This is a genomic window from Nostoc sp. (assembly GCF_054880495.1).
This window is the reverse complement of record NZ_JBTYKD010000149.1, coordinates 1-57,671: the sequence shown is the minus strand read 5'-3', so window position 1 is coordinate 57,671 and position 57,671 is coordinate 1. Positions and strand designations below refer to the sequence as shown.

Sequence of the window (57,671 nt, the reverse complement as noted above, 5' to 3'; positions counted from 1 at the left end):
ATTAACTGTAGATGGTGGTGCTTGCGAGAATAATTTCCTAATGCAGTTTCAGGCTGATGTGCTAGGTATTCCAGTTGAACGTCCGAGAATGCGCGATACGACCGTTCAGGGTGCAGCATTTGCAGCAGGTTTAGCTGTAGGATTTTGGGAGAGCCATGAAGCATTGGTGCAACAACGGCAGATTGAACGTGTGTTTGAGCCAGGGAGCGATAACCGATTATCCAACTTTGCGACTTGGCAAAAGGCAGTGAAACGCACTCTCGCTTGGACGGAGTAGCCTTTCATAGGAATTGGGTCTTATTAGGCGGAATTAACTGAATCCAACCTTGCTCCCGCGAGTTATGTAACTGGATTAATTAATAATGCCCATATCCGTCCTTATCGCCCCAGAACATGAGAGACTTTCGGTAAAAAGTTTTTTTTCTAATACATTGTCCAAAAACGTAGCGGCGGTAGTTGTGGTGTAAACGAGTAGTAACTTATTTCTCTACTGATTTGGTCATGCCATCTGCGATCCGTCTTATCAATGGCGCTACCGCCTCCATGAGTTCGACGTTTACGTTGCTTATTGGAAGTGGACGGAAGTCGAAGTGACAGATCGTCCCAAACATCTTACCGTTTTCATCCAGCAGTGGCACGCCGCAGTAAGCTCGCACCTCTTGCCACTTTGGGTGGCCGCGAAGCCCCTCGTCTTGGAGCGAGTCAGGTATCGTGAACGTGCCGCGTCTGCTACGGACAAAAACACAATATGAGGCCATCACCGGAATGTCCGGCATTAATTCTTCTGTGGGATTATCCTGATCGAAAAAGCAAATGTTATGCAGTGTTTGGTCATCGAACCGATACAGCGATGTGAAGCGATGCTCAGTAAGTCCGTTCAGGAAGATAATCGCAGCACGTACATCTTGGCGGGCGAGAATGGATCTTAGTTCACATAACGAATTTGCAAAGTTAACCATACGTGTGCGTTTTACCTATCCCCGATATAATATAAGCTTTTGTTATCGCTAATCGCCGCAAGCCCGATTCTACCGTGTCCTGATTGATAAGCGTGGCTTAATCAGCACTCTTTTTTACCAGCATAGCAACGAAAGCACAGTTGTCCACCCTATCTGCTGAAAAGATTGTCTATCTTGATGAGTCTGGGATGGATATAGGACATTAAAAAAAAATAGGTTGTTTCAGGCTTTTCTTAATTATCCTTTGATCCTAAATAGACGATGCTGTAGGGGTTTAGCATGCTAAACCCCTACGAAAGATATGGGGTTTCACCTAACACATATTTGGTATTTTTTGTCAATGCGTAAGTCCTAGGATAATCGAGATCAATATGATTATGCTTGGAATGAAACAGGGAGACGTTTCCATGCACTTAAGTCAGGGCGACGTGTTCGCGTAGCGTCTCGTAGAGAGGGACGGGTGAACATGATTGCAGCACTGTGTAACCAAAACTTAATAGCCTCTTTTACTATCGAGGGAGCATGTAACTGAACTGTCTTTGAGACGAGGAAGAGAAACTTCTCTGGTTCCAACACTCGAACCTGGAAAATTTGTAGTAATGGTTAAATAATTCGTAATTCGTAATTCGTAATTCGTAATTAAAGACATTTTCAGACGGGGATTTAAACCCCGACTGAAACTGAGGCTACGTGTATACGTAGGGGTCTTAAACCCTTTTATTTACGATAATGCCACATTCCATAAAAGATTTGGGTCTTGGGAACCACGACTCCTGACAAGAGGAGGGAATGTCAGACCAAAAAAACCACGGAGTAATTGATGGCTATTCCCAATGAATTGGGAGAGCTACGTCCGTCTTACGGCAGGGTAGTTCACTAGATTATCCTCTTCCTCCTATTGAAACAATTCTGAGCTTTTTGATATGGATGGTGAAAGCAGGCTAATTTCATTCAAAAATTAATCAATAAAATAACTCCTACTTTTTCCAGTTTCAAATAGTCACGCTTAGTGACTATCTGAAAGTGGAAAAATCTACGTTCTACTATTTATTTTGCACGTAGGTCATCTTTGAGACTATGGTGTAAATTTAAACACAGTTCCTTGCCCAGAAGCGCCACCAGTAGAGGCGGTACCGTAAAATGCACCATTAGCAAGTTGAATTAGTGTGGACTGCGGAGTTGCCCCATTCGTGCCATTAAAACTAAATAACAAAGTGAGAGTTGCTCCAGTCAACCGATAGATGGCTCCTTTATTATTTGCACCACCTGTAGAAGTTGTGCCATAGAAGTTACCGTCACTTCCTTTTGTGAGTGCAGCTGTGGGGTTAGCTCCATTGGTGCCATTAAAGCTAGCAACTAAAACCGGTGTACCGCCACCGAGCGGAACCTTGAATATAGCTCCTTTATTACTGGCTCCACCTAAGGAAGTCGTGCCATAGATAAATTTAGCAGATTCAATTAATCCAGCCTGGGGACTTTGCCCATTAGCACCAGTAAAGCTATATGAAGTTATTACTCCTGCGGGAGTTAACTTGAACACCACACCTTTATTAGTTGCTCCACCTGCTGAGGCGGTGCCATAGTAGTTTCCGTCACTAGCTAATTGCAACCTTGCTAATGGAGTTGCGCCATTAATACCGTTGAAGTTAACTACAACAGCGGGGACACCACCAGTTAGCGGAATCTTGAATACAGTTCCTTTATTGTTGACTCCACCAGCAGAAGTTATCCCCCACAAGTTGCGATCGCTACCTGAAATCAATCGACCTACTGGTTTGGCTCCATTAGTGCCATTGAAATTCCAAAGATTTGTCAGAGTTGTAAAAGTTGTTTTTTGCAACTTAAACAACGTACCGGAGTTATTTGTACCACCTGTAAAGGTCGCACCATATAGATTGCCATCACTTGCTTGGAATAATCTCGCAACTGGGTTGGTTCCATTGGTTCCAGTGAAGTTAACTAGTGTGGTCAGAGTACTAAAAGTAGCACCAGTTAATTTGAATGCTGTTCCTTTACTTTGCGTACCACCTGTGGAAGTAGTTCCATAAAGATTGCCATCGCTCCCTGAAAGCACACCTGCACTTGGGGCTGCTCCATTAGTACCGTTAAAATTTACAACGGTGGTTAATGTTCCTGCAAAGGCTTGTTGCAAAGGCAATACTACTGGAGACGCCAACACAGCCAGGGAAGTTAAAATCAATACCCTATTCTTGCTTTGACGTTGTTTGCACAGATTCATCTTGTTTACTTAACTCCTACAAAAATTTGCTCAGGCACTTAGCGGTAAATTAAATCGAAGAGCCTACCTTTTTCCCATCCGTGAGACGCACTTACGAACCGGAACTGCTCCGCAAAACGTGGTTTCGTTGTGAGCGTAGTTAGTTATTCGTTTTAATAACGCTCTTCGATTTATTTTTATGAATCTCCCTCAGACTGGATATAGCGATTCTTGTATGGATGCAATACGTTATAGAGCGCAAGACTTTGCACTCCTCAACAGATATGTATTCCAGACAATGGAAAACAGCTATAAAATCCGTTATTTAAACTAGCTTTTAGTGAGAACTCACCAGAAATTTTGGTATAGTCTAGGTCAGGAAGAATTCAGAAATCCTCTGGCTGCCTATACCGCAATGCCTGTATTCACACTTAGGTTAATTGCTGAAAGTTAGATCATTTATGACCTCGTTAAGTAGAATAACATACTCATTATTTTTTAGATGTCGTGGCCAACACAAATTTAGATATCCTCAGGAATACAAAAAAGTTAATTAAACTTTGACCTCTGCGATCGCAAAGCTAGATTACCTCTATTTTTGGCAAAGGTATTGACTTTTAAACCTCATCTAAGTTTATAAGCGTAGTTTTTGCCCTCACCCCAAATCTGGGAGAAGGGGTTGGGGGATGAGGGCAAATCCTTTTGATCACCGAAGAATTACAGGTTTCAAGATAGACGTGGTTTATAATTCATTTACCAAAAGTCAAGTAAGGATTAATCAGTCAAAACATCACTTACATATAAGAAGCGCATGACTACTAAACCGAAGATTTTCATTGATGGGGAATCAGGAACCACAGGCTTACAGATTTTCTCACGCCTCAACCAACGCGATGATATCGAGTTAGTTAGCATTGAGGCATCTAAACATCGGGATGCAACTGAGCGAGCCAAACTAATTAATGCCGTCGATGTGATCATTCTCTGCCTGCCTGATGACGCAGCCCGCGAAGCTGTGAGCTTAGTCAGTACTAATACGGTGAAGATCCTGGATGCTAGTAGCGCTCATCGCACAGCTAAAGACTGGGTATATGGTTTTCCTGAACTAAATCCAGGACAGCGAGAGAAAATCGCCAGCGCCCAGTTTGTCAGCAATCCGGGCTGTTATCCTACAGGATTTTTGGCTTGTATCGGTCCGTTGATTGCTAAGGGACTGCTGAAGAGTAATTTTCCGATCACCGTTAATGCAGTGTCAGGTTACTCTGGTGGCGGAAAGAATCTGATCAAACAATACTATAGCTTCCATGAGCAGCAAGCCGGGGCAGAGTCGCTCTACCCTTATGGCATCTACGGTTTGCAGTTTGGGCATAAGCACGTTAAGGAAATGCATCAGTATTCGGGGTTAGCATCACCGCCCCTGTTCGTACCGGCAGTGGGAGATTTTGAGCAGGGAATGTTGGTACAGGTGCCTTTGCCGCTAGGAATTTTAGATAATCCCCCATCAGGTGAGGTGATTTATCAAGCGATCGCTGACTACTACCAAAGTGAAAAATTTGTCCAGGTTGCTCCATTCCAAGATTCTACTCTACTGAGGGATGGAATATTTCTAGATGCGATGGCAATCAACGGCACCAATATTGTTCAGGTTTTTATATTCGCCAATGACACTACCAAAGAAGTGTTGCTAGTTGCTCGTCTTGACAACTTGGGCAAAGGCGCATCGGGAGCCGCAATCCAAAACCTAAACATCATGCTGGGTTTTCCAGAAGATTTGGGATTGTAATAATACCAGCCTATTACACCATTTTAGTCTGGACAGTAAGACGCGCCTTAATGTGATTGAAATCACACTTTTTTGTTCAGACTCTTGACATATATGATGTTCACAGGTTATAAACATTTCAAGAAAAATAAATCAGTCTGCCTAATCCACTATATTCCCTGAAACCATTTTTGAATAAGGGTAAACCGGAGCGGAGGAACCAAACTAGGGGCGTATCTTGAAGAAAGTTAGGAGTTAATAGTCAGGAGTGAGGAGTTAAGAGTGAGAAGTTAAAAAGTTACTAAATACATAACTCATAACTCATAACTTTCTGAAGAAGGACATCTCTCAGTCCTAGCCCGTCAACTAACTTCGTCGGCATTGAGAGGAGACTAAACGAGCAGCATTCTTACAAGTAATGCCTTGTTCTCGTAATTGTCCTTTGGCTGGTAACTTTGCGGTTCGTTGTGCCTGCCCTCGGCCTTGAGAGAGGATAACAATATCTTGATTTCTGGCGTCTGAGGCAGGATTATTTGCCTAGAGGTGAAAATCAGCTATGTTCCAGAATAAGAAACATCCCATTGCCCTAATTTCTGTTGATGGCGACCCGGCGGTTGAAATTGGTCAAGAAGAAGCTGGGGGTCAAAATGTCTATGTGCGTCAAGTAGGTTATGCCCTAGCCCAGCAAGGTTGGCAAGTGGATATGTTCACTCGTCGTAGTAGTCCTGAACAAGCTGCGATTATCCAACATAGTCCAAACTGTCGTACTATTCGGTTAGAAGCGGGACCAGCTGAGTTTATCGGGCGAGATAACTTGTTCGACTATTTACCTGAATTTATCGAAGAATTCCAACGATTCCAGCAGCAACAAGGGTTCCATTACTCTCTAATTCATACCAACTACTGGTTATCATCTTGGATTGGCATGGAATTGAAAAAGCAGCAACCACTGATTCAGGTGCATACTTACCACTCTTTAGGAGCGGTTAAATACAGAACGATTGGTGATGTTCCCGTAATTGCAGCCCAGCGATTAGCTGTAGAAAAAGCCTGTTTAGAAACTATAGACTGTGTAGTTGCAACCAGTCCGCAAGAACAAAAGCATATGCGAGTACTTGTTTCCAGCCAAGGAAACATTGAAATGATTCCCTGTGGCACCGATACTGACAAGTTTGGGCAAATTCACCGATCTGCGGCGCGGGAAAAGTTGGGAATTGCAGCAGATGCCAAGATGGTTCTTTACGTTGGTCGTTTTGACCAACGCAAAGGAATTGAAACCTTAGTACGAGCCATTGCCAAGTCTAGTTTCAGGGGTGAAGCTAACCTCCAGCTAGTCATTGGGGGTGGTAGCCGTCCAGGTCAGAGTGATGGAATTGAACGCCATCGCATTGCCAGCATCGTTACTGAACTGGGATTAGAAAATTGTACAACCTTTCCCGGTCGCTTAGATGAAATTGTCCTCCCCTTCTACTACGCCGCCGCCGATGTCTGCGTAGTCCCTAGTCACTACGAACCTTTTGGTTTAGTTGCTATTGAGGCAATGGCGAGTCAGACTCCAGTTGTAGCTAGTGATGTTGGCGGGTTACAGTTTACTGTTGTACCAGAAGTAACGGGCTTACTTGCGCCCCCCAAAGATGAAGTAGCTTTTGCTGCTGCCATAGACCGTATTCTCATCAATCCAGCTTGGCGAAACCAGTTAGGTGAAGCGGCTCGACAACGGACAGAAATTGCGTTTAGTTGGTATAGTGTAGCATTTCGACTGACTCAACTTTACACTCGTTTGCTGGCTGAAACTGCACCCAATACCCGACCCCGAATTGCAGTTTAATTTTTACAGCTTTGAGCGCGGAACTAATCAGGTATTCCACCTTAAATTGACATAATTAGGGCGGGCATCTTGCCCATCCTACAATATTTTAATTGAATTTAGATATATAAACATAGAAAAGATAATATAGATATTCTCTAGAAAATTTCTGTATATTATGAAAGCAAACGCCCACAACAGAGAATTATCCTCACTTGCTGACGGTGGATATCCTTATTTTGAAAGGTGCTTGTTAATGCACAAATTTACACTTTGATGATTTATGCACCCAGAAACGCAAGAACTTATTAGTCGCCTTAGAAATTATACAGAGAATCGTCAGCCGTTTGTCTGGAATACAGAGAATAGGGGAGAACTGAATTGCTGGAATTTATTATTGTCAGAAGGCTTTGTTCAAACTTCTGATTTAAAACATCGAAAGGGATAGCACGTCGGGGGATGCCAACAGACCCAAAAGAGTATCCTCGATATAAGTATGCCCCTTCTCGGCGTGAGCGTAAAGGTGATTCCTGGAGTCCTTATTTGCACAATGTCCTCAAAGGAAGCGATCGCAATCGAACTTGCCTTAAAAGCAGGAAAGATGTTTGATGACGATCCTTACTATTTTAAAGTTAAGTATGATGGAGGTTCATCGGAAAAACCTGTTACCCAATTCATGCGTAACAATTTCCAACAAATTCAACGATATATGTTTTGCTTTTGGGATGTTGGATATGGGTACAAGTTTGGTCTTACTGAACATGGAGATTGGGTTGGGTTGAAGTATTCGAGTTACATGGACTATAACCCTTGACATTGATTCCAATTAAGATTATCGGTGCAATTCTCCGTGTCTAAACGAGGAGAATCTATTTACGATCAAAACTGTGGGGAAACGCACCGGATGGGGATTAGCCTAGAGGAGGAGGGCTTGTCGTCAGACATCGCTCAGTCTATTGTGGTAGAAAAACATGGTAGAGCGATCGCAATTAACTCAAACTGACGCCAGGGTACTGAGTATAATATCAATTATATCAGTAAATCGACCCAAGCACTGCTCGATTTGTGCCTAATAAAACTTGTACAATTGTCAAAGCGGTTTTACTGCTAGAGTACTTCTCAGGTGTAAAATTTATCGACAGCAAAATTTTTCTACTTTGTGTTTTTCCATCCTTCACTTGTGGCTAAAATGCCCCAAGTTAGGCGCTCATATCTTGCAATAGATAACTTTTACCCTTATGACTGGAGAGCAAAATCTTGGGAATAGAGCTACGCAGTTTCGTATTTCTCGACAGCCTGCAACCTCAACATGCAGCATATATGGGAACAGTAGCTCAAGGCTTCTTACCATTACCAGGGGATACATCATTGTGGATTGAAATCTCTCCTGGTATCGAAATTAATAAGATTACGGATGTAGCCCTGAAAGCTGCCTCTGTCCGTCCCGGAGTGCAGGTAGTTGAAAGACTGTACGGACTATTGGAAGTTCATTCTAGCTCCCAAGGCGAAACGCGAGCTGCTGGTCAAGCCATTTTGGCCTTACTGGGAGTCCGAAGAGAGGAATGTCTCAAACCGCGTGTTGTTTCTAGCCAAATTATCCGCAACATCGATGCTTACCAAACACAACTTATTAATCGCACCCGCCGGGGACAGCTACTACTAGCAGGGCAAACGCTGTATGTATTAGAAGTGGAGCCTGCTGCTTATGCCGCACTGGCGGCGAATGAAGCGGAGAAAGCGGCGGCGATTAACATTCTTGAGGTTCAAGCTGTAGGCAGCTTTGGACGGCTTTACTTAGGTGGAAAAGAGCAAGATATTCTCGCAGGTGCGGCGGGAGCGTTAACGGCGATTGAAAGTGTAGCAGGTCGGGCAAATCCTCTGGGTGGGCGTCAGGAGTAAAGGAGAGAAAATGGCAAATCGAGAGCATCTAGCTTTACTCAAAGCAGGTGCAGTTATATGGATTGAGTGGAGAAAGAAAAATCCTCAGATTGAACCAGACCTCAGCGCCGCAAACCTGCAAGGGGATAACCTCAGAGGCGCAAACCTCCAGGGGGTAAACTTGAGCAAGGTGGATTTGGCTAATGCTTTACTGGTGCGAGCAAACCTCAGTGGTGCTGACCTCAGTAGTGCCAACCTCTACAAAGCCTTCCTCGTTGAAGCTAACCTGAGTGATGCTAACTTGAGTGTTGCTAAGTTGAGTGGTGCTATACTTACGCAGGCAGATTTGAGTCATGCCAATTTGATTGGAGCTGACTTGAGTGAGGCGAATCTTAGAGGCGCTGCGATCGCTCATGCTAATCTAATTGGAACTGACTTAAGAGGTGCCAACTTGAGAGATGCCGATTTAGGAGCAGCGAAGTTAATACGGACTAATCTCTCTTTTGCCAACCTCACTGAAGCTAACTTGATTGCGGCTGACCTCAGCGAAGCAACTTTATACGAGGCGGAAATGTTGGGGGCTTATCTTTATGAAACTGACCTTTACAAAGCTAATCTCAACAAAGCTCACCTGACTGGTGCTTATCTGCTGCGGGCTAACCTAAGTGAAGCTAATTTGAGTCAAGCTGATTTGAGTTGGACTAACCTTAGAGGCGCGAATTTGGCAGGGGCGAATCTCAGAGGAGCTAACCTTAGAGGAGCTGACCTTAGGTTAGCTCACCTCAACGGCGTAAATCTTCAGGAGGCAATTATGCCTGACGCTTCAAGGCACGATTAGTTACCCTGAAAAAGTAATTGACGTTTAGCTAGTCGCCGGAAGCCCCGCGCTCTATCGCTTCGATCAGCGACGGGATGGATAGGCGGGCAGCGACGATTATATCTCCGATGTATGAGGAGTTGCCATTAGATTGATTGGTTAGGAGACAAATAAATCTCCCTAGAAATGCTATAATAGTTGTATGCTTAACCTCACATACAGCTACCGAATTTATCCAGACACCAATGCCGAAAGTATTATGCTTAATTGGCTGGAGCAATCGCGCCGTGTCTACAACTATGCGTTGAATGAACGAAGGGACTGGATAAAATCGCGTAAGTGTGCGGTTAATGCTTGTAGTCTTAAGTCGGAATACATCATCAGTGCCGATACTCCTTACCCAAATTACTACTGGTACTCCAAGTCAGTGATGGGAGAATGTCACTACTTAAAGCAAGCATATAGCTAGGACTTACGCATTGACAATAAATAGTAAATATGTATAAGTGAAAAGCCACATCTTTCGTAGGGGTTTAGCATTGCTAAACCCCTACAATATGGTCTATTTACGATCAAACGATAATTAATAAAAGCCTAAAACAACCTATTTTTGTTAATACACATCATGATGAATTTGTACAATGCATAAGTCCTAATAGGGTTTCCTAACGGGACTTAAACATTTTTCGGGGAGAAACAAGCCTCAAACCCATGCAGGGTAAGGGAAATACACCAAATGCTCAAAAATGGCTCAAACCCAGATATATCAATCAACCAAGCAAAACGATGTCAAAGTCTCTCTGTATATAGATTGGAGGCTTTTTTCTGGGTGTTTTTTGTCTAAGTCCCACTAATCAGATGAGGTGAATCATAGCCCCCTCCTCGCAGGCGGGGAGGGGGTTGGGGTGGGGTTCTTGTACCTTACAAGAGACCAGAACCGCTATATAAAATTTATGTAAAGCTTAAGTGTTATTAACCTCCAAAACGCTCTTGATAATCTATAACTTTAACTTATCTATTTTAAAATGTATTTCTTTAATATAAAAGTATTTTTTTTACAAACAAAAATTGATATTGAAACTTAACTTAACGAGAATACCGTATTAAGCTGAAAAATATTGTCACCCTTACTAAAAAAAACAGTAAGCTTGAAAAAAAAACTTCATTAAAATTTACAATACTTTATAATGCTAGCAAAAATCACAAACTTTACATTTTGAAGATTTAGTAAAGAAGTTGATGTAAGCTTGTACTTCATGATAATTAAATAATTACAGGTCAGTTGAAAATGAAAAAATACGGGGAAAATAATTAAAATAAATGAATTTTGACCCAATTACTTAGCATTTGCATAATCAACTAACCAAATCGATAATTAATATTTTCTAAGTAATATTGATATTAATTAGGTTAATAAAGGCAACTGTATTTAAACTTAGAGTTTTAAGTAATTCACATTTCACTTATAAATAGTTCTTTGACTGAAGGCTCGCCTTAGCGAACAAGAGACTATTTATCAGCTAGTACCCATTGCTTATTTCACCCCGTAATCTCTGAAATTTTTTCCCTGATCAACAGGACTTACACAAACAATAGCCGCAAAGAATGATTTTCGTCTTAGGGGCAATACCCTGCGGTCAGCCTTCGTCTACATGAATTGCCCCTGAGCGCGTGTAGTTTTGCGTAAGTCGTGATTAAGAAGATTTCCCAACAAAATCATCTGACTATTTTATGAAGAAAATAATGAATAGCACTAAATCATCCAACCAAGTTCAACGCAGATTTATCCCTAAGTTCGCTCTAAAAAGGTGTTTTTTGACTGCCAAAACGCTGTTATTTACAATGGTTCTATTAAATCATGGCACTACTGGAGTAAATGCTGCACCTCAAGCCCTGCGTCCTGATATTAAGATTCGCAATATTATCAATACCTTATCGGTTTCTCCTTCTGTTCGGATTGCAAAAGATCCACGAAACAATACCCTCTATTACCTCAAACTAAATGGTGAGATTTATCGAGTCAATTTAGGCTCTTCTACTAGTACACTTGTGTACAACTCTACTAATCATAATGTAGGTGAAACTCAAGGTATGGCCATTGGTCCTAACGGTACAATTTATTTGGTTGGCAATGTAGACCTTGTGAATAACCAGACCAAAGGAATTATTGTTAAAGGCGTAATTAATTCGGGTACAGGACAACGTATCTGGTCTATTTTAGCTCAGAGTGCAGGCTATCCCAAAAGCAAAACAGCCTATGACCATCGCTTCAACGGCGTGATTGTTAGTCTGGATGGTAACTTTATCTATGTAAATAGCGGTTCTCGTACCGATCATGGTGAGGTTCAGTCTGTTAATGGTCTATATCCCAATACTCGTGAAGTAGGATTAACTGCCTGTATACTCCGTCTTCCTACTAATGGCAAAAATCTCTTGCTTGCAAACAATCGAGCAACCTTAAAGGCAGCTGGCTATATTTTTGCAGAAGGAACACGTAATACTTTCGATATGGCTTTTGCACCCAATGGGGATTTATTTGGCACAGAAAATGGCCCCGATCGGGATATGTCAGATGAATTAAATTGGCTACGTCTAGGTGGTAATTACGGCTTCCCCTGGAGGATTGGTGGGACAGACAATCCCCAACAATTCCCCAATTATAATCCTGCCAAGGACTTGTTGTTAAACCCCAAATTTGGCGCAGTCACAAAAGGCTACTATCGTAACGATCCAACCTTTCCTATTCGGCCCAATGTAAACTTAATTGAACCAATTCCTAATTTTGGGCCGGACGCAGACAATTACCGCGATCCTCTAGATGGCAAAGTCAAAGATGCCAGTGTTCTGGGGCAAAGTGTCAGCAGTTTTACAGCACACCGTTCTCCTTTGGGCTTAGTTTTTGATACACAAGGAGTAATGAGTCCAGAATTCAAAAGAGATGGATTCATGTTGAGTTTTACAATAGGCGACCCCACTGGCGAAACATTACCAGGTCCTTTTAAAGATGCCGGCCAAGACCTACTGCATTTAAAGTTAACTAAAGTAGGAACTAGCAGCTATAAACTTAATGCTACGCGCATTGTCGAAGGTTTTAGTAATCCCATTGATGATGAGATTATCGGCAATAAGATTTATGTTCTGGAATATGGTGGAAATCAAGGAATTTGGGAAATCTCTATGCCCACTAAGTAAATGATCTGCAAACTTTAAAGTAGTACTTTAAAACTAATTTGCCATATCGTGGTGATGATTCGTCCCGATCAATTAGATGATTTAGAAGATGCCGTTCAGCTGTGGTATCGAACTTGGCATGAAACATTTTCTCATATTAAACATCCACAGCCATATTCCTTATGGAAAGCTTGATTTCGTGATGACCTCAAAGATAGGGAGGATCTCAGTGAAAGCAAATATACCAGATGAGAAACAAGACTGTTGTTTCCTCTCCTTGGTAAGGAGAGGGATGGGGTGAGGTTTGACAAGGATTTTTACGAAAGTGAGATGCTCGCCAATCGTCAGTCCCCAGTAACCAGATATTTGCTATGAACGACTGGTAGAGGCGGTTGGGTACTGATGTCCTAAGATGGGATGAGGTGTGTAAGGTTCTTCAAGGAATTTGCGCTCTTCATCGGAAAGCTTGAAATCCACAGCTTCCACTGCTTCTTTGAGATGCTCTATCTTGCTAGCACCAACAATTGGAGCCGTCACACCCGGTTGATGCAACAACCAAGCTAGGGCGATTTGTGTTGGTTTAACACCGCGTTTTTGGGCTAATTCTACGACGCGATCGACTATTTGGAAATCTGAATCTTGATAGTAGAGATTGTGAGCAAATTCATCGGTTTTAGCCCGTAGTGTCTCGCCATAGCTTTCCTTGCTGCGATTCCCCGCCAGAAAACCCCGCGCTAAGGGACTCCAAGGAATAATCCCAATTCCTTGATCTAGAGATAAGGGTATCACCTCTCTCTCTTCTTCTCGATAAACCAAGTTGTAATGGTTTTGAATAGATACAAAGCGAGTCCAGCCGTGTTTGTCAGCCGTGTAAAGAGCTTTGGCGAACTGCCATGCGTAAACACTTGAGATTCCCAAGTAACGAACTTTACCTGATTTGACTACATCATGGAGCGCCTCTAGGGTTTCCTCAATTGGTGTCTCGTAGTCCCAACGGTGAATTTGATACAAATCGACGTAATCTGTTTGTAAACGCCGTAATGAGGCATCAATGCTGTCAAAAATATGTTTGCGAGACAGTCCGCGATCATTGGGACCATCACCGATTTTACTAAAGACTTTGGTAGCAATGACGACCTGATCTCTTTTTGCAAAATCCTTAAGTGCCCGTCCCAAAATTTCTTCGCTGGCACCTAAAGAGTAAACATCGGCGGTGTCAAAGAAGTTTATCCCCAATTCCAAAGCTAGTTGAATAAACGGGCGACTCTCTTCTTCTTCCAGCACCCATTCTCGCAATTTCCGAGAACCATAGGTCATAGTACCCAGAGCCAGGCGTGATACTTTCAGTCCACTTTTTCCCAAATTTACGTATGTCGTCATACTGTTTGCTCTACTTTTTGATAACGTTGTGAAAGTTTTAATGCAAGTTGAAAAGCTCGATGTGCTTCATTAATGTGTCCTAGCTGGCTTTAAGTATTAGCTAATTCTCTCTGAATCACGGGAATATTACCACGGGCAGCATTGCGCTTTTCTAAGACATTCAAGGGTTTGTGATACTGCCGATCGCGAATCAGTGCATCAAGATAAATTTGCTCAAATAAATCTCGTTGAGCATCTGCTTGCATGAGATGTTCTCCACTGGCAAAAAATAATCCAAAAATCTAGTCATGAGTGAGTAAATGAGTAGCTAAAAGCTACAAGGCAACTTTGCACCAGACACGGGACAGCCACCTCCAGAGAAACAGGCTAATCTCACCGGATTTGGAATGAAATTTGCGATCGCTCTACTGGAAGGTAACTTGCACACGAGGTGATTCTCCTGAAAGTCATGTAGGTATTTAGTGCTGGTATGATGCCTTGATCACATGGCTGTTAGACTTCTGTAGTTGTAATCAGTCTGATAGGATATTGCCGGAGTTAAAGCACAGCTAAAACACCGCTTACTTCCACTCAAACTATAAAATACTGTAATTCTATCGATTTACCGTATTTTATAGATATTAAATCAGACTTTCTCACAACTGGTGATGAAAATCAAGAGGTTTTTACAATAAACTTACCAAGAGCGTGAAAGCCCTGGAGAAATTACGGCAGTGCAAGATGGGGAGTGGGGGGAGAAATTTTCATGCCCTCGTTGTGGGCGGAGGGTCCGTGAGAGTCTAGCTTGAAAAGACCTTGTTTTTTGCTGCTAGCTGTGTGATACTTTCGTTTAATTTAGAAAATAACATAAATATCTTACAAAAGGCAAAAAGTGATGAGATTCAAGAGATTTAGAACGTGGGGTTTCTTGATTGGATTAGCACTATTGACGTTTGTATTTGTAGCTTGTGCTTCTGGTAATCAAACTGCTTCACAAGCACCAGAAAAAGTAACAATTGCCTATCAACCTGGAATTAATTACGCTAATCTACTTATCGTCAAGCAGCAGCAAATTTTAGAAAAACAATTTCCCAAGACACAATTTGAATGGAAAGAATTATCGAATGGTGGATCTATTAGGGATGGAATTATCGCTAATCAAATACAAGTTGGTGCAGGTGGTCCTGGGTCATTTTTCGTAGGTTGGGATAAAGGTGTGGGCTGGAAAATATTAGCTTCACTTAACTATAGTGAGTTTTGGCTAATAACGAAAAACCCCAATATTAAAAGTCTCAAAGATTTCAAGCCAGGAATGAAAATTGGTTTACCATCTCTAGATGGGGTACAGGCAATTGTACTGCGGAAGGTGGCACAAAAAGACTTAGGAAATCCCACAGCACTTGATCAAAACCTGCAAGTGATTGCTCACCCTCTAGGGTTGCAGTCTCTGTTAACCGGTCAAATTGATGCACATTTTACAACGCCACCTTTTGAATTTCAGGAAGTTGAAAAAGGTGGTAGGGTAATTATTAAAAGCTCTGATATTTTTGGTAAGACTAGCATAGCAAGTGTATTTACGACTGAAAAATTCTACAATCAATATCCTGAGGTTGGTAAAGCTTTGTATACCGCAATTGCAGATGCTACTAAACTCGTGAATGAAAAACCTGATGAAGCGGCGAAAATTCTCTCAGAAATAGATGGTGCGAAAATCTCACAGGAGCAATATAAAAAGTGGCTCACGAATAAAGCGGTGGCATACGGGATTGAGCCAAGAGCCTTCCTCAAATGTGGAGCATTTATGCATGAAATCGGGATGTTAAACAAGCAGCCCAAATCAATTGATGAATTGATTTTACCACCGCTTAGAGGTGCTGGGGGAGATTAAAATAATTCGTAATTCGTAATTAAGTTTTGTAACGGGGATTTAGCGCAAAGTCAAGCCAGTGCGTTGGCGTTGCGGGGGGCTTAAACCCACATAATTGGTTAAATTCATGGTTAATTTAGAATCGTTAATAGTAGCAAAAAATGTACACATTAGCTACAGCGAAGGTAAGAATAAATTTACGGCTGTGGAAGATATTAGCTTTGCTGTCAAACCAGGAGAAAAGTTTGTAATTATTGGGCCATCGGGTTGTGGAAAGAGTACGCTGTTAAAGGCGATCGCTGGTTTTCAGTCTATCAGTAGCGGAGAATTACTGATGGCAGGTAAACGCATCTCTGTTCCCAGTCCAGATAGGATGGTTGTCTTTCAGGATTTTGAACAACTCCTACCTTGGCAGACTGTGGTGGAAAACGTTGTTTATGCCCTTGAGACTACAGGCAAAGCTGCTGGGAAAGCTGCCATTGCTGAAGCAGTAAGATATCTCGACTTGGTGGGAGTCTCAGCAGCTGCTAATAAGTATCCCCATCAGTTATCAGGAGGGATGAAACAACGGGTAGCAATCGCCCGCGCTTTGGCTGTAAAACCTCAAGTTCTCCTGATGGATGAGCCTTTTGGCGCTTTGGATGCGCTGACACGGACTCAACTGCAATACGAACTCAATACTATTTGGCAGAATACAGGGTTGACAATCATTTTAATCACCCATTCCATACAAGAAGCTGTTTACCTGGGACATCGAGTTTTAGTGATGACACCAGTACCTGGAACTGTCAAAGAAATTGTTGATACCGCAGAGATTAATGAGATCAACACTAATAAGTTTGTCGAAGTTGCTGCCTATTTAGAAAGTTTACTCAGCAATGATTCCCGTCGTGAGGCTTTTCGAGTATGAAATTTGTGACTCGAACAACAGCAAATTCCCATAAATTTGAGAAATTATATGCTGATCTCCAAGCCAGTAGTACTTTCAGGCGCGGAGTAATTTTTTGTGGTCTATTGATTTTTTGGCAATTGTATGTATCGGTTTCCCAAGTTCCCGCCTTACTAATTCCTGGGCCAATAGCAGTCCTAGAAGTACTGTGGCAAGATTTATTGAGTCAAAAACTTCTGCAAGCAACACTTAGCACTTTGTCGGTATTATGTACTGGTATGGTCTTGGGTGTGATTGTGGGTACGACTTTAGCAGCTTTCGCCAAAGTTTCTCGTTTTGGTCAAGATTTGCTAATTGTGCTGAGTTCGATGCTAAATCCCTTACCTGCGATCGCTATTTTACCCCTAGTGATAATTTGGTTTGGGTTCACTTCTGTTTCGATTATCGTAGTTACTGCCCATGCTACAACTTGGCCTATTGCCCTGAATACAGAAATGGGACTCAGTACCATCAATCCAACGGTTCTAATGGTGGGGAAAAACCTGGGTCTAGATGGTTTTAGACTGATTCGAGAAATTATGCTCCCTGCTGCATTGCCTTACATCTTAACAGGCTTGAGAACTGCTTGGGCTTTTGGTTGGCGCACCGTGATTGCATCTGAGTTAGTGTTTGGTTCAGGGGGTGCTACTAGCGGTTTGGGATGGCAGATTAATAACAGTCGCTACTTCCTGCAAACCGATCGCGTATTTGCCGGATTAGTGGTGATTGCAATTTTGGGTTTAGCTGTCGATTATATTTTTCGATTAATTGAAATCAGAACAGTGCAAAAATGGGGTATGAAACGTAGTTAAACTATCACCCAACAAGGCAAATTAACTCATCCCCCAGCTTGAAGGCAGGGGATTTCGAGTCATTAGTCATTAGTACCAATGACTAATGACTAAATCGGCGGGCGGCTATTCTGGACACTCTTTGAAGGGATAGCATTCCCGCCAATTTTCGTTAATATAAACATTCTCTTTCAATTTCTCCAAAAAGCATTGCTTAATTCTCCAGTCATGTCAAAATTTAAGTTTTACCTGGAAATAGTTGTAACTTGTGCTTTCGCTAAAGCCAATGCTTGATGAGCATTTTTAAACTTTGTTTCATCTGTAAATTTATCACCAAAACACTTTAAATAAGCTTCCAGATATCGAATACGTAAGTGTGGATTAGCCGGATTATCAAGAAAGGGGAGGTCAGCTTCAACCATAAACCGGATAGCCAACAAGGGGATAGGGCTACGAAGTGGACGAAAGTTTGGGTTGTGCAGACCAGGACTTTCATTAAGTTCATGAAATTCTCCTATCATTAGTCCTGACTCAACAAACAAAGGTTTAAGTTTTTGTTGGACACTATCTATTAGTTTAGAAGCTTCTTCTATATGGATATCAGGAAAGATAAGTAAAAAAGCTTTATTGATTGCTAATTCCTGCTCTTTAACTTCCATCCTCAGAAAGATATCTCGGTAGTCTCCAACAATCTGTTCTAGTTGTTCTGGATACAAATCTTTTGCGCGAATAACTGCCAGACGAATACTGTTTGACTTGAGAGAGTGAGGTACAAAAGGGCAAACTACCCCGGGTCTTCCCAAGTTAGGATGAGGCTTTCCTAAAAAATTTTTTACCCACTCCATAATTTCAATTAAGTAAGGAAGGTTTTCGTGTTGGTGGAGTTGTTCGATTTCACGAGTTGTATAGAGTTGCATGAGCTTGAAAGGATGTTTGAAAATATTATGTGACTGAAACTAATTATTCTCTAAGTAAACAAAACAAGCCTTGATTTTTTGATTTTTGGTTTAGGGATTGACAAATAAAAAAATACTCAACTACTTTTTATGGGGTGGGTATCTCGCCCGCCCCTAGTCAAAGGCGGGCAGGACTTCGGCGTGAGCGCTACTTCTCTACGAGAGGCTGCGCCAACGACAACGCTACTTCTCTACGAGAGGCTGCGCCAACGACGTCGCTCAGTACAAGTCAGTATAAGTCAGTCGAACGCTGCCCACCCCACAATATTGGATAATTTATTTGTTGTCAGTCCCTTATCTGTGGCTTGTAGCAGATAAAAATGCTCTAGTATTTTCCTGAACTTAAATAAATTTAGCCCAACAAATACACAAGCTTATTTTCGTAGCAAGCAACTTGTCTTCATTGTATTTTTGACATTTTAGATACAATATGTGTGTATGTATTATCCAGCAAATGCTCTTACTTTTTTTACACATAAACTTTATAATATTTTTATTGAAAATATTATAAAGTTTATGTGTAAATAGTTATTTTAAATATAAAAATTTAGTATTGTTTTAACAGCAAATATGAGTTGAATATCAAGTTAGGGTAATTCTATATAATTAAACTTTATATAGGACTTACGCAAAACTACACGCGGTAGGGGCAATACCCTGCGGTCAGCTAAAGCCACATGAATTACCCCTACCTAAAAATCATTCTTTTCAGCTATTGTTTGCGTAAGTCCTGATATAAAGGGAAGGGAAGGAGAAGTTCTGATGCCTGTCTTGAAAAGTTTAGAGCCTCGGAAACTGAGGCTCCAAGTTTTCGCTGTGGCGGGCTGCGCCAACGAATCATTGAGCGTCAAAACCGACACTCAGACAACTCTGGACAAGGCACTCGCTCCCTGATAAAATTGGATATTTTTTAATTGTCAGTCCCTTATTTCTCAACAAATTCTTTCACCACTGCCATAGCATCAGGAGGAATCTGTGTAATTAGGCGAAATGGAAATGCGGCAGTCGAAGCAAATTGGGCATAATCTGATGTCAGAAAGATAGCGTAGTTTTTAGCTTCTGGAGTCATCTGTGCAGCAAAGGCCAAAGCTATAGCTTTAACATACTTGCGAACATCAGCTGCTTGTTCACCCACAACTTCACCACCACTAATGGGTGTATTCGGTTGTCCTATCTGATCCAAAGTGGTACTGGGGTCTTTTACACTCAGATGAGTACCCCCAACTATACTAACTAGCCATTTTGGGGATGGGATTTTTTCAAATCCCACAATCTGTTCAGTTAAAGCTGGGGTGGTTTTATCTGCGGAACTTGCTAACACTAGGGTAGGAACTTGCACCTTCGTTAACCCAGTTTCGCCAAACATCAGAGAAGTTGTCGGATTGAGAGCGATCGCCTGTTTGATTCTAATATCCCGTAGTTGATAGCTATTTTCTGGTAGTTCTTGAGCGATGCACTGCATAACTTCTCCCTCACTGAAGCTAGTCAAGTTCTTTTTACAGCGTTGTTTGAGTCGTTGTAGTTGTAACTCCCCCCCAGCAACTTCTAAAGCTGTACCACCACCAAAAGAATGGCCAATGACCATCGCGTTCCTGGTTGCAAGTTTCCCTTGCAGGGGATGATTAGCCGTTTGGTTGAGCTTTTCTAATTCGTCGAGGACAAAACTAATATCTTGAGGGCGATCCAAAAACTCCTGAGGCTTCATAACTCTGGTTTTGCCTTGTAATGCTGAGTTAGTATTTGCCTGGTTACTACCGGGATGTTCTAAAGCTGCTACTACATAACCGTGCGATGCTAAGTGTTCTGCCAGGTAACGCAAGTCCGTGCGGACTGACGCAAAGCCGTGAGAAAGGACAATTACGGGTTTATTGACAGTTGCAGCAGTTGACCAATAAATATCAACTGGAATTTGGCGATGACGCTTTTGGTCATTCAGGCTTAATTTGAGTATTTTTACTTGAGCGTTTCCTGGTTGGCTGGGATCAAAAGGGAAAGCAATCTGCGGTGTTTTGGGGTAGATTTGAGGAGCGATCGCCAGCATAAATTGTTGGGTACGCCAAAAAGCTGTATTCACACTCCCTGCAACTATAAAAGCCTGTGGCAAATCGATCTCTAAGCGTTTACTCGGATAAGCAGCGATAAAACTCAGTATAGAAAGACCTGTTGGGGCAGTAGAGCCTAATACCAATCCTGCTCTCAGTGCTTGTACCCCAGCTTTGTCCTTTCGGACTAAGGCCGTAGCGAAGTCATTGAGAATGCTTGTACCAATTTGAGTATTAACTAACTTATTAACAGTGACAACATTTATCGGTACATTCATGGCCAACGCCCCCAAGAGGAAGCGGCGTTGTTCTTCAGATAATCCTTTAGTGTAAGACTGCAAACTCCCAGACAATTCCCCAGTTTTTGCAGCCTTTTGCAACTCAGCAAGAGAGATGGATTCTGTAAATAAACCCAAACGCACAACAACTGTGTCGGCTGCGATCGCTGAACTATTTACCCCAAACTGTGTAAGTGTGATGCCTACGGCAAGGGCTTTGCCCAACGCGCCAAAGATACCTGCAACTGTCTTACAGCTATTTTCAGGTAAATAGACCACGCGGTAGGGGCACAGCATTGCTGTGCCCCTACGACAGATGTGGTTCAAATAGATGAAAACTGTCTTAAGATTTCCCCAACTTCTTCCCATAAATATTTATACCAAGTGTTACTTACGTAAATATAACGGATATTTGTGTGTTTTACTACTGATTAATTGCCTAGAAATCAAAGCAGATTTTTTCTTGAACTTGATGGCGATGTCTACGATGTTTACTGAGCTTGCCGTACCACTTCGTGGAAGCAAGCTACGCGCAGCGTCTCGTAAAGAAGTACGGGCTGTGACGCTCGTTGCGCGGCATCGTCTCCCCTTGGGAGAAGACTCGCTTTCCGTGGTGCCCTGATCTGTTCAAAATATCTGCTGATGTGAACAAAGATCATCAAAAGCAAGGAATTGTAGAATTCATCACAGCTAAAAATTTGAGCATAAATCAGTGTTAATAGCCACAAAAGCCTAATTGTTTCTCAGCTAGGTTTAAGACTGTAACGAAGCTTTAAAACCGGGTAAGCGATGCCTGCGGCGGTAAACTACACATCTACAATCTGCAATTTTTCTGGGCTGATATCTTGACTACAATTTTTTTTGACAGGGAAGTTTAACCGACTGCTTAATGTTTTGTCTTTGGCCTTTAGAACGTATTGCAGAGCGATAGTCTTACTGCTGTAGCTGCATTATCATTACTCATCAAATTCTACCAGCCGCTTCAACAATTTTTTTTGGCTTTATGCGTCGCAGACTCCGCTATATTTTAATTTTGCTGCTCTCCCTGAGTATTATTACACTGTGGTGGCCTGTGAATGATTCTGATTGCAATTTCGAGACTTTTCTCGCATCAAAAACTCCAAAATTCCAAGTACATGCTACTAAGGTTATTGTTCAGCCGTGGCGTGGTCGTCACCATGTATATGGAATTTTTATGATTCCTGATGAATACAAACAAGCTCCATTTTTTGTGTTAACAGTTCAAGGTGCTGGTAGTTATTGTTCAAAACAATTTGGTTATAAACAAAACTTTGATGATATCTTTGCTGAACCAGGAACTTATCTGGTAAAGAAGCCTATTAGAACTCGAAAAACTCTGCGGCTCATTCTCCAAGGTTTGTACTTTCAGGTCAATGAGAAAAATAATTGGACGTTGACTTTCCCTGAATCAAAAGCTAGTGAACATAATTTGTAATTATAGCCCCATGCCTAGTTTGTGTAGCATTCCATAGGTAAATAAGTATCAATTTCGCTTGTTTTTTGGGGGACAGTTACTATCAATGTCTGGGGTATTTATGACCCATAAGCCCAATCGCGTACCACAACAATTTTGAACTGACGTTCTTGGGGCAAAATGTAATCCAGTGAACCGTAGCGTTGCAAAGCCCACTCCCGCAAGTCTTGAATGGCACGAGCAAATATCTGATCAGGAATACTCCAAGCTGCACTTTGGATTTTGTTTTCTTGGTTTTCTAGCAATTTACCCACAGTATCTTCAACTCGCCATTGAGCAGCGATTTCGGTGGACAAAGTAGCACCTTGTGCTTGCAACTCTGTTAACACCTCTTCTTCAGTCGCACCGTAGCACGGTAAAGGATGATTGTAGCCATCTAATATAGCTCTCCAACGCTCAGTAAATTCCCGTCTCTGTGAATTGACATCCTCATCACCGCTAACAGAGGTAGCCTGACCGTGAGTGTAGAGCAAAATACCACCAGGTTTGAGAACGCGACGGATTTCTGCTAAAGCTTGCTTCCAAGCAGAAATCAAGTGAAACACATGAACCGTTAGAACCACATCGAAGGAATTATCATCAAACGGTAAAGCAGTAGCATCTCCTTTGATTGCTGTTAATCGGTGGGACACACCCTCTAATTTTTGGTGCAGTTCAGCCAACATCTTTTCTGAAACATCTACACCAGTGTATGAATAACCTCTTCTAGCAATTGGAACAGCAATTCTACCAGTGCCGATACCCGTTTCATAGAATTTAGTCTCTGCTGTTGGTGAAACTAGATTGAGGATAAAGTCCGTCACTTGCTCAGAAACCCCTGGTGGAAATCCCCTTGTCGCATCGTAAATATCAGACACTCGGTCAAAAGAAATTGTGCTAGTCATATCGGTTCTTAATGTATGGAAAAGTGATTCGTAGTAGTACAGCTACCCAAAAGCAAGCTACGTAATTATAATTCTCAAAAATTTAGAATTACTTGTGCCAACTATGGCTAAATTCAAATGAAAAATGCAGTATATTATTAGAACTACTATAAACGTATCGGTAAACCGTAGTTTATAATCCAAATCTAGAGTATCATGCAAAATCATCCCAAATCAAGTTGTATTCAATTCTAATGGGATGTTAAATAATTCGTAATTCGTAATGACGCTCGATGACTCGCTAACGCTTCGCTAACGTAATTCGTAATTAAAGACATTTTCAGACGGGGATTTAAACCCCGACTGAAACTGATCGGAGGCGGAGTGGCTCCGACTCCGCGCTACGTGTATACGTAGGGGTCTTAAACCCTTTTATTTACGATAAAACGAGAAACTTGTAAGCTTTCGCTACTTGCAATATCATTAAATCTCTATATCTTATTAATGAAGCGTTTAAGCATCAGCTTCGTAGTTGAGTTTCCAAAACCTCGTTTTTCTCTAACAAGGCAGTAGTAGTATTTATTATAATCTGTGCTGCTCCTGTGAAAAACGATCGCTCGATAGTCGTTGGAACATCGCTAGGTTTATGATAGTGGGGAGTACGTAAATTTGCGGTATCTGTCACCAGCACAGCACCCACGCCCTGATACCAAAATGGCGCATGATCACTGCGTAGGGTGTCTGGTGTAAGTAAACCTTTAAAAGGAATTGGTACTGTTAGGACTGCTGGCATTGATTCCTGTTTATTCAGGGCAGTTGAGGCGAGCATCTGTGAGTTTTGAAAGGCATTCAGTAAAGGCAAATGTTCTGTATCACCGACTACTGCCAAAAAGTCGCCCTTGTCGCTAGGTGGGGTAACAGGCAACCCCGCAGGGTATTTTTGACACCCAGAAGTGTAACAAGCATAACCCACCATATCCATAACGATCGCTCCGCCCAAGTTTTGCAAGCGTGCTGTCTTGCTAACGAAAGCCCGACTACCCAAAAGTCCTGCTTCCTCTTTGTCAAAAAAAGCTAGCTGTAACGTCCGTGGTGTGGGACGAGAACCGAGTAACCGCGCGACTTCCAGCACCACAGCTATACCACTGGCGTTATCATCAGCACCAAAGGATAAGGCAACAGTATCATAATGCGCTCCTACGAGAATTGCTTTAGCGGCTTTATTAGTTCCTGGGCGTTCGGCAAAAATATTTACACCTTCAGAGAACTTTTCCAATTTGGGCTTCCAGCCTAATTTTCTCAGTTCAGTTGTGATGTAAGTACGAGTAAGCGATCGCTCTTTTGTTGTGTAGCGCTGAAAATTCAACTTTTGAATATGGTTTAACAGCTTGTCAGCAGAGACTTGCGGCGCACTGTCAACTTTCTTTAACTCTGCCTGTGGTTGCCGTGTTTTCACTGGTATACTCTCAACAATTGCTGGTAACGAACGCTGTTGAAAAAACGTGCTACCTCTGCTACCCACCACGGCAATTGCCATCAGTACCAACAGCATCAGCCAAATCCATTTTTTCATCCAAATTATCCAATCTTCTAGGGTGGGCCGAAAAGCCCGCCTCTGGCTAAGGGACTTCGTGTCGCCCACCCCACAATAAGTAGTTGAGTATTTTTTTATTTCTCAGTCCTTAATGCGAGTTAATTGCTGACGTTTGACACAACGTAGGGCGAGTTAATTGCTGAGGCTTGATTAGAACTAACCAACGCCTGGTAGATAAAAGCTGCTACCTGCGCCCGTGTAGCAGTTGCGGTTGGGTTCAGCAACTTCACATTCGGATAGTTGACCACAATTTGCTTCTGAGTTGCTGCGGCGATCGGGCTACGGGCATAGCTAGCGATGTTAGAGGCATCGTTGAAATATTGGAGAGTGCTTTCGGTATTGCCGCCAGGAGTATATTTCAGACCGTTAGCGAGAGAAACCAAAACCTGTTCGCGGGGAATAACTTGGTTAGGCTCAAAGCGATTTCTAGGATAACCTGATAAGAAACCAATGGTATAAGCTTGCTTAATCGCACTGGATGCCCAATACTTGCTGGGCACATCAGTAAAATTGATTGGCTGCCGTTGCTGTGCTTTTGGAAAAGCTTTGTTGACCATAGCGGCAAATTGAGCGCGTGTTACCGGTTCTTCAGGGCGGAAGCTACCATCAGGAAATCCAGCAATTACACCTTGCTGGGACAATTGTTGAATAAATTGTGCCGCCCAATAGTTAGACGAAACATCAGAAAAAGCAACTTGAGCCAAAGATTGCAGGGAGCATCCCACGTTGATCAGTTTCTCTTGCAAACGATAACTCACTGGTCCACAAGCAAAACCTCCTGACTTAGACTCTACATAAGTCCGCGTTGGCGGATCTTGTTTATCTAGCCGCGATTTCCAATCGTCAGATATTTTTTTGAGAGTGGGATGCTTACTTAAAAACTCTGAGTCTGCAACAATATCGTGAGGACCCTTAACACTTATCTTAGAACTATTCATGTAGATATTATAATCATAAATAACATTTTGATTTTTAGTGTTAGTATTGATATCTTTGCCAGGAAAAGCATAGAGAATGTTATTTAGAATTTGGACATCAGATGATGTATGAGCATATATTTGCCCACCTGTAATTTCGGGACTCTGATTATTTAAAACAGCTGTGTTATTTACAATATCAACATGGTCGCTATAAAAGGCATGAATCCCTGAACCACCATTATTAAATGTCAGATTGTTTTTAACTAAAGTACGCCCTTTATATTCACCCAATTGGGGTTTATTAAAATTGCTTGAACTATCGATAATAATGCCGTTCCCGTCTGTGATCCTTCCGACTGCAATCCAAGGGATGTACATCCGATTGTTGTAGCTCTTGTTGTTGGTAATGAGCATCTTATATCCCTGGTTGTTGTCAAAATTCCAATTGTTCAACAATCCAATACCACTGCAACCATAAATACTGTACCAGGCATTATTGAACACCACGTTATTATCTATTGTCACATAATCAGCCTCCACTGCTCCGATACCTCCTGCTCCACAGTCATGCGCTTTGTTGTTCAGAATACGGATGTGATGAACATGACCATTGGTTCGTCCGTCAATATTTATGCAGCTTCCGTTTGTCAGTGGGTTTGTTTTGTTAGTCTTCTGACTCATCGCATAATCAAGGGTTATATTGGCATTGTTCCCAATCACCTCCAGCCCATTTATCTCAATATATGAAGCTCCATTTGAAACCGCGATACCGTTCCATGTATTGTGCTGAATTTTTGGGAAATGCCCAGGATATGCTTTATACTTAATCCATGCTTTTGCAGTTCCAGAACGTTTAATATTTACTACAGTCCCAGCTTGGGGTAAATTTGTGTAAACTCCGTTCATAATCAATACTGTATCGCCGGGGTTAGTCAAATCTGCTGCCTTTTGAATTGTCCTAAAGGCAGATGAGGAAGAAAGTCCACTATTTTGGTCGTTTCCAGTACCACTAACATAGTATGTTTTCCGAGTCGCGGCAGCGCTGATTAGCTCGCGGCTGGATAGGGTCATTTCCTTGTTAGTGGATAACTGATGGAGGTTTTTAACTAAAGATACTTTTATCCTTTCTCCGCCAGCCAAAAGACTTAACGCCACGGGAATTGCCAGATATGCGCTTAAACTCAAACCTTGAATTAACACAATAAAATACTCCTTTATCGGCACTCTTCAATAAAAATATCAGAATATTCAGGAATTTTGAATATTCTTTTGGATACAGAATACGATAGAGCCGACTTTCCTAGCTCCCCATAATGGAAAATAAGTATTCCAATAAATATAGATACCGATTAGACGATACAGAGATAGAATAGTTGCTGGAAAATAGAATTTTTTCGGGTTAAAAATGAAGGCGATCGCACACTCTAGTTAAAGTGGCGATCGCCGATCATGGGTGATTAAAGTCACGACTTGAATGGAGTTAAATCTAGTAGCGGGATGGTGGTACTAAATTCAAGTTAGAATTCAGTGTCAGCTTCAAATCCTGTCCAGGTCTGAGGACAAAGGCATTTACTTGTTTTTTCCGCAACAGGAGACTCGCACCCGCACCCGCACCCGCACCAATAACAGGTTTTAAATCGTCAATTCTGTGGTTGCCAGTAATTAGTGAACCTAAAAGACCAGCACCCCCACCAATAGCTGCGTCAGTTAAAACCTGATTCGTGCTGGGACCCTGTGTAACTTTTTCAGTTCTGCTATATGTCCGAGAAGTTGCATTAATCGACTGACGTTGACCATTGGAAAATTCTAATTCTTGAGCTACAAACCGCACACCTTTTCCTTTATTATCATCTGTATCTCTTGAATAACTATTTAAGTCAACAGATTCTAGCCGTCCAATTACTTTAGTACCCGCAGGAATCAAGACATTTCTATTCCTGTCGATAATGTCATTGGCTATTTTCAAGGTTAGAGATTTAGTTTCTCCAGGAGCAATAGTAATTGTCTCTTTTTCGTAGGTGACAGGAAAAGCAACCCCGGAAGGAATGGTCACGTTTCCGTATTGCCCAATTCTGTCTTGCTCAATTCTATATTGAGCATTAGCAGGAGTCAAGCTGAATAGGGGGCTAATGACGCTTGTAGTAACGGCCATTGCCATAAGTGCAACAGTTCGAGATTTCCATTGATGTAGGCGAGTCATAATAGGTTAACCTTTATGTATCTGATGTCTGTAATGACGAGGATTCACTGGCATTGTTTCTAATTGTTTTTGAACCTATCTATAGGCGTATTCCGAAGGTGAATGTGCTTAGTACGGCTAAATTTTAGCACTTGCTTCCCGGATTAATTGTCAAGTTGATATCAAGTTTCCAAGAAGCGGGAAGAATAAAGAAGTTTTCCGCATAGGTGACAGAACAAGTGTTTTTAAATTATGCTTTATAACTTTGACAAAATCTCTGGCAACAACTGACTAGGAACTTTAGATAAAGCCAGATTTTGCCCTTGTATCCCTAATTCATTATGAAAAGCCCGAATAGTTTTCACCACATAATTGAAGGTTGTTTGATAAGCCTCTGGTTGTTTACTTAATCCGTTTAAGGCTTGCAAATGGTTATCTAATGCTACTTCTAAGTGTTGAGAACGTGTTGCTCTGTCGCCATTAAAAGACTTATCTATTACTAGCTGATAGTGTGCCAGTCCCAGGTTATTATAAGAGGCAAGCAAATCAAAACTTAAAGAAGTCCCACTAAGTGAGTGAGCTAAAGCTATAGCTTCTTCGTAAGCGCTGATACATAGTTGCAGATACTTTTGCCGTGCCTCTTTAGTTGTCTGAGATAGGTTTGCTAAATGCCAGTAAGCAGTACCCAGATTATTTTGTGTAGCGGCGCAGGCGCTGGGAACATTAGCTGGAGTGCGATATTTAAGAGCTTCGCTGTAGACATCTATAGCTAGCTGGAGATTTTGGGCAGGTTGTTCGTATTGTGCCAGATTCCAACAGGCAGTGCCGATGTTATTTTGAATCATGCCATACTTAAGCGGTTCCTCTTCGGGGTTGTAGTGTACAAGCGCTTCATTGTAAGCTGCGATCGCTTTCTGGAAATGCACAATCGGTTGATTATATTGCCCTAAATGCCAGTAAGCAGTACCCAAATTATTCTGGCAAGCCGCATACTTTAATGAGTCCATATCGGCTGTACGGTAGCTAAGTGCTTCACTGTAAGCTAAAATTGCTTGCTGCCAATTTTCAGATGGCTGAGAAAAACGAGCTAAATCACCATAAGCCGTCCCCAAATTATTTTGCACACGAGCGTAAGTTTCCGAATGTATCTGAGGTGAAATCATCTTTAACGCCAACTGATAAAATTCTATAGCCTGCTCTATATAAGTTAGTCCCTCCTCAGAATTGGGTGGTGTGCGGTATAGCATCCAGTAGAGTGTACCCAAATCATTCAAGATATCTGGGAGTTGCGGTGAGGTTTCGTCATAGCTAATTGCCTCCTGATAGGCAATAATTGCCACCATCAGGTTTTCTAGGGTTGACTCTCCTTGCTCAATGCGAAGGCGGTATAAGGTGCCCAAGCGATGATAAGCTTCTGCCAAAATCTCCCCTGAAACTTGCTGTGAATGCAATTCTTCAATCTCCAGCAAAATTTGCTGCGGTTGTAAGTAATCCTCAGTACCTTGAGCAATATTTGTGTTAATTGTTGCGATTATGAGTTCCGTTAACTCGCTACTAATATGAGATAAAGAAGCTAGCGATTGATTATTATTCCCACTACCAGACCTATTAGTAGATTGCTGCTGTTGTGGTACAGTCTTCAATAAATCCCCTGTTGACGGCCAAGCTTCTTGGGTTTTGTGTACTTGTGTTTCTGCCGGAAAATCAGAATTATTCTGAAAATTTAACTCGTTGGCTGCGGTTCTGAGTTCTGCTTGATTAACTGATTCATCTAGAATCGACTGCTCAACATTCTCTAAATCCAAGCTTCTGGAACGAGAAAAACGTTCTCGATAGCCAGAATTCTGAGTCGCTGGTGTGGGTTCTCCAGCAAATACAAATACGCCAGTCCGACAACGCCAAAACTGTGGTGCTGATTGCTTGATAGCAGATAACCAAGGACGCGGTATCCACAACAGCAAGTTAGATTCTAGAAATCGGCTGGATTCTTGTGGAGAGAAATATTGCTCGCTTAAGCGGAGATAGTGCAAAAATAGCCGTTGTATTGCCACTGGTTGCTTGGTTAGCTGCTCAACGCCGACAATCTGAAATGCTGGAATGGGAAAAGGTCTTCCTGGGATATCTTTTGATGCCCCAACAATTGGCGGTGGATAATTAGCCAACCATTGATTTATCTGAACGATGGGATTGGGATCGTTTAGATGCAAACGCAACGTCACTAATCGCGGATAAGCTGGAGTGCTATTTTCCTGAGCATTTGATGACTGATATAGCACCTGTCCAACAGGATAAGCCAATGTAGAATGCAAACGGGCTGCTACTTGATTTCTCAGGTGTAAATCATCACATACCGCTAAAAAAAGTTGTCGTCGTAAGCCAAGACTTAGGGCAAGTTTCAGACGGTGGTATACCTGCCGATTCCAAGCAAAATTATCATTGTGTGCAGTCTCATTCACGCTCATGGTGGCTAAAGAGCCAAAACACAGTATGTATGACCTTTCTGGGCGCATCCAAGTGGGTTAAACTCATAATTAAAATGATTTTTAAGCTGGATGTTATGCAGCTCAGGATAAATTGAGCCTTCAGGTCAAGAAGAATAATAAAGTATGTAATTATACTTTAATTACTAAGTCAATTTTAACAAAAAATAAAAAAGCAGGCCCCTTTTAAAATCGGAACCTGAAAAACTATAAAGATTAAATTTTATTAAATTGTTTTAGGCTCGACTGATCTGAGAAACAAAGAAGGCGACTAGAATCAAGCCACCAACCAAAGCTGTACTGACGATTCCTACTAAGATATAAGTTCGCTTTTGCCCTTCCGTGGGAGGTTCTGCTTGATAAACTTTTGGTTCACGGGCAAAATTATTCAGAAGGCCGCCTTCTTCGTTTGTATAGGGCATGAATTAATTCCTTTATCTTAATTATCCTTGATTTAATGTTACATAAGTACTAGATCGGCTCTCAAACCGCTAGATAAATCGTTACATTTGAGGATTGGGCATTGGGCACTTGTACTGACTTGTACTGAGCGGCGTCGTTGGCGCAGCCTAAGAAGAGAAGTATTGAGCATTGATTATTCCCCTTGTCTCCCTTGTCTACCTTGTCCCCATGCCCCATTCCCCATTCCCTAACTAGTAATCGTCCCAGTCAGAGGAGAACTAGGACTAGCATAATCTTTGATGGGCATCCTGCCAGCAAGGTATGCTAGACGGCCGGCGACTGTTGCTAAATTCATAGCACGAGCCATTGCTGCTGGATTTGGAGAAAGAGCGATCGCACTATTAATTAACAAGGCATCTGCTCCCAATTCCATTGCCTGGGCAGCTTCCGAAGGTGAACCAATACCGGCATCTACCACCACTGGCACACCTGCATTTTCGATAATAATTTGGATGTTAGCAGTTGTTTTCAGCCCTTGTCCAGATCCAATCGGCGATGCCAAAGGCATTACTGTCGCACAACCGACATCTTCTAAGCGCTTGGCTAACATAGGGTCAGCGTTGATATAGGGCAATACTGCAAAACCCTCTTTAACTAGTTGTTCTGCTGCTTGCAGCGTCCCAATCGGGTCTGGGAGTAAATACTTAATGTCAGGTATTACTTCTAACTTGACAAAGTTATTATCTTCCTGCCCTAACAATTTCGCCATTTCTCGCCCCAAACGCGCCACCCGAATTGCCTCTTCAGCAGTTTGACAACCTGCGGTATTGGGTAACATCCAAATTTTCGTCCAATCCAAGGCTTCGGCTAAACCTTCATGTCCGGGGGCTTTGGTTTGTACCCGTCGTACTGCTACGGTGACAATTTGGCAATCACTGGCGGTAATACTTTGTTGCATTTCCTCGATGCTGCGATACTTGCCGGTTCCTGTCATCAAGCGGGATTGGAAGGTTTTGCCAGCGATTATTAGTGGGGAGTCTTGAATGGAGAGAGACGCGATTAATCGCGTCTGTACTGGAGAATCATGGGGCGATATGGCAGGGTGATGCCCGTTGGAGAAATTGGCAGAGTGAGTCAGCATTGGGGTGGAGGTAGATGGCTGGGACTGGAAACGCGAATAGTGAAAATCAGCAAGTAGGGGGTCAGACTTTTGTTCTAAGATGAAATCGGCAATTAATGTGGCTGTTACGGGTGCAAGGAGAATCCCGTTGCGGTAATGACCAGTAGCAAGGGTTAAATTTTGACAGTGGCTAGTGCCAAGGATGGGTAATTCATCGGGAGTGGCTGGGCGAAATCCCCACCAAAATTCCTGGATGGGATAATGCTTTAATTGGGGATATAGCCGGATGGCAGCTTGTAATAATGTTTGAATGCCTTCTGGGGTGTTGTCGGGGATGAAGCCAACGTCTTCGCTTGTTGCCCCAATAATCAGGCGATCGCGTCTTGGTACGATATAAATATTCTGCCCAAACAAAACCCGCTTTAAGGGCAATTCTGGCGCAAATTCTGGTATCCGCACACTCAGCATTTGTCCTTTTCTGGGGCGGACGGGTAATGGTAATAATTCATTTGACCAAGCACCTGAAGCTAAAACATAGTGCGCGGCGCGAATTATTCCAGCATTGGTTTGCACGCCAACCACTTGTCCTTGCTGCTGTAAAAATGCTTCTACTATAATGCCGTCTTTGAGTTCAACACCAACAGACTCAGCCGCCGTCCACAATACGTGAGCTAGAGCCTTATTATCAACTTGTGCGTCTTCAGGATACCACCAGCCACCAACTACCTCTGCTCCCAATCCTGGCTGATATTGATGAATTGCCTCTTTGTTGAACCAGTAAGCCGGGGATGAGGGGGATGAAAAAACTAATTTCTCTTCCCCTGCTCCCTGATCTCCCCCTGCTCCCTCATCAAAGACAGGTGCGAGGATACCGCAAGGTCGGTAGCCAGTATTTAAGCCAGTCAGGTCTTCTAATTTGCGTGTCCAGTCGGGATATAAAGCCCGCGATCGCCAACACAATGAACGCATTGCCAGATTTGGGATGTTTTCCGCATCTGGTGCTAACATCCCGGCGGCGGCGTGGGTAGCGGCACCCTGGAAGTGACGACAAAGCACGGTGACGTGTGTCCCGCGCAGTTTTAGTTCAATGGCGATCGCTAAACCAATAACACCGCCACCAATAATTACAGTCTCGTTAGTCATTAGTCATTAGTCATTGGTCATTAGTCATTAGTACATAACTAATAACTCATAATTCATAACTTATAACTTATAACTCGTAACTAAGGACGGAGCGATCGTTACCACAAGGCGCGAATTGGTTCGTTGCCTTGATTTTGCTCACTGGATTGCGTTTTTGTTCCTGAAGTATCTGTATTGCTGTCTGTTGTACTGTCAGCAGGTGATGTTGAGTCATCGGTAGGATTCTGGGCAACGCTACTCTTCTTGTCAAGTCTTGGGGCTACAATACTGCGTCTGGTTTGGTTTGTTTGAGTTGTTTCATTTCCTTCAGTTGCAGTTTCATCATTTTTGCTGCCAGCACTGCTATTAACATTGATATTAGCTGGCAGTACTTCTGATTTTTTGTCACCGGGACCGTTAGCAGTTTGTACGCCCATTGGAAAGTTGATGCCTAGTAATGTACCAAGCAGAATCGCCAAACCTCCAGCCATTAAAATTAAGGGTGTCCATCTACCCATCTTGTCTTACTCCTTTTTAACCTTTTGGTGTCCACACTATTCAAGAACCTTATCCCCAAAATCCATCAAACTTTGTCACTTTCACATCGCCTAAAACCGGAGTTTGACAGGCTAAACGTCGGTCTGTTGTAGGAGAATGGGGAGGAAGCGAACGCCGTGCTCGGTCACGCCAATTCGCTGCTAATACTTTGCCCTGCTAGATAAACTCTTGACATCCTTAGACATCCTTCCTTTATTTGACGTTTCATCGGGTGGAGTCGGCTCCAGAACCCTCCGCGCCCAGACACGGTTTAGCCATCCGTGTTTAATATCTAGTGTCCTAGTTTCTCTACCTTAACCGTACAGATACCGCAACTGCTAATGCCGCGACAGTTTATTACCTTAGCACCGTCATTGTAGAGGTGAATACGATTTTGCCGCAAAACTTTTCCGAGATTCCTTCCCTGTCTGCACTCAATTGTTTTACCTTGAGCTAGTATCTTAGGCATTTTTAAATCGCCAAACTGGCATTTTATTGTATATTGACACATTGCCTCGAAAGTTGTATAGCCTGTCCCAGTTTTATGACCACAAATTCCTCATCTCAACTTTGGCTCTATGACACTACACTACGGGATGGCACTCAGCGCGAGGGGCTATCAGTATCGATAGAAGATAAGTTACGCATTGCCAAGAGACTCGATCAACTAGGAATTCCCTTTATTGAAGGTGGTTGGCCTGGTGCTAATCCCAAGGATGTAGAATTTTTCTGGCAACTCCAAAAAAATCCGCTCAAACAAGCTGAAGTTGTGGCTTTCTGTTCAACTCGACGCCCCAATACCACTGCCGCAACTGAACCGATGCTACAGGATATTTTGGCTGCGGGAACTCGCTGGGTAACGATTTTTGGCAAGTCTTGGGATTTACATGTCACAACCGGACTCAAAACGACATTAGAAGAAAATTTGGCGATGATTTGCGACACAATTGAGTATCTCCGTTCTCAAGGGCGTCGGATTATCTACGATGCCGAACATTGGTTTGATGGTTATAAGCACAATCGAGATTATGCTTTACAGACATTAGAGGCTGCGATCGCATCTGGTGCTGAATGGCTAGTCCTCTGTGATACCAATGGTGGGACTTTACCTCACGAAATTAGCCAAATTGTTCAAGATGTCAATAGTTATTTGTCATTAGTGAGCCAGTGCGTTGCGGAAGTTCCCTCCGTTGAAGCAACTGGCGTCATTTGTCAAGAACCAATGACCAAGGACGATGGCCAAAGAGAGAAGTCTGATCGCCGGAAGCCGACGCTCAGAACTTCGGGAACAATTCCTAAAATTGGAATTCATACTCATAACGATTCGGAAATGGCGGTTGCTAATGCAATAGCCGCCGTGATGGCAGGGGCAAAGATGGTACAGGGGACAATTAACGGTTATGGTGAACGTTGCGGTAATGCTAACCTCTGTTCGTTAATTCCCAATTTACAACTGAAGGCGGGTTACAGTTGTATCACAGAAGACCAGCTCACACAACTTACAGAAGCTAGTCGTTTTGTCAGTGAGGTAGTCAATCTCACGCCAGATGAACACGCCGCTTTTGTGGGACGTTCGGCTTTTGCCCACAAGGGCGGTATTCATGTATCAGCTGTGGAACGTAATCCCCTAACTTACGAACACATTCAACCGGAACAAGTCGGGAATTCTCGCCGCATCGTGATTTCAGAACAGTCTGGACTCAGCAATGTTTTAGCTAAAGCCCGTAGTTTTGGGATTGAACTCGATCAGCAAAAGGCAGAAGCGAGGGAAATTCTCCAGCGCCTCAAAGATTTGGAGAGTGAAGGATTTCAATTTGAAGCAGCAGAGGCAAGTTTTGTATTGTTGATGCACGAAGCTTTGGGAGATCGCCAGCAGTTTTTTGAAGTCAAAGGTTTTCAAGTCCACTGTGATTTGATTGAGGGGAAAGAAATTAGCAACGCCCTAGCTACTGTTAAAATCGCTGTTGACGGGAAAAATATTTTGGAGGCGGCGGAAGGTAACGGGCCAGTGGCAGCTTTGGATGCAGCTTTACGCAAGGCTTTGGTGAACTTTTATCCCCAAATAGCAACCTTTGATTTGACAGATTACAAAGTGCGAATTCTGAACGGACATACGGGTACTGCGGCGAAAACCCGTGTATTGGTTGAATCAGGTAATGGTCGTGAACGCTGGACAACTGTAGGGGTTTCTACCAATATTTTGGCGGCTTCCTATCAAGCTGTGGTGGAGGGATTGGAATACGGTTTGTTGTTACACTCCCAAGCAGAAGCGGCTTTCAAAGCTTATGGTTGACAAAAAACGTTATGTGGTGTGATGAGATTTTACGCCGAGTATCAAATGCTTCTCAAGGAAGCTGAAGAGCTTCGGCAATACTACGAAGAAAAAAATCGTGATCTCATTGCCCGACTTGCAGCCCAACCACCAAAACCTGGTCAAGAAGCTGTTCGAGCAAAACTTCAAGCCGCAAAAGCCAAGTTTGAATCTCGGACGTGAATTTTTTGGTTGACCATAATTTGAGAAGACATGCCGTGCTTCTCTCAGGCAGTATCCTGAGTGGCGGCTGGCTGGATTGGGTTGTCATTCGATTTATCACGTTTGACGAGATGAGATTGCCAGTCAATTCAAAATTGGTAAAAGTAATGACTTTTACCTTTTGCTTTTTTCCTAACTAGTGCCTAGTACTGATATGGTTAATTTAGTGGCTTCTGTGCCATGAATGCAAAAATAATAAGCCAATTACAATCCCATACTGACAATTATTATTACTCCTATACCGAAAATGCGTAGGCGCAGCCCGCCGCAGGCATCGCTAATATCGTAGGTGCAGACCCAGAAATCTCATGCTGCGACAAAAACTTGATCATCTAAAAGGTTTTAGGAGAACTTTTCCCACGATTGGGCAACTAATTGGCTCAACCAGCGACGTTGTTGCTGATCCAGCAGTGGATCATCTGCTAGCAACTGAGCGGTTAATTCTTCCAAAGATTGACCCTGAGCGCGGACAATTTTAATAACTCCAGCGATCGCACTGGCAACTAGTTCTTCATCAATCGGCTTTTGTCGCAGGGCAACAATTTCCTGGGGACTCTCTGGAATGGGATAATTCATGGCGTAGGTTTACAGAAATAGAAAATGAACAATAACTTTGACAAACTCTTAAAATTTCTTCACTGAATCTTTACGAAACTAATAGGGCGGAGTTTACCTTACTTTGTGCCTTCATAAAATCTGTCTTAGTGAGTAGATTGATGGGAGATGTCAGGAAACCATGAGAGAAATCCTTTATTTAGAAGTTCCAACTTCGGATATAGCAACTGTGCGTAGCTGGTTACAAACAGATTTTGAACCCGGAAATGGAGAAAAAGTGCTTACCTCGGAAGGCTTTCGCCTCAAAATACCCACTGCAACTACAACTGCTACTGGGACTATTGCCGAAAACTTGCCTGCGGAACTTTCAGTATTTGTCTGGTCGGTGCAACGAACTACCTATCTAAAAGTGTTTCGTTGGGCAGAACAAGCCTTTCCCAGCGAGGGACAAATTTTGCAACGCCTGACCAAGGAAATCAGAAGCCGTTTTCCGCATCATTACCCAGAACCGCCAGTGATTGATTTATCCCAACAATCGATTTTTGCAGCACTAGGCTCTGTTTACCCCCTTACCGTCAAATATTTTCAGAAAATGCCCAACGGTGAATATGACCTAACGCGTGCCTACTGGTGGGAACAAAGATGGCGCGAAGGGGTACGCAATCCGCAGCAGCCGCGTCAAGTCGTGTTTTCCTATGTGAGAGGAGCAGGGGAGCAGGTGGTCACTGAGCTTTACCCAAGTGGAAGCAGGGGGGAAATAACCAATACCCCATTCCCAATGCCCAATACTTCTCTACGAGAGGCTGCGCCAACCACAACGCTCAGTACAAGTGCCCAATGCCCAATACTTCTCTACGAGAGGCTGCGCCAACCACAACGCTCAGTACAAGTGCCCCATGCCCAATACGACATCATCTATATCGGTGGCGCACTAGGCGCGATTCATGCGGCACTGATGGCAAAACTGGGATATAAAGTTCTGCTTATAGAACGAATGCCCTTTGGGCGGATGAACCGAGAATGGAATATTTCTCGCGATGAGATTCAAAGCTTGGTTAATTTGGGTTTAGTCACCCCCGCTGAGTTAGAAACCATCATTGCTAGGGAATACAAAGACGGATTCAATAAGTTTTTTGATGCCAATAATCCAGCCAAACTGCGATCGCCCGTCCTCCACACACCCACAGTCCTAAATTTGGGTTTAGATTCCGAAAAATGGCTCCAAATGTGTGGGCAAAAACTGCAAGCGGCAGGCGGTGAAATCTGGGATGAAACAGAGTTCATCCGTGCAGATATTGATATATCACAAGTACTTTTGAAAGTCAAGCACTTACCCAGTCAAAGCGAGAAGCAAGTAAGTGGACGACTACTAATAGATGCAATGGGAACTGCATCACCCATCGCTTGGCAATTAAATGGTGGTCGGGCTTTTGATAGTGTATGTCCGACAGTGGGAGCGGTAATTGAGAGCGGATTTGAGCCGGGGGTGTGGGATTCCCAATATGGAGACGTTCTTTACAGTCATGGGGATATTTCGCGGGGAAGGCAGTTGATTTGGGAACTGTTTCCGGGAGCAAATGATGAACTGACGATTTATTTATTTCATTACCATGAAGTCAACGCTGAAAATCCCGGTTCCTTGCTGGAAATGTACGAGGACTTTTTCACGATTTTGCCAGAGTATCGCCGGTGCGATATGGACAAATTGGTGTGGAAGAAGCCGACATTTGGGTATATACCGGGGCATTTTAGTGTGGGGAGTAGCGATCGCACAGTTGCCTTTGATCGATTGATTGCGATCGGTGATGCTGCATCACTCCAGTCTCCCCTCGTCTTCACCGGTTTTGGTTCCCTAGTTCGCAACTTAGAGCGCTTGACAACGCTACTGGATACTGCTCTCAAACATGACTTGTTGAGTTTCCGACATTTGAACCAAATTCGCGCTTACCAAAGCAACGTTTCAGTAACTTGGCTATTTTCCAAAGGCATGATGGTGCCCACAGGGAAATTTTTACCACCGCAACGGATTAACTCCATGCTCAATACCTTTTTTGGGCTGTTAGCAGACGAACCTGTTGAGGTGGCAGATAACTTCATCAAAGATCGGTGTGATTGGTTAACTTTTAACCGCCTAGCACTGAAAGCAGCTAGCAAAAATCCCGCCTTGCTTTTATGGATTTGGCAACTTGCTGGACCAAGGGATTTACTCAGATGGCTTGGTAGTTATTTAAACTTCGGTCGTCATGCCTTGGTTAGTGCTTTGCTGAGTCCGTGGTTTGGCCGCTTCTTGAGCCAGATAGGTTTTTGGCTGGAACCCCGGAATCCGGGATTATGGCTGTGGCTATTGACGATTAATTATGCGATCGCCACAGGGAAACCGCGATCGCGCGCTCAAGTAGCAAAAGCCAACCCAGAAGCCATAATTCCGAAGTCAGAAGCAAGGATTCTTAATTAGTCATTGGGCATTGGGCATTGGGCATTAATCAGTTGAGACTTAACTCCAAACTCCTGTACAGACGCGATTAATCTCTCCCAACTCCCAACTCCCAACTCCTAACTCTTGGGGCGAAAATTCGGCAATTCCACAGATGCCAATGACTTACGCCCCTTGGGTGGACGCTGGGGATAAACCACTGGTGAGGGTGAATTGGCATCATCGGTGTTATCACCTGATGACTCTGGGGAAAAATCAATCGCCGACAATTCTAACTGTGTCAATTGTGAAACTTCTGACCAATAGTCTTCAGTGTCTTCAACAGGCGTCTCGGTGTGAGGTGAAGTAGAGGAAACTGCTAAATTATTGGCTGGTGAAAGCTCAGAATCTATCGTTCCAGAAGTGGAGGTAGTTGCAAGGCGATTAATTTCTACCTCCAACTCCTCCTCCTGTGGATTTTCTAGCTCCTCATCGTCTTCTAAGATTGTTGCTAAAGTCTCCCAGATAGGCGGATTACTATCTACATCCGTTTTCGCTCCCGGCGGTGGTGATGCAGATGCAGCCTGGGAGGTGAAAAACATTTGGATTAGACTATCTAATTGCTGATCTAAATTTGATGAACCCAAAGGTGAAACAGCTTCTGGTGTATCTGGGGAATCATCAATTTCTGGAGAGGGTCCCGGTTGTGCTGGCGTTGGCGTGTCTTTCTTAACTGACCAGTTCCAAGAAGATGATGCTGTCGGAGTGGCTTCATTTCTTTGAAATGGGACTGGTGTTGAGGGTTCGCCCCAAGAATTATCTAGATCATCAGTTAAGGATTCTGATTCTGTTGACCAAGGTTGAATTGGCTGGGCGTTAGGAAACAAAGACCGAGCTTTTTTAGAGAATCTTCCTTGTCCACTGGTTATGTCTTTGGGATGTTTTGCAGTATCCTCTAGAGAGTCATAGGTAGTCCGGGGTGGATCTAGACATTTTTCCAGAGCTGCTTTAAATTGCAGCGTCTGGCGTTGTTGTCGCATCAGTCTAGTACGTAACTCCCGACAAGCATTTTCTGATTGCAATAGCTGCTGAGACTGTTCGTTGCTGTTAGTGTGTAGCAACGTACATTCTCGCTCTAACTGGGCGAGGCGTTGTTGGCTAATTTGTAGCTGTGCTTTATAACTATCAATAAAAAGTTCCTGGCGTTGAACAGTTTGTACAGCAGTTTCTAATTGTTGAAATAGGGATTTTATCTGCTCTTGAGCCGCAGCCAGTTCCTGAGTATGTTGGTTGAGCATCGACTCACTAACGCTCGAACGCGTTTTTTGCCATTGCAAAACCTTTTCAGACTCAGCTAAGTTATCTTTTAGCTGCTCCACTTGTCCATACAAGTTATTGTTAGCCGCACGCAATTCTTCATTCAATGCCAGCAGGTTCTGAAATTCTGAGTCAATAAGTGCTTGTTTGCCGCTTTCCGGCTCTGCAACCCAGTCCTGCTGAGTGGTATCTTGTGAAAATTGTTTATCTTCAGCTGGCATGAGGAGTGGCAGTTTTCTAACTGTCATATTGTCATTAGGCACAACTGCGTAAAACGGGCAACTCGCCTGCTCTGATTGTGGCGAATTAGCAGAATTTAGGGATTCGATCACAGCCCTCTTGTTTGAGGTGTCAGCTTCATTCATCACTCTTGACCCACCTGCTTAAAAATATTTAGCAGTGCTGGCATTAGCATTGCTTATCAACTGTGTCTAATCAGCATTTGCTCTAAAAGCTAAGTTTAACTCTCTCCAAGCACCAGCAATTAATCATCAATATTTTGGATTTAGACTGATGCCGTTATAACACTATGATCCTCTTCCCCGTCAAGAAGAGGAATTCTGATGTAGCTTTAGCTTCCCGCAGGGTGGGAGACAAGGGGGAGAGGAGAAACGCGATACTTAAAAACTAAACTGTATTGGCTGATGAAGTTTTTCTAGATGAAAAAACTGCATAATTATATAGTTTATTATTTATAATCGCATCTGTCTGAAGATTGTAATTAAAAATTTCTTCTTCAATACGTTTTTATACTGACTCATTTATTACTAAGGATAGATACCAGTACAAGTATCTACTATTCGATGATAATTCTGTAATCTTGAGCGATCGCGAATATTTTCTCAAACTGACATTCTTGTATTATATTTGTAGTATAGATGATACCTATGCACAGCTAGCTGTGCGCCCATACTGTGTATTACAGCAGATTTCAAGTTGATGAAGTACACAAGCTAAGTCTCAAACCCAGATATAAAGCCTGTTTTACTTCTGAATTCTGACGCCTCGGCGGAGTGTCTCCGGCTCCGCTCCTGAATTCTAAATTCTGCTGTAAATTTAGAGTTTTTCTAAAATCTATTTTTTTCAAAAGAGGTGAGCTATGAGTATTTTTAAAGTTGAAGTTGTCAAAATCAACAGTATTAATCCTCATCCCAATGCTGATAGGCTAGATATTGCCTCTATTGAAGGTATGGCGTATCGCTCCGTAAGGATGGAACTGAACTCCATTAGGTTCAACTCAAGTTTTGGTGTCTCCACCTTAACTCACCTTCCGAAATCGACTTACGAATTATTCTCTCAAGGTAGCCACCGGGGATGAAATCCGGCTAACGGGAGTTTTTCTGGTCTAATTTCAACAGTCGCAGCATCAGCGATGGGTAACAGAGGCATCAACCATAGGCTACTGGTAGCGATCGCATCTCCATCATCAGTTTTCAAAGTGTTTGCCGGTAATGATGCTGTCGGGTTTGTCTGCGGTACTACTTGGTCAAATAATAAGCCCAAACCGTCAGCAGATAAAGTCATTTGCACATTCCGTTGAGCGGGAGGCAGTACTAGTAGTGGTTTCTGCTGCCCGGTTTTCAAGTCAATTGCCACCACATAAGGCTGTTCTATGTATTGTTCCTTGGATACTAGCTGTGTTAGCAAGCAGTAGAGGGTGGGTGAGGCGATGTCAAATTGGCAGCTGAGAATTGAGCCTGTAGTTTTTAATAGCTGTTTCTGCACACCTTGGTTTGTCACCAAAAATAAATCTCGCGTGTAATCTGTATTAAACTTTACCATCGCTGCTTGAGAGCCATCTTTGGAGAAAGCCTGTACCAAACCAAACTGCGGCAGAAAATCTAGGGGTTTACTGGCATCATCTTGCAGTGGTAAAATCGCTGCTCCCTGTCCTTGGGCAACTGCTACGGCTTTACTATCTGGTGTAATCATAAAGTCTCCCCCCGGTTGGCTTTTTAGGCGTTTCGGGGCGGTTTTTTCTCCTGAACCGTCACTGGTTGCTGGCATAAACCATAGTCCAAAGTCGCCGGGATTAGTTTTGTTTCCTCGTTGGATGACAATAGTTTGCCCATCGGGTGATAAGTCAAATTTTAGGTTTTGATAATCTTTACTATCTAAAGTCAGGTCAACTTTGCCTCCTGCTTCTGCTTCTTTTCCAGATTTACCAGAAACGCCTGTTGTCACTGTGTAGAGTTGGGCTGAAAGTAAGTCTTGGTTATTTGCAGCGCGAGCAGAAAATAAAATTTTCTCCCCATCTGGAAATGACTCAAAGTCAATTACTATCAAGTCTTTAGGGGTAAGTATCCTTTTTTGCTCTTGAGTCAAATTGTAAAGAACTAACCGCCCCTGTTCTTCTTGATCGGTTCCGATGTAAAGGATGACGCGATCGCGTGTGCGGAAGCTACCAACAAAGGGCTGTATCAGCCGATTTTTGCCTTCTTGCTCCGCAAACTTATCTTTAGCTCCCTGTAACTCCACTTTATAATTGGTGCCATAGGGTGCTGGTGTCACCAGTGTATAAACCATCCGCCGCCCTGCCCAACTGAATTTGCCTGCTAGGGGTGGCTCAATTTTTAAGTTATCCTCTACGCTTTTTATTTCCATTGGGCGGCTGAAGGTGAAGGTGAAGGAGTTATCTTCTGCCCCAATTTGTTGATTTTGCCAAGTAAATTCCCGGACACGAGCAGTCACCACATCACCTTGCAATAGAATTAACCCAATCAGCACACTCAACAGTAGCATTAGTGCGATCGCTATCCGATCCAGTGGTTGGATAAATGCTTTAGATTTAATCATTTGTTATGGGGCATTGGGCACTTGTACTGAGCGTTCGCGTAGCGTCTGGTAGAGAAGCCCTTGGCGTGGTCACTGAGCCTTGCCGAAGTGCAGCCTAAGAAGAGAAGTATTGGTCGTTAGTCATCAACAAAGGACAAATGACTAATAACTATAAGGATTCTCTGGTTGAGGAATCTTTTTGAAAGAGGTAGCGGCAATTGTAAGTTGGCGTTTACCTGCCAAATTTTCTGTTACCATTTGTCCTTCGACTTCCAGCCAACTATCAGCAGAGTAACGCTCTTGATTATCTTGTAGTTTGACGGGCAAGCCCACAGGGTAAGCATCTGCGGCACAGCAAGTTAAGACAAATCGTGCTAAAAACAAATATTCTTTTCCTAGATCCGCCGGGTGGATGACAAATCCTTGCACCTTGACTTTTTGACCTGTATATGTATCTGGCTCAGGATAGACATTAACAGTGCGTACCCAGTCTACAAGCGATCGCTCTTCTGGACGAACACTAGCCCGAAAAGCTTGGGGTTTGACGCGTGTGCTTCCCAATAAATCAGCCGTCACACCCCTTTGGAGTGCTTTATCACTCGCAAAAACTTGCGGTGTAATGATAAAACCTAGAATCGCTGTCGTCAATAATAAAGCACTGCCCCAACCAGGGGGAAATAAACTAATATGCGGGGAGTTTGGCGTCACATCACGGGGACGCTGTTGCCAAAGTTCCTGCATCTTGAAAAAACCAATAATGATCAAGCTGATACCAGTCAGGACTACGAACCAAATGTAATTTGGGTGAATCAACAGGTTCAGCTTGTTAGTTAGCCAATATCTCAACATCAAAACGCCCCAAGCTGTAATTGCTATAGCATCCAGCCAAGGGAGTAACAGATTTCGGATTTTAGATTTGGGATTTTTATTATTCATTGGTCATTAGTCACTTGTACTCAGCCTTGTCGTTGGCGCAGCCTCTCATAGAGAAGTATTGGTCGTTAACAATTGGACTTTGGACAAATGACAAATAATTTTTTAAAGGACGTGCAAGTTCAGGAAAAGGGTGAAAACAAATGTTAATTGTGCTGCTAAAGCAAATAAGTAAAAAACAGTTTTGGGTTTAAAAATGGATAACATCAAACCAATGCCTTTGATGTCAATCATTGGCCCAAAGACTAGAAATGCTAACAATGAACCACTGCTAAAGGTTGAGGCAAAAGATAGGGCAAAGAAAGAATCAACTGTAGAACAAATTGACACCACTACTGCTAATATCAACATGACCACAATTGAGGTAATCGGCCCAGCACCCAAACTGAGAATTAATTCACGAGGAGCGAGGATTTGAATAGTAGCAGCGATCGCACTTCCTAAAACCATGATTCCGCCCAGTTCTCGGAATTCTTGGATGCTATTATCCACAACTAGGCGCAGTTTATCTGCAAGCGGTTTATTGGAAGTAGAGTTTGAGGTTGGCGGTATCAAATTAGCATCTATCCGCAGAGGTATACCTGCTTTTCCTCCTAAGATATAAGTCCCAGATTGCAAGATATTCGGTACCATTGCTTCCTGTTCTACTTGGTAAGGTTTACCACGGCGTTTGGTTTCAGGCTGCGCGGGTGGATTAAACTTCATATAACGAGCGATCGCAGGTTGGACTATGGGATTTAAGTCCTTTTGAAAACTGAAAACATATCCGATAATTGTGGCAATTGCTAGCGAAAATACGACTCGTAAGACCACTATTTCTGGCTGATCTCGAAATGCTGTCCAAGTTGACCAAATTACAACTGGGTTAATTGTTGGCGCTCCTAGCAAAAAACCAATTGCGACTGGTGTGGGTACTCCCTGAATCAGGAATCGCCGCGCTACCGGTACATTCCCGCACTCACACACCGGAAATAAAAAGCCGATCATGCTGCCAACTAAAGCACCCAGCAGCGGATTTTTGGGCATTTTTTCTACTAATTTGCGCTCATTAACAAAAAACAGCAGCAAACTGGAGAGTAAAACCCCAAGAAGCAAAAAAGGCATCGCCTCGACTAGCAGACTTAGAAATAGCGTAAAACCATTGTTCAATTGATTCATGAGCGTCGCAGTCAAAAGCGGTTTTGAGTTTTAGGGTTCTGCCTAGTCATTCATTCTATCTAAATGGGGATCAAAAACAGTTCGGGAAAATTAAACATCATTTAAGTAGCAAGTTATCATACCTTGCAAATAACACTCAAGGGCTGTAAACCTTTGCTTCAGCCGAGATAGTGATTTTTACCTGAGTGCATTTACTGACGATGACCATTTCTAAGATTGTCCAAGTTCAGAAATTGTTCCGATTCTAGAGGGCAAATAGCTGCATAGATGATTTTAAATTAGCTATGTTTATACTTACAGTAATTTGCTGGATCAGATATTAGCTCGGCTGTATTTTCATCAAGTATTCACACTTATGCAACATTTGGCGTCGGCGTAGCCCCTTGTAGACATCGCTGTTGGTTGCTAGCATCTTTAATTTTGGCTATTTTTGGCAAAATTTGATCTGAGCTTTGGTTGATTTTTTACTATAACAACTCTAAAAAGGCAAAACCAAATTTTAGCAAATACGGGAAATGCTGATAAGTACGTCGGCAAGAATAAATTAAACTATGTTACGCAATGTAAATTTTTTAGATAACTCTTGTGGGGTGGGCATCTTGCCCGCCCTAATTATGTAATTTAAATGCTGATTAGCTTATTGTGAGGCGATGCCCTTCGACAGGCTCAGGGTAAGACCTACGGCGGTAAACTACGCACTTTTGATCACAAGTCATTCAGTTCGCTATTACTTACGTTTGAGTGGAATCCCCCAAATCTTGATTTTTTGATCAAATCCACCACTGGCAAGAATTTTACCATTTGGACTAAAAGCGATCGCACTTACCCAGTCTGTATGTCCACTCAGTGTATTTATTAACTCCCCTGTAGTTAAATTCCACAGTTTAATCCCATCTCTACCGGCACTAGCAAGGGTTTCTCCATCGGGATTAATGGCGATCGCATTCACCCAGTTATTATGTCCTATGAGGGTGCGGACTAATTCTCCAGTATTAATATTCCACAGTTTTATGGTGCGATCGCGGCTAGCAGTAACTAATGTTTGTCCATCGGGTGTAAAGATGACAGCGCTAACAGCATTAGAATGAGCTACAAATTCACTGATTAATTTACCAGTAGTCAAATTCCACAGCTTGATTACACCCTTATTGTCACCACTAGCCAAGGTCTGTCCATCAGGACTAATCGCTAGGGTATAAATCAAATTATCAAAACTTACGAGAGTACCAAGTGGGCGTTGCTGTAGCAAATCCCACAGACGAATCCCATCCAAACCTCCACTGATGAGAACTTTACTATCAGGAGATACCGCTAAAGATAATACATTACTGGTATGTCCGACAAAAGAGCGGCTAAATTTTAAATTTTTCAGGCTCCAGAGGTTAATCCTATTATCATCACTACAGCTAGCGAGGGTTTGCCCATCTGGGGAAATTAATAAAGATTCTACGGCTGCATTGTGTGCTTTGGTAATATTCCCCAAATTTTTGCCGTTTACTGGATTCCACAGGCGAATTACACCCTCGTTTTCTGCACCTCCACTCACAAGAATTTTGCTATCTGGACTAAAAGCGAGGGATTTAACAGTTCCGTTATGTCCTTTGAGTGTGTAAAGTAGTTGGGCATTATTAGCAAAGCTGTTGCTAGTTTGGGAGTTTGGCGTTATTTCAATGGCAGCATGAGCCTGATGAATGTAAAACCCTTCCCAGGTAGTTACTGGAAGGGCAACAGTTGCGATAAATCCCAGCATAATATACCGCCGCAGAAAATTACCCTCACTACTCACTCTTTTTCCTCACTTTTATATATCCGGTTATCACAATCCATTTTGCAGAGTTATTTAAGTAAGTAGGCGAGAATAAATAAAAGTATGCTAAGTAATGTTAAAAAAAAAGAATTTGGCTCGTAGAGAGGGCTTTAGCTCTCAAAGTGGGGCTAGAGCCGCTTACTACAAACCTTTAATTATTAACGCCGTTCTACTTAATTGACACTCTCAGGGCTAAAGCCACTGAGATTCTTGGTTCAACGAAACCACTTAACGAAGAAGTCCTTGCGTCATCTAGATCAGAGGTGGGATTCTCCCCAAGCGTTAACTTTGGGTATGCCCTACCCTAGTTGCATTGAGTCCAGCAGTGCGTTGGGCGGCGAGCCAAAGATTGTTGCAACTGCCGTGCAAGTCCTGTTTAATTGAAACAATTTGTTTCAAAATTCTGAGTCGTCTAGCCCCTATAAATCTTTTACCTACTGCTAGGAGGAAACTAGAACAATGCAGTAGAACCGCATAGATTTAATTGTCTTCGCGTTAGCGTCTCCCCTTGGGAGAAGGTTCAGAGTCTACGTGTTAGGTAGCAATCGGGTTTTTAAAGTGGTTGATTACCCTTCCACTAACACTATTTTATCGGAAAAAGATTCAATGCGGTTAAAACCGCACGAGTCGCTTGTATCTCAGCACGCTTTGTGACTGAGCTTTACGCCTACCGGGAAACTTGTAATAACTCTGCGCTTTTTAAAGACGTGGTTTTTTCTTAGAAACACTTAACATTGGCAAAGGCGGACTAGAAGAACGAGAGGGCAAATAATGTTGCACTACAGGCTCCTCTGGTAGAGGACGACGCTGTTGGAAACGCCACAATTTAAAGGCTAGCGCTATCCCTGTCGTTCCCAAACCAAAAGCGAACAACGACCACTTATCATTGAATCCGCCAATCAGAGCATCCATAACGCCCATCGTCATCAATACACTGATTAGTGGCTCTTTTCGGTAGGTTGACTTCAAAAAACGAGGTAATAGAGCATTCATCACAGCTTGGTTGGTTCCAGTTCACCTTTGGTGTATATTTATCAAGAATAGCTCACCCATAATTTGCCTTTTTTATCGAAGGCAGACACTAATTATGATTTTCTTTAGTAGGGGAGGAAGTGTAGTCATTAATCGCCTTGCATATAGTAGTTGCAAGTCTATAATATTTCGATCACTAATAGCTATTTCGATTCCTCTCTTGCTTACATTCTAGGGCAATAATTTACGAATAAGCCTAATTAAAGTATCTAGGGCAAAGTACTTCGCTATCAATTGTTAAAGTCAAAACCAACTGGTTGTTCCAGCTGGTTGAAACTCTTTTAACTACTAGCTTACAACTTCTACCTTGTGCTTGTTGGTGGCACTACTTCAGACCTAGCCATGATAGCACCCCTTGATTGCTGACATATTCAATCACCACCGTCAAAGCGAACCCAATCATTGCGGCTCGACCATTCAAGCGTTCAGCATATTCATTAAAGCCAAACTTAGGCTCCTCTAGTTTAGGTGTAATCGTTGGTTGTGGTTGTGTCATTTTTAAGAAACCTTTTTTCGGCAAACGGGAATTGATATCAGACTTCTGGCAGAAGCCTGGGAAAATGGAGATAAGCGGTAAAGTTTAAAAGAATAGACTCGTTCTTTTCTTTTTAACCTTTACCCTACACTTGGTAGCTGATGAGCTGATTGCAGTGCTTGAATGCCAAGATGACTTGAGAAATTCAGCAAAAGCTTCTTAGTAGGGAGCTATACAATCGCTCTTTTAATAAATTGTTACTATTCTTTATATATTGTATAAATACTGGGGTAATAGTCAAGGGTAAGAGTTTGGGGCTACTCAGATTAAATTAACAAACTTAGGACAGAGATTAGCTATCTCTAATACGGAAGTAGCAAGACGGAAGTAGCAAGCTTGAGCTTGGCAGGCTACAGTTAAACAAAAAAATTATCAGAGGCGGTATATGGAAATCGGCGTTCCCAAGGAAAATAAGGATCAAGAGTTTCGGGTAGGGTTAAGTCCTTCGAGTGTGCGCGTGCTACGAGAAAATGGTCATAGCATCTTTGTCCAGACGCAAGCAGGTAATGGTGCTGGATTCTCAGATGACGACTACAGAAGTGCTGGAGCCGAAATTGTCCCCACATCAGAAACGGCTTGGAATCGGGAATTGGTTGTTAAAGTCAAAGAGCCTCTGACATCTGAGTATAAATTTTTGCAGAAAGGGCAGATATTATTTACTTATTTACATTTAGCAGCCGATCGCAAATTGACAGAGCATTTAATTGATTGTGGCACTTGTGCGATCGCCTACGAAACCGTAGAACAACCTGGTGCTAACAAACTACCCTTGCTTACCCCGATGAGCGTGATTGCCGGTCGGCTAGCAGTACAATTTGGGGCAAGATTCCTAGAACGTCAGCAAGGTGGTAGAGGTGTTCTTTTGGGTGGTGTACCTGGAGTCAAACCAGGAAAAGTAGTAATTTTAGGTGGTGGCGTTGTTGGCACAGAAGCAGCTAAAATTGCTGTGGGCGTGGGTGCGATCGTGCAAATTTTAGATGTAAGTGTCGAGCGCTTATCTTACTTAGAAACCCTCTTTGGCTCTAGAGTCGAATTGCTTTACAGCAACTCTGCCCATATTGAAGCCGCAGTCACTGAAGCCGATTTGCTCATTGGTGCAGTGTTAGTACTGGGACGTAGGGCACCAATACTAGTATCGCGCCAATTGGTCAAACAAATGCGTCCTGGTTCTGTAATCGTTGATGTTGCTGTTGACCAAGGCGGTTGCATAGAAACCTTACATCCTACATCCCACACAAATCCGGTATATGTTGAAGAGGGTGTGGTGCATTATGGTGTTCCCAATATGCCAGGAGCAGTACCTTGGACAGCAACCCAGGCACTCAATAATAGTACATTACCTTATGTTGTCCAGTTGGCGAATTTGGGAATTTTGGCACTGGAAGTTAACCCAGCATTAGCTAGGGGTGTGAATGTGCAGAATCATCGCTTAGTACATCCTGCTGTGCAACTGGTATTCCCTGATTTAGTATAAGGTGTGCAAGTATTAGGCGATCGCTTATTTTAATAGAGATAGCGATCGGCAATCAGACTAATTTTCTTGCCAAATGCGCGGATGGGTAGGTGTACAAAATGAGAAGGGGCAAAAAATTGTTCTCCATCTATACAAGACTTTGAGGGCAATGTTACTTTTAAACCATCCGCGCACCTTATGGGAACTATGTTTCAGCGATTTGCATCTTGTGCTAAGAATTGCAATTTCGCAAAATCCCTATTAAGGATTGAAACCTTCAGTGCCACCGTAGGCAGTGGCAAAATCAAAAATTGCAATTTCCCAAAATCCCTATTAGGGATTGAAACGAATCTTTTGGACTAGCTGGGCGAATCTATTTGCCAGTAAAATTGCTGAGGAACTTTTTTTATAGAGTCATGTAGTTTATACTTAAAAAATTGTATCGATTATGGCAATGGAGATTGTCCTTTGATTTCATTCAGTAGCTACAAAGTAACTGCATCTAGGTGGATTACCATATTCGACTCACCATTCTACCCAGATTCTTTAGATGAAGCTAAAATGCTCTACGAGAAAGTTTTGGAGCGTTTCATAGAATTGGTAGACGAAGCAACAAGCTCTGCAAATCTACTCGAAATTACTACAAAAGAGCCTGATCCTTTACGTATTCAACTTCTTAGAGTATTTCGGAGGTATGTTTCTCCAAATACGACAGTAGAAATGACCAAGAAAAAACGTAATATTCCCAGTATAATTAACGATTTTGGTGATAGATTTCGTAGCTTGGAAGAGGTTAGAAGAAATTTGAAAAGTCGTCCTGTACCCGATGAAACTTTGATGGCTCTTCTTTTAGAACAGAGTAAACGGGGGCAAAAAGGCTATGACTTGACAGAAGCGTTTTTCTTATGGTTTGACAGAGTATTTGGTAAAAACTATATAATTCAGGGGCCAGTTCGTGCTGGAAAAGATGTAATGCTTGATAAGGTTTTGGCTAATTGGGAAGCTCAAACTCCAGCAGATATTTTTATATCTCGATTAGATGGAACTCCATTGGTAGTTGGATTTGCTCGTTATGACTCTGATAGAGGAGGTTCTCAAGAAGATGATCGAACTGGTGGGAATCGAGATAAAGCAACTGATATTCTCAAATATGCTGATACCTATAAAGTGGCTTTAAAAGTATTTTATTTGAATGATGGTCCAGGATTACTACTAGGATCTATGTGGAATGATTACGCTCGTGTTGAAAGCTATGGTACTGGCAAAATAATGGTATGCACCCTGAAAATGCTTGATGAGAGATTTACACAAGATTGGCTTGAAAGTTGAGTTTGCTATCCCAATCATCTATTACAGTATCAGAGATAAACTCCAATTCTGGTGTTTCTTCAATATATAAATCTAGACCGCTTCGTAAAATTCGATTTATACCTATTAAGCATTTTTGCTCATATTTAGCAGAGCTATTTCCGTTAATGAAGTCACCCATTACTTCTGTTCCTTTAACTAAACGCTGAACTATTGTAGCTATAGCAAGTTGTGAATTATCAATAGCTATCCATTTTCTACCTAACTCTTCAGCTATAGCAGCAGTAGTTCCACTTCCAGCGAATGCATCTAAAACAATATCTCCCTCATTAGACGATGCTAGAATTATTTGTTTGATCATATCTGGATTTTTTTCTGTTGGATAGCCAGTAATTTTAATATTTTGATTGTGAGCATCCTTGAAATCAAGCCAAATATCTTGGACTGAAATACCCTGACTATTGTCTAAATAAACTTTTCTTCTTGGGTTCCCTGTTGGAGACCAGTAAATCTCTCCGCGTGCATCCATTTCGTCTAAAGTTTCTGGAGTATATTGCCAGTGTTTACCTGGAGGAGGTAGCATTCCTCTCCAGGGTTTACCTGTTGCGCCTTTTCTTACACCTGGTGCATGAACAGGAACTTTCTTATAAACTCTTCCAGTCTCCTTTTCAACATATTGATACTCTTTCTTTGCAGTAGTTTCAGTCCAAGGGTTAAAAGGCTGATTCCATATATAATTATCTGTTTTTGTGTAAAATAAAATGTAGTCAGCGGTGTTCCCGTACTGTTTACGTGTATAGTTTTTTGGGTTACATTTTTTCCTAGTAATCCAATTGCGAAAGTTTTTAGAACCAAAAATTTCATCCATTATAATTTTGACAGCAGAAGCCATCTTGTCATCTAAATGTATATAAATAGAGCCTTCCTCTGATAAAATTTCTCTTAATAAAACCAGTCGTTGACGTAAAAACTCTAAGTATTCCGCACCTTCCATTAGGTCATGGTAAGCATGGTTTCTTTGACGAGATTCAAAACTACTTCCTGTTGCATAGGGGGGGTCAATATAAATTAAACTAACTTTCCCAGCGATAGTATCATCCTTCAAGAACGAACTAAGAACTCTTAAATTTTCTCCATATATTAGTCTGTTTCTTGGATGTTCATCTACACTTATTATCCGGTGTAACTTGGCTACCGGAATTTTTAATATATCTTCTATAGGAATTTTACCTTCATATTCCAGACGAAAAGGAATTACATTTTGTTTTTTACTTTTACCACTATTTCTACTAGGTATTCCTGTTGCCATTTGAGTTAATATTTTTTTCTGCTTGTTTTCTACTGTTATTCTTTTGTAGGAACTCATCTAAGTCTTTTTTTCTGATACGCCAAATTCTTGGGCATACTTTTGTAGCTTTAAGATTATTTGATGATATCAATCTTTGTGCAGTTCTTTGGTAAACACTAAGAAGTTTAACCACTTCAATAGTTGTCAAAAATGAAATATCTTCTTCAGTCTCATGATTGTTATATTCTGCGTCTTGTCACATTTGTCGCTAAATTCGCTAGAGTCGTTATTGTACTACTAATTCTAATACTTTACAAGGGTCAGCAGCAGTACTTGAAACGCTTGTGGTAAAGTACTTTTAACTTTAATACCACAAACGCTATATTTGTATACTTCTATTCAGCGACACCTAATGGGATAGTTAAATTTCAATATCGGCGGCAAAGTTTCTCAAATTTTCCTGTCGCCACTTAGCATCAGCTTTCCGATTTGTCCGCAACTCTAAAACTCGAATTCCTGTAGTTGGAAGTGGGTTTAATCTTTCCTGCAAATGCTGCCAAGAAGTAATCAATTGATGCTGTACATTATAAGTAGCGCACAACTGAGCAAAATCAATATCCTGGGGAGTTCCAAAAAACTCTTCAAATGGTGGATCAAACTTCGCAATGGGTAACATTTCAAAAATCCCACCGCCATTATTGTTGATTAAAACAATCGTGAGATGTCCGACAAATTTATTGCGGATTAAAAAACCATTGGTGTCATGCAACAACGCTAAATCTCCGGTTAACATCACACTACTTTGCTGGCGATGTGCCATTCCTAAAGCTGTGGATAATGTGCCATCAATGCCGTTTGCACCCCGGTTAAAGTGCGATCGCACTCTTAAATTATTCGGTTTCCAGAAATATTCCACATCCCTCACAGGCATACTATTGGAAATAAACAGAGGCGTTCCGGGCGGTAAAATCTCAGAAATTAACCAAGCTGCCTTACTCTCAATGATTTCATCTATTTTCTCCATCGTCTGGTCAACAACTAACCTAACCTTAGCTTCTGCATCACACCATTTCTTTCCATAGTCTGAGGAAAAAGATAAATTTCTCTCCTCTGCCTTTATGTCTTCTACAGATATCCGTAAATGCGTCGTTCTCCCGTGCAAAGGGTCAAGGTTTTGGTCACTCTTGTCAATTACCCAGCGTCGCGGTTGGGTTGCATCTATCCAGTTACGCAGTTCTTTACTTGTAGGCATTTCTCCTACCTGAATCACCATTTCGGGCGCTAACTGCTTTGCTAGTTGCTGATTTCGCAAAATCAGGTCATAAGTGGAAATCAAATAAGGGTTGAGTTCGGCATAATTTCTGACTGGGGAGAGTCCCTCAGCTAGCACAGGCCATTGGAGAGTTTGGGAAAGGTGCGCGATCGCTCTACAATATTCCTGTGGTTGCTGTGGTTGGGCAACACCTGCGATAATAATGCCGCGATCGCATTTCTTCCATTCTTGGGGTATGGGGAGTAGGCTTGCCGTAAGCGTAACTGAATGGGAGTGGGCTTGCCGTGAGCTTGTCCTGAGCGTAGTCGAAGGGCGTAGCCGAAGGGGAGTCGGGAATGGGGTAGTGTTTGTTATTCCTGCGAAAAAGTCTTCTGGTTGAAGCTGAGACTGTAAATAACTCAAGTCAGTTCCATCAGGAAGAGGCGCTAAGGGATCGCGAAAGAGAATATTCAAATGTACTGGCCCCTTTGTAGGAGTTTGCGTTCTTTCCCAGCTATGAATTATCGTTTGTCGCAGATAAGCTAGCATTCCCATATCGGGGGAGGGTAAAGCTAACTCTGTTTGCCAATTTGGGTAGTTTCCATATAATCTCAATTGATCTACAGTTTGCCCAGAGTGACAATCTCGCAATTCTGGCGGTCTATCGGTGGTTAATATCAACAGTGGTACGCGACTATATGAGGCTTCAATGACTGCTGAATAAAAATTTGCTCCTGCTGTACCAGAGGTGCAAACAAGTACCACAGGGCGTCCCGTTGCTTGAGCTTGTCCCAAAGCAAAAAAGGCGGCGGAACGTTCATCGAGAATGGAAATCGCTTCAATCTCAGGTACTTGTTGAGCAAAAGCGATCGCTAAGGGTGTAGAGCGTGAACCAGGACAAATGATCGCACAAGTCAATCCCAGGCGCTTTAGTGTCTCTGTTAAAATATAAGCCCAAAGTTGATTAACATTTTTAAAGGCGATCGGTATCAAATCAGACATAGCTATCAAACAATCTGAAATTTTAGATTTTGTCTAGGGAAATTCAATTTAAAATCCATCTGGGAAATAAAATCTCCAAACAAGCTTGTTCCACTTTCTACAAAATTCACAATTTGCTCCCAAACTCTTATGGACTGCATTCATTTAACGGGAATTCGCGGCTATGGCTACACTGGATATCTACGAGAAGAACAGGTGCTAGGGCAATGGTTTGAGGTGGATGTCAAGTTATGGTTGGATATCTCCACAGCGGCCAATACTGACGCGATCGAAGACACTTTAGATTATCGCAGCGTCATTAGCTTGATACAACATCTGGTCAAAACATCTAAATTTGCTTTGGTGGAGAAATTGGTAGCAACGATCGCAGATTCTATTCTCCAAGAATGCAATCGTGTAACACAAGTTCAAGTCACTCTTAGTAAACCTGCCGCACCTATTCCAGACTTTAGTGGCAAAATTAGCATTGAACTAACTAAAAGTAAGTCCAACCTCTAAATCACAAAACGCGTTTTTTATCAATATCTATAAACCAGCGAAAAGAGGGGGTTGATGTGGTGCGAGGAAGGATGTTACAAAGAGAATCTTTCCTGCCATTGCCCTCATCACCCACTCTTTCTCAAAAAGCGAAAATTTCACCTGAGCTGCTGATGAACATTTAAAAGGATGTTTGTAAAATATCAAGTTGTATAAAGATCCCCCCTAACCCACGTCACGTATTTAGACTTTCCTCCCGAAAAATTATTGTATATTTATATTTGTGAAAATCAGTTTTTAATTTTTGGTAATTACATGAGAATTTATATATGTAATGTTGATGACATGATATTAATTGCCTGCACTAATCATAATTAGCTTTGCCAAGCCAGAAATTATCGGTGCTTAATAACACCTTACTTGATCATTAGTTAATACTTGTATTAAACAAGAACACAGGGTAGTTTGAGATTGTTTATGATTGAGATATTAATCACTTTGAGATTGAGTTGACACTGACAACAAAAATCTGAATCTTAGCAAACAAACACTATATTATAACATGTTCGTCCGCAGAATCCTACTGGTTGAAGATCAAAAAATCCCAGCCTCAAATATTAGAAAAAGTTTACAAAAGCTAGGTTATTCTGTTTTAAAAATAACTAAGTGTGGTAATGAGACAATAAAAAAAGTAGCAGAAACTCATCCACATGTAGTATTAATTGATATCTGCCTAGCTGAGGAAATTGAATGTATGCAGGTAGCAGAGATTATCGAGAATGAGTTACATGTGCCTGTAGTATATCTAACAGAGGGTTCAGAATATAAAACATTGGATCAAAATCATCTAAGTAGTGATTTACATTTTGCGATTCAAATGGCTCTGTACAACCATCAGAGCAAAAAGATATTAGAGGAAGAAAAATACAGGCTGGAGGCAATTATTAACAGTATGGGCTGTGCAGTGATTGTGACATATACAAATGGTTGTATTCAAATGATGAATCCCATAGCAGAATTAATGACTGGTTGGAAGCAAAGTGAAGCGTCTGGTAAAGATTTAGTAGAAGTCGTTAACTTAGTTGACAAAGATGGAGGAGAAACAATTGAAAATTTAGCCATACATGTAATCGAAGCAGGTGAAGTTTTAAATTTACCAGAAAACTCTACACTGATTACCAAAGATGGCAAAGAAATCACGATTGGGGATAATGTTGCACCCATCCGTGATCAAAATGGCAATATTACTGGCGCGGTTTTAGTTTTTCAAGACATCACCAAACGCAAGCAGACAGAAGCGGAACTAATCCGCAATGCGTTTTATGATGGGCTGACAGCATTACCAAATCGTGTTTTATTTTTAGATCGGCTTACACAAGCAATTGAACGTAGCAGACGCAGAAGCGATTATTATTTTGCAGTTTTATTTTTAGATTTAGATGGCTTCAAGGAGATTAACGATCGCTATGGGCATGAAACAGGGGATGATTTTTTAGTTGCGATCGCTAGACGTTTAGAGTTGTGTTTACGCAGTGCCGATACTCTAGCACGATTTGGTGGTGATGAGTTTACTGTTCTGTTAGAGGATATCAAAGATATTACCGACGCCACCAATTTTGCCAAACGTATTCAAAACTCCTTGCGATCGCCACTTAACCTGAATGGACATGAATTATCTACTACAGCCAGCATTGGTATTACTTGGAATTTTAAAAATTATGAAGAGCCTGCAACTTTGGTACGGGATGCTGATATTGCTATGTACCGAGCTAAACGGCAGGGAAAAGCTACTTATGCCATATTTTAGTTAATAATCTGCAAAAATTTCTGTAAGTAAGTCGGCAAGAATAAATCAAACTATAGGAATCATATTTGATTTCTGAAAAAATCTCGGTAGTAATGTTGCAAAAAAATTGTAGGTTGGGGAGCCACTGCATTGCGCGGGTTTCCCGCGTTGTAGCAAGTGGCGTTGGAGGCTTTGCCAAAGCCAACATCCTGATAATCAGTTGGGTTGCGCTCCGCTCCACCCAACCTACGTCTAGGTCTAATGCACTATTTTAGCCTAGAGGGTCCACTACGTGCATTTCAAAAATCAAATACTAGTCCTATATGTGTTTTGCAATGTAAAAATTATTGTTTGCGTAAGTCCTGGTTGATTTATAGCGGTTCTGAACTGGATGGAATATGCTACTCTAGCCACTACTAATGTGTATCCTACACAACTGAGAAGCCCGATAAGTCTGTCATGGAAAAAACCGAAAAACAGAAAATGCTTGCAGGCGAATTAT

General features: G+C 42.2%; 49 protein-coding genes, 3 pseudogenes and 1 riboswitch (1 of these 53 running past the window's edge). Of the genes and pseudogenes, 24 read left to right on the top strand and 28 right to left on the bottom strand.

The window, feature by feature from the left end; translation table 11 throughout:
- Positions 1-277, top strand: partial view of a glycerol kinase GlpK gene (gene glpK, locus ACYTXL_RS15400; RefSeq protein WP_461925489.1) — the 3' end only. Its footprint begins 1,259 nt before the window's first position; only the last 277 of its 1,536 coding nucleotides appear in the window; its start codon lies beyond the left edge, outside the window; it ends in the stop codon at positions 275-277.
- Between the two features lie 202 nt (positions 278-479).
- Here the strand turns inward: glpK and ACYTXL_RS15395 are convergent, their stop codons facing one another.
- Together ACYTXL_RS15395 and ACYTXL_RS15390 are read right to left on the bottom strand one after the other, a co-directional pair.
- Positions 480-959: a GAF domain-containing protein gene (locus ACYTXL_RS15395; protein WP_461925488.1), complete on the bottom strand. Its 480-nt coding sequence runs from the start codon at positions 957-959 to the stop codon at positions 480-482.
- Positions 960-2,034: 1,075 nt separating this feature from the next.
- Positions 2,035-3,198 (bottom strand): choice-of-anchor tandem repeat GloVer-containing protein, encoded by a 1,164-nt coding sequence (locus ACYTXL_RS15390; protein WP_461925487.1) that lies wholly within the window; start codon positions 3,196-3,198, stop codon positions 2,035-2,037.
- 790 nt (positions 3,199-3,988) lie between these two features.
- Between ACYTXL_RS15390 and argC the strand changes: the two genes are divergently transcribed.
- The 8 genes from argC to ACYTXL_RS15350 all read left to right on the top strand — a co-directional run bounded on the left by argC (position 3,989) and on the right by ACYTXL_RS15350 (position 12,633).
- Positions 3,989-4,960: an N-acetyl-gamma-glutamyl-phosphate reductase gene (gene argC, locus ACYTXL_RS15385; RefSeq protein WP_461925486.1), complete on the top strand. Its 972-nt coding sequence runs from the start codon at positions 3,989-3,991 to the stop codon at positions 4,958-4,960.
- 146 nt (positions 4,961-5,106) lie between these two features.
- A riboswitch (cyclic di-AMP (ydaO/yuaA leader) is annotated at positions 5,107-5,335 on the top strand.
- A 160-nt stretch (positions 5,336-5,495) separates the two neighbouring features.
- Complete coding sequence (locus ACYTXL_RS15380) at positions 5,496-6,767, top strand: glycosyltransferase (RefSeq protein ID WP_461925485.1); 1,272 nt, start codon at positions 5,496-5,498, stop codon at positions 6,765-6,767.
- Positions 6,768-7,296: 529 nt separating this feature from the next.
- Positions 7,297-7,560: a hypothetical protein gene (locus ACYTXL_RS15375; RefSeq protein ID WP_461925484.1), complete on the top strand. Its 264-nt coding sequence runs from the start codon at positions 7,297-7,299 to the stop codon at positions 7,558-7,560.
- Positions 7,561-7,596: 36 nt separating this feature from the next.
- Positions 7,597-7,749 carry a hypothetical protein gene (locus ACYTXL_RS15370; protein ID WP_461925483.1) on the top strand — a complete coding sequence of 51 codons (153 nt, stop codon included), beginning with the start codon at positions 7,597-7,599 and terminating at the stop codon, positions 7,747-7,749.
- A gap of 254 nt (positions 7,750-8,003) precedes the next feature.
- Positions 8,004-8,645 carry a hypothetical protein gene (locus ACYTXL_RS15365; RefSeq protein ID WP_334910993.1) on the top strand — a complete coding sequence of 214 codons (642 nt, stop codon included), beginning with the start codon at positions 8,004-8,006 and terminating at the stop codon, positions 8,643-8,645.
- A 10-nt stretch (positions 8,646-8,655) separates the two neighbouring features.
- On the top strand, positions 8,656-9,462 hold the full coding sequence (locus ACYTXL_RS15360; RefSeq protein ID WP_461925482.1) for a pentapeptide repeat-containing protein: 807 nt from the start codon (positions 8,656-8,658) through the stop codon (positions 9,460-9,462).
- Positions 9,463-9,643: 181 nt separating this feature from the next.
- Positions 9,644-9,910: a helix-turn-helix domain-containing protein gene (locus ACYTXL_RS15355; RefSeq protein ID WP_461925481.1), complete on the top strand. Its 267-nt coding sequence runs from the start codon at positions 9,644-9,646 to the stop codon at positions 9,908-9,910.
- A gap of 1,373 nt (positions 9,911-11,283) precedes the next feature.
- Positions 11,284-12,633, top strand: coding sequence for a PQQ-dependent sugar dehydrogenase (locus ACYTXL_RS15350; RefSeq protein ID WP_461925480.1), 1,350 nt, complete (start codon positions 11,284-11,286; stop codon positions 12,631-12,633).
- A 348-nt stretch (positions 12,634-12,981) separates the two neighbouring features.
- Here the strand turns inward: ACYTXL_RS15350 and ACYTXL_RS15345 are convergent, their stop codons facing one another.
- Positions 12,982-13,992, bottom strand: a complete 1,011-nt coding sequence (locus ACYTXL_RS15345; RefSeq protein WP_461925479.1) for an aldo/keto reductase — start codon at positions 13,990-13,992, stop codon at positions 12,982-12,984.
- An 89-nt stretch (positions 13,993-14,081) separates the two neighbouring features.
- Entirely contained in the window at positions 14,082-14,237 is a 156-nt protein-coding gene (locus ACYTXL_RS15340; protein WP_461925478.1) for a hypothetical protein, read from the bottom strand.
- Between the two features lie 680 nt (positions 14,238-14,917).
- Between ACYTXL_RS15340 and ACYTXL_RS15335 the strand changes: the two genes are divergently transcribed.
- From ACYTXL_RS15335 to ACYTXL_RS15325, 3 genes are all read left to right on the top strand, one after another.
- Positions 14,918-15,859: an ABC transporter substrate-binding protein gene (locus ACYTXL_RS15335; RefSeq protein WP_461925477.1), complete on the top strand. Its 942-nt coding sequence runs from the start codon at positions 14,918-14,920 to the stop codon at positions 15,857-15,859.
- 106 nt (positions 15,860-15,965) lie between these two features.
- Positions 15,966-16,748 (top strand): ABC transporter ATP-binding protein, encoded by a 783-nt coding sequence (locus tag ACYTXL_RS15330; protein WP_461925476.1) that lies wholly within the window; start codon positions 15,966-15,968, stop codon positions 16,746-16,748.
- 5 nt (positions 16,749-16,753) lie between these two features.
- Positions 16,754-17,578 (top strand): ABC transporter permease, encoded by an 825-nt coding sequence (locus ACYTXL_RS15325; protein WP_461925475.1) that lies wholly within the window; start codon positions 16,754-16,756, stop codon positions 17,576-17,578.
- 224 nt (positions 17,579-17,802) lie between these two features.
- Here ACYTXL_RS15325 and ACYTXL_RS15320 read toward each other — a convergent pair whose 3' ends face one another.
- Complete coding sequence (locus ACYTXL_RS15320; protein WP_461925474.1) at positions 17,803-18,474, bottom strand: DUF6875 domain-containing protein; 672 nt, start codon at positions 18,472-18,474, stop codon at positions 17,803-17,805.
- A gap of 129 nt (positions 18,475-18,603) precedes the next feature.
- Between ACYTXL_RS15320 and ACYTXL_RS15315 the strand changes: the two genes are divergently transcribed.
- On the top strand, positions 18,604-18,831 hold the full coding sequence (locus ACYTXL_RS15315; RefSeq protein WP_461925473.1) for a hypothetical protein: 228 nt from the start codon (positions 18,604-18,606) through the stop codon (positions 18,829-18,831).
- 444 nt (positions 18,832-19,275) lie between these two features.
- Positions 19,276-19,407 carry a hypothetical protein gene (locus tag ACYTXL_RS15310; protein ID WP_461925472.1) on the top strand — a complete coding sequence of 44 codons (132 nt, stop codon included), beginning with the start codon at positions 19,276-19,278 and terminating at the stop codon, positions 19,405-19,407.
- A gap of 31 nt (positions 19,408-19,438) precedes the next feature.
- Here ACYTXL_RS15310 and ACYTXL_RS15305 read toward each other — a convergent pair whose 3' ends face one another.
- Positions 19,439-21,130 (bottom strand): alpha/beta hydrolase, encoded by a 1,692-nt coding sequence (locus ACYTXL_RS15305; RefSeq protein ID WP_461925471.1) that lies wholly within the window; start codon positions 21,128-21,130, stop codon positions 19,439-19,441.
- A gap of 34 nt (positions 21,131-21,164) precedes the next feature.
- On the opposite strand from ACYTXL_RS15305, the gene ACYTXL_RS15300 reads away from it, so the two are divergent.
- Both ACYTXL_RS15300 and ACYTXL_RS15295 read left to right on the top strand, forming a co-directional pair.
- Positions 21,165-21,455 (top strand): hypothetical protein, encoded by a 291-nt coding sequence (locus ACYTXL_RS15300; RefSeq protein WP_461925470.1) that lies wholly within the window; start codon positions 21,165-21,167, stop codon positions 21,453-21,455.
- Positions 21,456-21,836: 381 nt separating this feature from the next.
- A complete protein-coding gene (locus ACYTXL_RS15295) occupies positions 21,837-22,289 on the top strand; it encodes a hypothetical protein (protein WP_461925469.1) in 453 nt (150 codons plus the stop codon).
- 98 nt (positions 22,290-22,387) lie between these two features.
- Here ACYTXL_RS15295 and ACYTXL_RS15290 read toward each other — a convergent pair whose 3' ends face one another.
- The 11 genes and pseudogenes from ACYTXL_RS15290 to ACYTXL_RS15240 all read right to left on the bottom strand — a co-directional run.
- Positions 22,388-23,212 carry a class I SAM-dependent methyltransferase gene (locus ACYTXL_RS15290; RefSeq protein WP_461925468.1) on the bottom strand — a complete coding sequence of 275 codons (825 nt, stop codon included), beginning with the start codon at positions 23,210-23,212 and terminating at the stop codon, positions 22,388-22,390.
- 499 nt (positions 23,213-23,711) lie between these two features.
- On the bottom strand, positions 23,712-24,764 hold the full coding sequence (locus ACYTXL_RS15285; RefSeq protein ID WP_461922594.1) for a M28 family peptidase: 1,053 nt from the start codon (positions 24,762-24,764) through the stop codon (positions 23,712-23,714).
- A 134-nt stretch (positions 24,765-24,898) separates the two neighbouring features.
- Positions 24,899-25,543: pseudogene (locus tag ACYTXL_RS15280) on the bottom strand (S-layer homology domain-containing protein); the annotation flags it as partial.
- Between the two features lie 1,648 nt (positions 25,544-27,191).
- Positions 27,192-27,905 carry a conjugal transfer protein TrbI gene (locus ACYTXL_RS15275; RefSeq protein WP_461925467.1) on the bottom strand — a complete coding sequence of 238 codons (714 nt, stop codon included), beginning with the start codon at positions 27,903-27,905 and terminating at the stop codon, positions 27,192-27,194.
- Between the two features lie 236 nt (positions 27,906-28,141).
- Positions 28,142-30,346 carry a tetratricopeptide repeat protein gene (locus ACYTXL_RS15270; protein ID WP_461925466.1) on the bottom strand — a complete coding sequence of 735 codons (2,205 nt, stop codon included), beginning with the start codon at positions 30,344-30,346 and terminating at the stop codon, positions 28,142-28,144.
- A gap of 254 nt (positions 30,347-30,600) precedes the next feature.
- On the bottom strand, positions 30,601-30,786 hold the full coding sequence (gene psb34, locus ACYTXL_RS15265) for a photosystem II assembly protein Psb34 (protein WP_461925465.1): 186 nt from the start codon (positions 30,784-30,786) through the stop codon (positions 30,601-30,603).
- A gap of 38 nt (positions 30,787-30,824) precedes the next feature.
- The gene (locus ACYTXL_RS15260) at positions 30,825-30,956 is read right to left on the bottom strand and encodes a hypothetical protein (RefSeq protein ID WP_461925464.1); all 132 of its coding nucleotides are present in this window, start codon (positions 30,954-30,956) and stop codon (positions 30,825-30,827) included.
- Positions 30,957-31,013: 57 nt separating this feature from the next.
- Positions 31,014-33,029 (bottom strand): glycine oxidase ThiO, encoded by a 2,016-nt coding sequence (thiO, locus tag ACYTXL_RS15255; RefSeq protein WP_461925463.1) that lies wholly within the window; start codon positions 33,027-33,029, stop codon positions 31,014-31,016.
- A 98-nt stretch (positions 33,030-33,127) separates the two neighbouring features.
- Positions 33,128-33,526 (bottom strand): hypothetical protein, encoded by a 399-nt coding sequence (locus ACYTXL_RS15250; protein WP_461925462.1) that lies wholly within the window; start codon positions 33,524-33,526, stop codon positions 33,128-33,130.
- Positions 33,527-33,575: 49 nt separating this feature from the next.
- A pseudogene (locus ACYTXL_RS15245) lies at positions 33,576-33,719 on the bottom strand (2Fe-2S iron-sulfur cluster-binding protein); the annotation flags it as partial.
- Between the two features lie 131 nt (positions 33,720-33,850).
- Positions 33,851-34,014: pseudogene (locus tag ACYTXL_RS15240) on the bottom strand (2Fe-2S iron-sulfur cluster-binding protein); the annotation flags it as partial.
- 75 nt (positions 34,015-34,089) lie between these two features.
- Between ACYTXL_RS15240 and cimA the strand changes: the two are divergent.
- A complete protein-coding gene (gene cimA / locus ACYTXL_RS15235; RefSeq protein ID WP_461925461.1) occupies positions 34,090-35,838 on the top strand; it encodes a citramalate synthase in 1,749 nt (582 codons plus the stop codon).
- A gap of 21 nt (positions 35,839-35,859) precedes the next feature.
- Positions 35,860-36,039: a hypothetical protein gene (locus tag ACYTXL_RS15230; RefSeq protein ID WP_461925460.1), complete on the top strand. Its 180-nt coding sequence runs from the start codon at positions 35,860-35,862 to the stop codon at positions 36,037-36,039.
- 381 nt (positions 36,040-36,420) lie between these two features.
- Here the strand turns inward: ACYTXL_RS15230 and ACYTXL_RS15225 are convergent, their stop codons facing one another.
- Positions 36,421-36,654 carry a hypothetical protein gene (locus ACYTXL_RS15225; RefSeq protein WP_334910396.1) on the bottom strand — a complete coding sequence of 78 codons (234 nt, stop codon included), beginning with the start codon at positions 36,652-36,654 and terminating at the stop codon, positions 36,421-36,423.
- Positions 36,655-36,814: 160 nt separating this feature from the next.
- Between ACYTXL_RS15225 and ACYTXL_RS15220 the strand changes: the two genes are divergently transcribed.
- On the top strand, positions 36,815-39,088 hold the full coding sequence (locus tag ACYTXL_RS15220; protein WP_461925459.1) for an NAD(P)/FAD-dependent oxidoreductase: 2,274 nt from the start codon (positions 36,815-36,817) through the stop codon (positions 39,086-39,088).
- A gap of 98 nt (positions 39,089-39,186) precedes the next feature.
- On the opposite strand, the gene ACYTXL_RS15215 is transcribed toward ACYTXL_RS15220, so the two are convergent.
- Positions 39,187-40,728, bottom strand: coding sequence for a hypothetical protein (locus ACYTXL_RS15215; protein ID WP_461925458.1), 1,542 nt, complete (start codon positions 40,726-40,728; stop codon positions 39,187-39,189).
- 734 nt (positions 40,729-41,462) lie between these two features.
- On the opposite strand from ACYTXL_RS15215, the gene ACYTXL_RS15210 reads away from it, so the two are divergent.
- The gene (locus ACYTXL_RS15210; protein ID WP_461925457.1) at positions 41,463-41,681 is read left to right on the top strand and encodes a hypothetical protein; all 219 of its coding nucleotides are present in this window, start codon (positions 41,463-41,465) and stop codon (positions 41,679-41,681) included.
- On the opposite strand, the gene ACYTXL_RS15205 is transcribed toward ACYTXL_RS15210, so the two are convergent.
- The 6 genes from ACYTXL_RS15205 to ACYTXL_RS15180 all read right to left on the bottom strand — a co-directional run bounded on the left by ACYTXL_RS15205 (position 41,660) and on the right by ACYTXL_RS15180 (position 48,564).
- On the bottom strand, positions 41,660-43,159 hold the full coding sequence (locus tag ACYTXL_RS15205; RefSeq protein ID WP_461925456.1) for a TolB-like translocation protein: 1,500 nt from the start codon (positions 43,157-43,159) through the stop codon (positions 41,660-41,662). The two genes, ACYTXL_RS15210 and ACYTXL_RS15205, sit on opposite strands and share 22 nt — an antisense overlap.
- A gap of 141 nt (positions 43,160-43,300) precedes the next feature.
- A complete protein-coding gene (locus ACYTXL_RS15200; RefSeq protein ID WP_461925455.1) occupies positions 43,301-44,074 on the bottom strand; it encodes a TIGR03943 family putative permease subunit in 774 nt (257 codons plus the stop codon).
- A gap of 102 nt (positions 44,075-44,176) precedes the next feature.
- Positions 44,177-45,229: a permease gene (locus tag ACYTXL_RS15195; RefSeq protein ID WP_461925454.1), complete on the bottom strand. Its 1,053-nt coding sequence runs from the start codon at positions 45,227-45,229 to the stop codon at positions 44,177-44,179.
- Between the two features lie 727 nt (positions 45,230-45,956).
- Positions 45,957-46,979 (bottom strand): WD40 repeat domain-containing protein, encoded by a 1,023-nt coding sequence (locus tag ACYTXL_RS15190; RefSeq protein WP_461925491.1) that lies wholly within the window; start codon positions 46,977-46,979, stop codon positions 45,957-45,959.
- 756 nt (positions 46,980-47,735) lie between these two features.
- Positions 47,736-48,029, bottom strand: coding sequence for a hypothetical protein (locus tag ACYTXL_RS15185; protein WP_461925453.1), 294 nt, complete (start codon positions 48,027-48,029; stop codon positions 47,736-47,738).
- Between the two features lie 364 nt (positions 48,030-48,393).
- Positions 48,394-48,564 carry a hypothetical protein gene (locus ACYTXL_RS15180; protein WP_292800488.1) on the bottom strand — a complete coding sequence of 57 codons (171 nt, stop codon included), beginning with the start codon at positions 48,562-48,564 and terminating at the stop codon, positions 48,394-48,396.
- A 424-nt stretch (positions 48,565-48,988) separates the two neighbouring features.
- Here ACYTXL_RS15180 and ald point away from each other — a divergent pair, with 424 nt between their 5' ends.
- Positions 48,989-50,077 (top strand): alanine dehydrogenase, encoded by a 1,089-nt coding sequence (gene ald / locus ACYTXL_RS15175; protein WP_461925452.1) that lies wholly within the window; start codon positions 48,989-48,991, stop codon positions 50,075-50,077.
- Between the two features lie 447 nt (positions 50,078-50,524).
- Positions 50,525-51,385: a hypothetical protein gene (locus ACYTXL_RS15170; RefSeq protein WP_461925451.1), complete on the top strand. Its 861-nt coding sequence runs from the start codon at positions 50,525-50,527 to the stop codon at positions 51,383-51,385.
- Here ACYTXL_RS15170 and ACYTXL_RS15165 read toward each other — a convergent pair.
- The 3 genes from ACYTXL_RS15165 to menD all read right to left on the bottom strand — a co-directional run bounded on the left by ACYTXL_RS15165 (position 51,360) and on the right by menD (position 54,906).
- Positions 51,360-52,730 (bottom strand): site-specific DNA-methyltransferase, encoded by a 1,371-nt coding sequence (locus ACYTXL_RS15165; RefSeq protein WP_461925450.1) that lies wholly within the window; start codon positions 52,728-52,730, stop codon positions 51,360-51,362. The genes ACYTXL_RS15170 and ACYTXL_RS15165 overlap by 26 nt on opposite strands.
- The gene (locus tag ACYTXL_RS15160; RefSeq protein ID WP_461925490.1) at positions 52,654-52,845 is read right to left on the bottom strand and encodes a helix-turn-helix domain-containing protein; all 192 of its coding nucleotides are present in this window, start codon (positions 52,843-52,845) and stop codon (positions 52,654-52,656) included. The genes ACYTXL_RS15165 and ACYTXL_RS15160 overlap by 77 nt, the downstream gene beginning before the upstream one ends.
- 228 nt (positions 52,846-53,073) lie before the next feature.
- A complete protein-coding gene (gene menD, locus ACYTXL_RS15155; RefSeq protein WP_461925449.1) occupies positions 53,074-54,906 on the bottom strand; it encodes a 2-succinyl-5-enolpyruvyl-6-hydroxy-3-cyclohexene-1-carboxylic-acid synthase in 1,833 nt (610 codons plus the stop codon).
- Between the two features lie 129 nt (positions 54,907-55,035).
- Here menD and folB point away from each other — a divergent pair, with 129 nt between their 5' ends.
- On the top strand, positions 55,036-55,404 hold the full coding sequence (folB, locus tag ACYTXL_RS15150) for a dihydroneopterin aldolase (protein WP_461925448.1): 369 nt from the start codon (positions 55,036-55,038) through the stop codon (positions 55,402-55,404).
- 541 nt (positions 55,405-55,945) lie between these two features.
- Positions 55,946-57,190, top strand: coding sequence for a diguanylate cyclase domain-containing protein (locus ACYTXL_RS15145; RefSeq protein WP_461925447.1), 1,245 nt, complete (start codon positions 55,946-55,948; stop codon positions 57,188-57,190).
- Positions 57,191-57,671 lie beyond the last annotated feature (481 nt).

Bases quoted from the DNA above. Each gene is read 5' to 3' on its own strand.
- ACYTXL_RS15395 (WP_461925488.1), bottom strand. From the start codon at position 959: ATGGTTAACTTTGCAAATTCGTTATGTGAACTAAGATCCATTCTCGCC.
- ACYTXL_RS15390 (WP_461925487.1), bottom strand. From the start codon at position 3,198: ATGAATCTGTGCAAACAACGTCAAAGCAAGAATAGGGTATTGATTTTA.
- argC (WP_461925486.1), top strand. From the start codon at position 3,989: ATGACTACTAAACCGAAGATTTTCATTGATGGGGAATCAGGAACCACA.
- ACYTXL_RS15380 (WP_461925485.1), top strand. From the start codon at position 5,496: ATGTTCCAGAATAAGAAACATCCCATTGCCCTAATTTCTGTTGATGGC.
- ACYTXL_RS15375 (WP_461925484.1), top strand. From the start codon at position 7,297: ATGTCCTCAAAGGAAGCGATCGCAATCGAACTTGCCTTAAAAGCAGGA.
- ACYTXL_RS15360 (WP_461925482.1), top strand. From the start codon at position 8,656: ATGGCAAATCGAGAGCATCTAGCTTTACTCAAAGCAGGTGCAGTTATA.
- ACYTXL_RS15355 (WP_461925481.1), top strand. From the start codon at position 9,644: ATGCTTAACCTCACATACAGCTACCGAATTTATCCAGACACCAATGCC.
- ACYTXL_RS15350 (WP_461925480.1), top strand. From the start codon at position 11,284: ATGGTTCTATTAAATCATGGCACTACTGGAGTAAATGCTGCACCTCAA.
- ACYTXL_RS15345 (WP_461925479.1), bottom strand. From the start codon at position 13,992: ATGACGACATACGTAAATTTGGGAAAAAGTGGACTGAAAGTATCACGC.
- ACYTXL_RS15340 (WP_461925478.1), bottom strand. From the start codon at position 14,237: ATGCAAGCAGATGCTCAACGAGATTTATTTGAGCAAATTTATCTTGAT.
- ACYTXL_RS15330 (WP_461925476.1), top strand. From the start codon at position 15,966: ATGGTTAATTTAGAATCGTTAATAGTAGCAAAAAATGTACACATTAGC.
- ACYTXL_RS15320 (WP_461925474.1), bottom strand. From the start codon at position 18,474: ATGCAACTCTATACAACTCGTGAAATCGAACAACTCCACCAACACGAA.
- ACYTXL_RS15315 (WP_461925473.1), top strand. From the start codon at position 18,604: ATGGGGTGGGTATCTCGCCCGCCCCTAGTCAAAGGCGGGCAGGACTTC.
- ACYTXL_RS15310 (WP_461925472.1), top strand. From the start codon at position 19,276: ATGCCTGTCTTGAAAAGTTTAGAGCCTCGGAAACTGAGGCTCCAAGTT.
- ACYTXL_RS15305 (WP_461925471.1), bottom strand. From the start codon at position 21,130: ATGCTGTGCCCCTACCGCGTGGTCTATTTACCTGAAAATAGCTGTAAG.
- ACYTXL_RS15300 (WP_461925470.1), top strand. From the start codon at position 21,165: ATGAAAACTGTCTTAAGATTTCCCCAACTTCTTCCCATAAATATTTAT.
- ACYTXL_RS15295 (WP_461925469.1), top strand. From the start codon at position 21,837: ATGCGTCGCAGACTCCGCTATATTTTAATTTTGCTGCTCTCCCTGAGT.
- ACYTXL_RS15290 (WP_461925468.1), bottom strand. From the start codon at position 23,212: ATGACTAGCACAATTTCTTTTGACCGAGTGTCTGATATTTACGATGCG.
- ACYTXL_RS15285 (WP_461922594.1), bottom strand. From the start codon at position 24,764: ATGAAAAAATGGATTTGGCTGATGCTGTTGGTACTGATGGCAATTGCC.
- ACYTXL_RS15275 (WP_461925467.1), bottom strand. From the start codon at position 27,905: ATGACTCGCCTACATCAATGGAAATCTCGAACTGTTGCACTTATGGCA.
- ACYTXL_RS15270 (WP_461925466.1), bottom strand. From the start codon at position 30,346: ATGAGCGTGAATGAGACTGCACACAATGATAATTTTGCTTGGAATCGG.
- psb34 (WP_461925465.1), bottom strand. From the start codon at position 30,786: ATGCCCTATACAAACGAAGAAGGCGGCCTTCTGAATAATTTTGCCCGT.
- ACYTXL_RS15260 (WP_461925464.1), bottom strand. From the start codon at position 30,956: ATGCTCAATACTTCTCTTCTTAGGCTGCGCCAACGACGCCGCTCAGTA.
- thiO (WP_461925463.1), bottom strand. From the start codon at position 33,029: ATGACTAACGAGACTGTAATTATTGGTGGCGGTGTTATTGGTTTAGCG.
- ACYTXL_RS15250 (WP_461925462.1), bottom strand. From the start codon at position 33,526: ATGGGTAGATGGACACCCTTAATTTTAATGGCTGGAGGTTTGGCGATT.
- cimA (WP_461925461.1), top strand. From the start codon at position 34,090: ATGACCACAAATTCCTCATCTCAACTTTGGCTCTATGACACTACACTA.
- ACYTXL_RS15230 (WP_461925460.1), top strand. From the start codon at position 35,860: ATGAGATTTTACGCCGAGTATCAAATGCTTCTCAAGGAAGCTGAAGAG.
- ACYTXL_RS15225 (WP_334910396.1), bottom strand. From the start codon at position 36,654: ATGAATTATCCCATTCCAGAGAGTCCCCAGGAAATTGTTGCCCTGCGA.
- ACYTXL_RS15220 (WP_461925459.1), top strand. From the start codon at position 36,815: ATGAGAGAAATCCTTTATTTAGAAGTTCCAACTTCGGATATAGCAACT.
- ACYTXL_RS15215 (WP_461925458.1), bottom strand. From the start codon at position 40,728: ATGAATGAAGCTGACACCTCAAACAAGAGGGCTGTGATCGAATCCCTA.
- ACYTXL_RS15210 (WP_461925457.1), top strand. From the start codon at position 41,463: ATGAGTATTTTTAAAGTTGAAGTTGTCAAAATCAACAGTATTAATCCT.
- ACYTXL_RS15205 (WP_461925456.1), bottom strand. From the start codon at position 43,159: ATGATTAAATCTAAAGCATTTATCCAACCACTGGATCGGATAGCGATC.
- ACYTXL_RS15200 (WP_461925455.1), bottom strand. From the start codon at position 44,074: ATGAATAATAAAAATCCCAAATCTAAAATCCGAAATCTGTTACTCCCT.
- ACYTXL_RS15195 (WP_461925454.1), bottom strand. From the start codon at position 45,229: ATGAATCAATTGAACAATGGTTTTACGCTATTTCTAAGTCTGCTAGTC.
- ACYTXL_RS15190 (WP_461925491.1), bottom strand. From the start codon at position 46,979: ATGCTGGGATTTATCGCAACTGTTGCCCTTCCAGTAACTACCTGGGAA.
- ACYTXL_RS15185 (WP_461925453.1), bottom strand. From the start codon at position 48,029: ATGAATGCTCTATTACCTCGTTTTTTGAAGTCAACCTACCGAAAAGAG.
- ACYTXL_RS15180 (WP_292800488.1), bottom strand. From the start codon at position 48,564: ATGACACAACCACAACCAACGATTACACCTAAACTAGAGGAGCCTAAG.
- ald (WP_461925452.1), top strand. From the start codon at position 48,989: ATGGAAATCGGCGTTCCCAAGGAAAATAAGGATCAAGAGTTTCGGGTA.
- ACYTXL_RS15165 (WP_461925450.1), bottom strand. From the start codon at position 52,730: ATGAGTTCCTACAAAAGAATAACAGTAGAAAACAAGCAGAAAAAAATA.
- menD (WP_461925449.1), bottom strand. From the start codon at position 54,906: ATGTCTGATTTGATACCGATCGCCTTTAAAAATGTTAATCAACTTTGG.
- folB (WP_461925448.1), top strand. From the start codon at position 55,036: ATGGACTGCATTCATTTAACGGGAATTCGCGGCTATGGCTACACTGGA.
- ACYTXL_RS15145 (WP_461925447.1), top strand. From the start codon at position 55,946: ATGTTCGTCCGCAGAATCCTACTGGTTGAAGATCAAAAAATCCCAGCC.